Source organism: Actinoplanes sp. NPDC023714, from assembly GCF_040639855.1.
Lineage (GTDB): Bacteria > Actinomycetota > Actinomycetes > Mycobacteriales > Micromonosporaceae > Actinoplanes.
In genome coordinates this window covers 1-57,134 of record NZ_JBFAAR010000005.1, presented here as the reverse complement: position 1 = coordinate 57,134, position 57,134 = coordinate 1, and the positions used below count along the sequence as shown (strand labels likewise).

Genomic DNA, 57,134 nt, shown 5'->3' with positions numbered 1-57,134 from the left:
GACGTCGGCCCCGAGCCGCAGGAGCTCTACCTCGGACAGGGCGCCACCACGATCTGGTCGTCGGACAAGTGCAGCACCGCGACCGGCAGCGACGTCCGGGCGTTCGCCCCGGGCGCCGAGCGTGAATACCAGGTGACCTGGAACGGCAAGCAGTCCACGCAGTGCGCCGGCAACCAGCCGTCCGGCCCGGTGCCGGCCGCCGGCGACTACGAGCTCCGTGGCCGCCTGGGCGAGCTGCTCAGCGCGCCGGTCGCCGTGAAGATCGCCGCCTGACGCTCTTGGTCGCTGCTCTCGAGCTCTACCTGGACGTCGACGCCACCCGGCGGATCCGTACGCTCTGGCGCGCCCTGGAGGACGAGGGCATCCCGAGCCTCGGCTCCCTGCACGCCCGGCACCGGCCGCACGTCTCGCTGGCCGCCGCCCACCGCATCGACCCGGAGGCCGTGGCGTCGGCGCTCGACGGCGTGCCGGTCGGCCGGGGGCTCACGCTGAGCATGGACTTCGCCGGGCAGTTCGTGGGACGGGTGCTCTGGCTCGGCGTGACCGTCACCGGCCCGCTCCTCGACCACCACCGGATGGTGCACGACCGGCTCGGCGAGCGCGGGATCGAGGTGTGGGAGCACTACCGGCCGGGCCGGTGGGTGCCGCACTGCACGGTCTCGCTGCGGGTGCCGAACCCGGTCATGGGGCAGGCGGTGCGGCGATGCCTGGAGATGCTCCCGCTGTCGGCCACCGTCGTCGGCGCGGCCGTGGCGGACCACGCCAACGACGTGTTCCGGCCACTTTGAGTAACCAAGTGATCTAGGTCACGACCTAGACGTAGCGCTCCAGGATCGACGCCTCGGCGAGACGGGACAGGCCCTCCCGGACGCCGCGCGCCCGGGCGTCGCCGACCCCCTCGACCGCCTGGAGATCCTCCACCGTGGCGCCCAGCAGCCGCTGGAGGCTGCCGAAGTGGTCGACCAGCCGGTCGACGATCTGGGCCGGCAGCCGGGGAACCTTGGCGAGCAACCGGAAACCGCGCGGCGAGACGGCGGCGTCGAGCGCGTCCGACGCGCCGGGGTAGCCGATCGCCTTCGCCACGGCCACCAGGTCGATCATCTCGGTGGCGGTCAGCAGGTCGAGCTCGACCAGGGCCTCGTCGAGGGTGCGGGCCTTGCGGCCGGCCGGGAGGTAGTCGCGGATGACCAGGGTGCGGTCGGCGTCCACACCGGCCATCAGCTCGTCGAGCTGGAGGGCGAGCAGGCGGCCGTCGGTGCCGAGCTCGACGACGTAACCCGAGATCTCGTCGGCGATACGGCGGACCATCTCGAGACGCTGCACCACGGCGACGGCGTCCCGGACGGTCACCAGGTCTTCGATCTCCAGGGCGGAGAGGGTGCCGGAGACCTCGTCGAGGCGGAGCTTGTAGCGCTCCAGGGTGGCGAGCGCCTGGTTGGCCCGGGAGAGGATGGCGGCCGAGTCGTCGAGGACGTGGCGCTGACCATTCACGTAGAGGCCGATGATGTGCATCGACTGGCTCACCGAGATCACCGGGAAGCCGGTCTGCTTGGCGACCCGCTCGGCGGTGCGGTGCCGGGTGCCGGACTCCTCGGAGTGGATCGAGGGGTCGGGCATGAGGTGCACGGCGGCCCGGACGATGCGGGTGCCGTCGCTGGACATCACGACCGCGCCGTCCATCTTGCACAGCTCGCGCAGCCGGGTCGCGGAGAACTCCACGTCGAGCGGGAAGCCGCCGGTGCAGATGCTCTCGACGACCGGGTCGTGGCCGAGCACGATGAGCGCGCCGGTGCGGCCGCGGAGGATGCGCTCGAGGCCGTCGCGCAGCGCCGTGCCCGGCGCCATGAGGGCCAGGTTGGCGCGCAGCGGATCGCTGGCGCCGCCGGTCAGGCCGGCACCGGCCGCGGGTGTCAACGCGCGCCCGTTGACGCCGGGTCGCGGCGTTGAACTGGCGGCGGGCTTGGAACCATCGCGGTCGAGCGGCACCTGGACATTCTACGGACTGTCATCCAGGCCAACGAGGCGTGGTTCGATGAATGCTCCGTAGCGTGATGAATCGTCACCATGAGTCACCGGGAGCCGTGGGCGGCGGCGGCCTTGGCGGCGCTCTGCAACGCCGAGCGCAGATCGCCCACCTCGACCACCTCCATGCTCTTGGGCACGCCGCTCGTCGCCTCCGGACCGCAGCCCGGCGGCACCAGCGCGACCCGGAAACCGAGCCGGGCCGCCTCGGCGAGCCGCCGGCCGACCGCGCCGACCCGGCGGATCTCACCGGTCAGGCCGACCTCGCCGATCGCCACGAGGGTCGGCGGCATCGCGAGGTCGAGGCCGCCGGACGCGACGGCCAGCGCCATCGCGAGGTCGGCCGACGGCTCGGTGAGCCGGATGCCGCCGACGGTCGCCGCGAAGACCTCGCGGTTGGAGAGCTTGAGCTGCTTGGTGCGGCGCTCGAGGACGGCCAGGACCATCGCGAGGCGGGCGCCGTCGAGGCCGGAGACGGTCCGCCGGGGCGAACCCTGCACCTCGGCGCCGATCAGCGCCTGCACCTCGGTGACGAGGGCGCGGCGGCCCTCCATCGCGACCGTGACGCAGGTGCCGGGGACGGGCTCGAGGTAGCGCGTGAGGAAGAGGCCGGACGGGTCGGGCAGGCTCGTGATGCCGCCCTCGTGCATCTCGAAGCAGCCCACCTCGTCGGCGGCGCCGAACCGGTTCTTCACGCCGCGGACCAGGCGCAGCGACGAGTGCTTGTCGCCCTCGAAGTGGAGCACCACGTCGACCAGGTGCTCGAGGACGCGGGGGCCGGCGACCTGACCGTCCTTGGTCACGTGGCCGACCAGGACGGTCGCGATGCCGCGCTCCTTGGCGATCGAGACGAGGGCCGCGGTCACGGCGCGGACCTGGGTCACGCCGCCGGGCACGCCCTCGGTGCCGGGGGCGGAGACGGTCTGCACCGAGTCGAGCACGAGCAGGCCGGGCTTCACCGCGTCGAGGTGGCCGATCACGGTGCCCAGATCGTTCTCGGCGGCGAGGTAGAGGTGGTCGTGCAGGGCGCCGAGCCGCTCGGCCCGCAACCGGACCTGGCTCACCGACTCTTCGCCGCTGACCACGAGCGACGGTGTGCCGGCGCCGGCCGCCCACTGCTGGGCGACGTCGAGCAGGAGGGTGGACTTGCCGACGCCGGGCTCGCCGGCCAGCAGCACCACGGCGCCCGGGACCAGGCCGCCGCCGAGGACCCGGTCGAGCTCGCCGACCCCGGTCGCGACGGCACGAGCCGGCGCGGCGCTGATCTGGGCGATCGGCCGGGCCGGCTCGGACGGCATGCGGGAACTGACGACCCGGCCGGAGACCAGGGGCGCGGAGACCGTGGACTCGATGATCGAGCCCCACTCGCCGCACTCCGGACACTTGCCGACCCACTTGGGCGGCTGGTGGCCGCAGGCGTCACAGACGTAGGAGGCGCGAGGAGCCTTGGCGGCCGCGCGGGAGGTCGTCACCCGAGAAAACTAGCTCAGGGGTACGACAACTCCGCTCAGTGCTCGGAGTCCTCGTCCAGGTGGGGCTCCTCGCGCGGGCCCGGAGTGAGCGGGTTCGCCACCGGCGCCGCGACCTCCATGGCCGGGGAGCCGTCGCTGAACTCGAAGAGCAGGTTCACCGAGGTGCCCGGCGGAAGCTCCTCGCTCAGGCCGATGACCTGGAGCTGCGCGGCGTCGGCCGGGCGGAACAGGGCGGAACCCTGCGCACCGAGCTTCACCTCGGCCGGCGCGACCTCGGCGTCCGGCACGGCCGGGGCGGTCGGGCCGTCGGAGGCGACCGGCGCCGAGGGCTTCCCGGAGCCGGAGGGCGCGACCGGGCTCACGGCGCCGCTGGGCGCCGCCTCGTCCGGCTCGCCGGGCGCCGACGCGGAGCCGTGCGCCGACGGCGTCTCGGCCGGGGCGCCGGACGGCGCGGGCGCGCTGCTGCCGGCCACGCCGGTGACGATGCCGACCCGGCTCGCCGAGACGACCTGCGGCTCCTCGGTCGGCTTCGCGCTGATCGTGACGGTGATCGGGTTGTCGGTCTGGTTGTAGAGGCTCAGCTCGAGCGGAGCGTTCGACCCCGCCGCGTAGCCCTCGACACCCGGGTACTCCACCTGCAGGTTGCGGATGTAGACGCTGCCGCTGACGGTCTCCGTGTCGACACCGCCGATGGGCGTGTCCAGGATGGCGGTCTCGGCGACCTGACCGGCCGAGCATCCGGCCAGCGCCAGGACGGCGACCGTGGCGGCACCCGCGGCCCGAACGGCGCGACGGGTTCCCAGGGGACGCATCACGATCCTCCAAATAGAGACACCAAGGTGTTAGATCAGCCTAATGGGCGGCGATCGGCCGCGTGCGCCGACCCATCCATCCGGTGCCGGAGACGATGACAAAAAGATCAACTGAGCACCAACAGCACAACGTCCATCAGAGCCACCACCATCACCGCCCGGAACAGCGCCACCGGCCGGCCGCGGGCGCGCTTCGACCCGTACGCCCCAAGGAGAAGGACCACGACGGAGGCCGCGGCCGCCGCCCAGCCGGACCACGACGGCGGCCCGGGCGGCCCGAAGACCAGCGTGAGCGTCGCGGCCAGCAGGAGCACCGCCGCGGCCACCTGCGAACCCCGCTCGCCGATCCGGTGCGGAAGGCCACGGACCCCGGTCGCGGCGTCGTCGGCGAGATCCGGGAGCACGTTGGCGAAGTGCGCGCCGCCGCCCAGCAGCGCACCCGCCAGCACGAGCCAGGCCGGCGGCGCGGGATTGCCCGGCAGCGACACCACGACGAACGCCGGCAGCAGGCCGAACGCCACGAGATAGGGCACCACCGAGAACGCCGTCGATTTCAGCGGCCAGTCGTAGAGCAGCGCGAACACCCCGACCAGGGAGATCACGACGGTGGGCGCGGCGCCGAGCGCCAGCGCCGGCAGGGGGATGGCGAGCGCCGCGATCAAACCCGAGACCCCCACGGTACGACGGGAGACCGCACCGGAGGCGACCGGTTTGTCCCGGCGACCGGCGCGGAGGTCCCGGTCGGCGTCCAGCCAGTCGTTCACCCAGCCGACCGCCAGCTGGGTCGCGGCCACCGCGAGGATCACCGCGACGAGACGCCACCCGCGATGGCCGACCCCCACGGCGAGCAGCGCCATCGCGAGGGTCACCGCGCCGCCCGGCTCCGGATGCGACGCCCGGAGCAATGCGAGTGCACGGGACATGACTCGCAGTGTGGTGGATCCGGCGTTCCCGTGCCAGGCTCGATCGCATGCTGTCGATGCAGCGCAACGACCCCCGCCAGTACGACGACCTCGCCGCCGAGTGGTGGCGGCCCGCCGGCGACTTCGAGCTCCTGCACTGGCTCGCCGCGGCCCGCGCGGCGCTCATCCCGCCCGCCGCCGAGCCCGGGCGGATCCTGCTGGACGCCGGCTGCGGCGGAGGGCTGCTCGCCCCGCACGTCTCGGCCAAGGGCTACCGGCACGTCGGCGTCGACCTCGGCGCCCTCGGCCTCTCGCTCGCGTCGGAGCAGGGCATGACCGTGCTCAACGGCGACGTGACCAGGCTGCCGCTGCGCTCCGGCAGCGCCGACGTGGTGGTGGCCGGGGAGATCCTCGAGCACGTCACCGACCTGCCCGGGACGGTGGCCGAGCTGTCCCGGGTGCTGCGGCCGGGCGGGCTCATCGTGCTCGACACGGTGAACGACACCGGGCTGAGCCGGCTCATCACGGTGACGCTCGGGGAGCGGCTCGGCATCGCCCCTGTCGGCCTGCACGACCCCGATCTCTTCGTGCCGCCGGCGAAGCTGATCGCCGAGTTCGCGAAGCACGGCGTGACGGTCCGGATCCGCGGTGTCCGGCCGACGATCTCCGGCTTGTTCAAGTGGCTGGTGTTACGCAGGGGATCCGCGGGAAGGATCGTTCCGGCGTTCTCCGACGCCGTTCTCTATCAAGGGGTGGGTACTCGGCATGATCGATGAGGCTCGCCGGCTCGCGCCGCGGTTCGCCGCCCGCGCAGCCGCGACCGACCGGGACGGCACGTTCCCGGCCGACGATTTCGCCGACCTCCGGGACGCCGGGTTCTTCGGCTTGATGGTCCCGTCCCGGCTGGGTGGCGCGGGCGCCGGCTTCGCGGAGTACGCCGAGGTGGCGTACGAGCTGGCCCGGGGCAACGGCGCCACCGCACTGGTCTTCAACATGCACGCCTCGGTGACCGGCGCGCTCGGCGGGATCAGCGACGGCCTGGCCGACGCGCTCGGTCTGCCGGCCGAGGCGCTCGAGGCCCGCGACGAGCACCTCAAGGCGGCGGCCGGCGGCAGCTGGTACGCGGTCGCCATGAGCGAGCGCGGCGCCGGCTCCCGGCTGTCCCGGCTCACCACCTCCTACACGGCGGTGGACGGCGGATACCGGATCACCGGCTCGAAGACGTTCTGCTCGGGGGCCGGGCACGCGGACGCGTACCTGGTGGCCGCCCGCAGCGCCGCCGATCCCACCCAGGTCTCGCAGTTCCTGGTCCCGGCCGGCGACGGCCTGCGCGTCGAGCAGACCTGGGACTCGCTCGGCATGCGCGCCACCGGCTCGCACGACCTGCACATCGACGCGACGGTCCCGGCGTCGGCGCTGCTCGGCGGCATGGAGGGGCTCGCCCTGGTGGCCGTGCAGCTGGCCCCGCACTGGATGGTCGCCAGCTACGCGGCCGTCTACGTGGGCGTGGCCCGGGCCGCCGTGGACGCGGCCGTCGCCACCCTCAACGAGCGCGGCCTCGGCCACCTCCCGGCCGTCCGGGCCCGGATCGGCCGGGCCGACGCCGCCGTGGCCGCCGCCCAGCTGGCGGTCCGGGAAGCGGCCCGCCGGGTCGACGAGGCGCCCGGCGAACCCGAGACGAACCGCTGGGTGTGGCGGGCGAAGCTGCTGGCCGGCACGACCGCGGCCGAGGTCGCCGCGTCGATGCTGGAGGCGGCGGGCACGTCGGCGATGCGGCGCGGGCATCCGCTGGAACGGCTCTATCGAGATGCGCGGGCCGGATCGCTCCAGCCCGCCACGAGCGACGTCTGCGCCGACTGGCTCGGCATCGACGCGCTCGGCGGCGACCCCGACTCCGACGGCGTGGCCCCGCGGTGGTGACCGCGGTGATCAGCGGCCTGGGAGTCGCCCTCCCACCGTCGGCCGCGCAGGACGACCTCTGGGAGGGCTACTTCTCCCAGCACTACACCGGCGCGCGGCGGGCGCTGGCGAAACGGATCTTCGCGAACTCCGGGGTGCGTACCCGGCAGGCCGTGGTCAGCCCGATGATCGAGGACGTCTCCGGGTGGTCCACCGAGCGCCGGATGCGCCGATACCAGGTCGAGGCCATCCCGCTCGGCAAGGCCGCGGTCGGCCGGGCCCTCGCCGACGCCGGTGTCGCCGCCGACGAGCTCGGGCTCTTCGCGGTCTGCTCGTGCACCGGATACGCGACTCCCGGCCTGGACATCCTGCTGGCCCGGGACATGGGCATGGCGCCGACCGTGCAGCGCCTCTTCGTCGGGCACATGGGCTGCTACGCCGCCCTGCCCGGCCTCGGCACGGTCAGCGACTTCGTGGTGGCCCGCGGCCGGCCCGCACTGCTTCTCTGCGCCGAGCTGACCAGCCTCCACCTTCAGCCGACCGGCACCCGCACCGACATCCAGCAGATCGTCTCGCACGCGCTCTTCGCGGACGCGGCGGCCGCGTGCGTGGTCACCCCTTCCGCCTCCGGCGGTCTCGGGTACGAGGTGAGCGAGCTCGCTGCGATCACCGACACGACCACTGCCGACCACATGACGTGGGAGGTGACCGACGCCGGTTTCCGGATGGGCCTCTCCCCGCAGGTGCCCGCCGTGCTCTCGACGCACGTCCGGGGACTCGTCGACGACGTGCTGGCCCGGCGCGGGCTGACCGTCGCCGACGTGGACGGCTGGGCGGTCCACCCGGGCGGCCCGAAGATCCTCGACGTGGTGCAGGAGCGGCTCGAACTCGACGACGCGGCACTGGCGGCGTCCCGCGAGGTGCTGGCCACGTACGGAAACTGCTCCTCGCCGACCGTGCTCCTGGTCCTCGATGCGCTGCGCCGCCGGAAAGATCCACCGCGGCGGATCGTCATGCTTGCGTTTGGTCCTGGGCTCACGCTCTATGTCACTCTTCTGGAGGGCCTTACTCTCGGAGCGTGAGCGCGGAACGGGGCCGCGGGGCCGTATTGCACCTGACGACGGTGTTCATCCTGGTATTGGGCGCCGTCTGGTGGTGGCGTGCCGCCCCGCGCGAGCCCGCCGACGACCGGCTGCTCGGCTGGCAGCGGACCGCCGAGCAGCTGCTGCCCGAGTCCGGTGAGCAGCAGATGTCGAACACCCTCGCGCTCGCCGACGGCGACGGGCACGAGGAGGTCGCCGAGGTCGGCGGGGGCGAGTTCCTGGTGTCGGTGGTCTGCGCCGGGGTGGACGGCAGCCGGGTGCGGGTCAGCCTCGGCGCCGGGGAGACCGGAAGGGGGATGCGGTGCTCGGGCTCGCGGACCCCGGAGGTGTTCAGTGTCGGGCTGGCCAGTGAGCTGCATCTGCGGGTGAGCGTGGAGGCGGCCGGGCCGGTGGTGTTCCGGTATACGCTCCAGCGTCTGAATTGGTAGTTTCGCTTCTTCTTCAGAGGCGGGCTAGATCGGGGCGGATCTCCTCGACCGAGGCGAGCCGGCGCTGGAGGCGCACGATCTTGCCGGCCTTGTCGACGAGCACGACCGCCGCGGTGCCGTCGGGGGCTTCGAGGGCGAGGTGCCGGCGCAGGCCGCCGGTCGGGTCCTGGAGGAAGCTGACCGTCTTGCCGTCGGCCTGCGGAGTCTGCGCCGGGGGCAGCTTGATCGTGCTGCTCGTCGCACCGGGAGTGGTGACCGTCGACGAGACGGCGATGACCGCGATGTCCGGTTCGACCAGGGAGACGGTCTCGGCGATGAGGTTCTCGCAGTCGCAGCCGTCGGTCAGGATGATTACCGCGGGTAGTCGGTTCACCAGGGAGACGGTCTGCCCGTTGGTCCCGACGAGCTCGAGCGCGGGCAGCTTGCCGGCCGGGTCGGCGGTGGTGTTCGCGGTGCGCTGGGTGGCCGGCTGACGCGGCGGGCCGGGCCAGGTCGAGGCGAACAGGCTCGCCACGGTGACCAGGATCGCCATCGTGATGATCAAGGCGGGGGTGCGTACCGCGAGCGTCCCGAGACGCCGCACCCGGCGCATCGCCGGCCTCTCCAGGAACCGCCGCCACCCGGTGGCGGGCACGGCCGTCCTCAGCTCGGCACGGACCGCCGCGACCTCCTCGGAGAGCTCCGAGAGGTCGTCCGGAATGACGATGACCCCCCACTCCTCAGGGAGGTCAGGCAGATCGTCGTTGGCACCGCCGTCCGGCGGCCAGCCGCCGTTGTCGCTCGCGCCAGCCATGACTCAACCTCCCCCCTGGCCGACCAGATCCTGCTTCGGTCGGGGAACTCCTGTCCAGCGTCCCGCACGCGGGGCCGCATCGCCAGTGGTGCGTCATTGCGGACCTTAGCGATAAGCTTGATCTGACAAAGCCATCAGGTCCGGAATTTCCGACTCGCTGGCGTTACTCGTGACGTCCTCGTCACTTTGCGTTACTTAGGCAGCTTCTCGCTTCGCTGTCAAGCGGGAGAAAGCCCCGTCACATGCCCCCTGAGCTGCACTAACAGTGACCGCCAGGGCGAGACACCGCCGCCTGGGCGTGTTACCCTAGACACAGCGAAAGGGGTTTCGAACCTATGGTTTTCAGTGTCGGCGAGACCGTTGTTTACCCCCACCACGGGGCCGCACTCATCGAGGCAATCGAGACTAGGGTCATCAAGGGCGTTGAAAGGCAGTATCTCGTTCTGCGTGTCGCCCAGGGCGATCTGACTGTTCGGGTGCCCGCTGAGAACGCCGAAGAGGTCGGCGTGCGCGAAGTGGTTGGCGAAGAAGGCCTGGGCAAGGTCTTCGACGTCCTGCGTGCTCCGCACACCGAGGAGCCGACCAACTGGTCGCGGCGTTACAAGGCCAACCTGGAGAAGCTTGCTTCCGGCAACCCGCTGAAGGTTGCCGAGGTCGTTCGTGACCTCTGGCGTCGTGAGCGTGAGCGTGGCCTGTCCGCAGGCGAGAAGCGCATGCTCGCCAAGGCCCGCGACATCCTGGTCGGTGAGGTGGCCCTCGCTGAGAAGAGCACCAAGGACGAGGCCGAGGTCCTGCTCGACAAGGTCCTCACCGAGGCCTGATCCACCCGACGCAACCACTCCTCAAAACTGTGTCCGACGACCGCGACGTGACCGCGCAGCCCAGTGCTCGCGGTGACGTCGCGGTCGTCGTTCCGGCCGCGGGCGCCGGCGTCCGGCTCGGTCCGGGCGCGCCGAAGGCGCTCCGTCTCCTCGACGGCGAGCCCCTCCTCGTCCACGCGATCCGCCGGATCGCCGCCGCGCCCTCGGTCGCCATGATCGTGGTCGCCGCGCCGCCGGCCGACGTCGACGCCGTGCGGTCTCTGCTCGCCGATGTCGCTCCGGTGACCGGCGATGCGGGGCGTCCGGTCGCTTCGGTCGCCGGGGGTGCCGGGCCTTCGGTCGCTTCCGTCGCCGGGGGTGCCGGGCTTCCGGTTGCTTCCGTCGCCGGCGGTGCCGGGCGTCGAGTCGCTTCCGTCACCGTCGTGGCTGGTGGTGCCGAGCGGCAGGAGTCGGTCGCCGCGGCTCTCGCCGTCGTTCCGCCGTCGCTGCCGATCGTGCTGGTCCACGACGCGGCGCGCTGCCTCACCCCGGTCTCCGTCTTCGAACGCGTGGCCGCCGCGGTCCGCGACGGCGCCGACGCGGTCATCCCGGTCCTCCCGGTGGTCGACACGATCAAGGAGGTCGACGCGGAGGAGCGGGTTCTCGGCACCGTCGACCGTTCCGTCCTGCGGGCGGTGCAGACCCCGCAGGGCTTCCGGGCCTCGGTGCTGCGCGCGGCCCACGCGGCGGCCGCCGACTCCCACACCGACGACGCCGGGGCGGTCGAGAAGCTGGGCCGGCCGGTGCGCTGCGTACCCGGCTCCGACCTGGCCCTGAAGATCACCCGCCCGATCGACCTGGCGGTGGCCGCTCACTTGCTCACGCTGCCCGAGCAGCCCTGACGCTCGCGGGCAGCCGGCGGGCGTAGGCTCGCCGGGTGATCATTCCGCGGGTCGGTATCGGGACCGATGTGCACGCGTTCGACGCCGGGCGGCCCTGTTGGGTGGCGGGACTGCACTGGCCGGACGAGCCGGGGCTGGCCGGTCATTCGGACGCCGATGTGGCGGCGCACGCGGCCTGTGACGCTCTTCTCTCCGCGGCCGGGCTCGGCGATCTGGGCAGCAACTTCGGCACCAGCAGGCCGGAATGGGCGGGTGCGGCCGGGGTGGCGCTGCTCGAGGAGTCGGCCGGCCGGGTGCGCGCGGCCGGGTTCGAGATCGGCAACGTGTCGATTCAGGTGATCGGGAACCGGCCGAAGATCGGCAAGCGGCGCGCCGAGGCGGAGAAGGTGCTGTCCGAGGCGGTCGGTGCACCGGTCACGGTGGCCGGCACCACGACCGACGGGCTGGGGCTGACCGGCCGCGGCGAAGGGCTGGCCGGCACGGCGGTGGCGCTGATCTACCCGACGGCCTGAAACGCGCGGCTCTGCCGGCGGCCCGAAACACGCGGCTCTGCGCCGGGCCGCCTGAAACACGCGGCTCCGCGCCGGGCGATCTGAGACGCCGGGCGGCCTGAGACGCCCGGCGGTTGCGAGCATCCGGCGGTCCGGAGCATCCGGCGGTCGGGAGCATCCGGCGGTCGGGAGCATCCGGCAGTCCGGCCCCGCGCGGCGGTCTGGTGACCAGCGACACCGGGTCGGAGGGGCGGGTCATCGGGCATGATCACTGCCATGAGCGTTGTGCTGCCGGAAGTCGCCCGGAACCTGATCGACAATCCCACCTACGTGGTGCTCACGACGATCAACCCGGACGGCTCGCCGCAGTCGACGCCGATCTGGGTTCGGCGGGACGGGGACGACGTCGTCTTCTCCACGGTGCGGGGGCGGCAGAAGACCCGGAACATGGAGCGCGACCCCCGGGTGTCGATCTGCGGTTACGACCCGGCGCAGCCGTACTCCTACTTCACGGTCGAGGGGACTGTCACGCTCGTCGATGACGAGGGTGACCTGATCAGCGAGCTGAGCTACAAGTACGCGAACGAGCCGTGGACCGCGGACGGGCCGGACGTCGTGCGGGTGGTGTGCCGGCTGACCCCGACTCACGTGATCTTCAGCTAGACCGCTTACTCTCGGCATCGTGTCCGCCCCCATGGAGCCCGAGACCACGCCTGAGGAGCATCGGCAGCGGGCGCTTCTGCTCGCCGACCTCGGCCGCTACGACGAGGCCGCCGAGGAGATCGCCGCCGGGTTGAGCAGTGCGCCGCAGGAGGCCGCGCTGCTCGCCACGCTCGCCACCATTCACCTGGCCGCCGATCAGCCGGCCGAGGCCCTCGCGGCCGCCGACCGGGCCGCGGCGAGCACGCCGACGGCGCTGGGGGCGCTGGTGGTGCGGGCCATGGCGCTCACCGACAGCCGGCGGTTCGGCGACGCGGCCCGGATCGCCGAGGGGATCCTGGCCGAGTGGCCCGAGGACGCGTACGCGCAACGCACCGGCGCCGCCCTGCTGAGTGAGGCGCGCAACGGCCAGGAGGCGCTGAACGCCGCGTGGAACGGCGTCCGCGTCGCCCCCACCGAGGCCGAGGCGCACCTGGTCCTGGCCGTCGTGGCGGCCCGGCTGAGGCTGTTCGACCTGGCGCAGCGGGCCTACGGCGAGGCGCTGGAGCTGGACGCCACGATCGGGGACGCCGCCGGCGAGGTGGGCATCGTCCGCTTCGAGCGCCGCCGGTGGGCGCGGGCACTGGAAGACCTCGCCGAGATGGCGTCGCTGGGCGTGCCACCAGAGCAAAGCGCGCAAGAAGACCGAAATCCTGAAATGTCCGAGATGTTGGGGACGCCGGAGAAGCCGCGCGGCCTCGTCCTCGACCTCTCCGCCGAGTCGGCCGGCGCGGTCCGCGGCACCGTGCTCTACGCCGCCGGCGGCACCCTCGTGGCGGCCGTCCTGACCGCCGCGATGACGCTGGTCAGCTCCGGGATCTCGCGCGTCTGGTCCGGCATGATCGGCGTGCTGATCGTGGGCGCCGTGGTGTTCTGGTTCAGCAGCCGGCTGCCGGAGCGGGGCGGCGCGGTGCTGGCCCGGCTGCGCTCGGCCGACCGGAAACTCGCGGCCGCCGTCTACCTGACGTTCGCGGCGCCGGTGTTCCTGCTGCTCTACACGGTGGTCGGCGGGCTCGTCCCGCTGGTCACGGCCATGGTCCTGGCCGCCGCGGCGGAACTCCTGGTGACGATCAGCAGACGCTGAGGAACAACCATGGTTGTCCGTTTCCGGCGCCGCCATTAGGTTCGGAAACGTGTCGACTATGGTGCCTCCGCTGTACGCAGGGCTGGTCGATGACGCGTCCCTTCTTCCGCCCAGCCCGATCGGCCTCGCCGACGGGGTGGCGAAGTACGACGAGCACGCCTCCTCGTGGTACGCGGACCTGATCGGCTCGCTGCTGGTCCCGGCCTCGATCGTGGGCGCCGGCCCGCTGCCCCGGGCCAGCGCCGGGCTGATCGGTGACGTGCCGATCGCGAACCTGCCGGTGACCGTGGAGAAGCTGCGCGCCGCCGGCCTGGGTGTCGAGCACGTCGAGGCGCCGGTGGCCCGGCGGGGCGAGGATCCGCAGCCGGGGCTTGCCGCGCTCCGGCAGTTCGCGGCGGTGCAGGGTGACCTGCGCCTGTACGCCGAGATCCCGCTGAGCTGGGGTCTCCTCGCGGCGCTGGACACCGTCGTGGAGGCCCGCGCGCAGGGTCTGCCGATCTCGCCGAAGTTCCGGGTCGGCGGGCTCGCGGCCGAGCTCTTCCCGACCCCGGTCGAGCTGGCCGCGGTGATCTGCGCCTGCCGTGACCGGGATCTGCCGTTCAAGCTGGCCGCCGGTCTGCGGCACGCCACCCGGCACACCGATCCGGAGACCGGGTTCACCCACCACGGCTTCCTGAACGTGCTGATCGCCGCGCTGACGGCGGCGGAGGGCGGCGAGGTGGCCGAGGTGGCCGAGGCGCTGGCCGCCACGCACCCGGTTCCGCTGGTCGAGCCGGCCCGGGCGCACCGCGACGAGCAGCGGCCGCTCTTCACCGGGTTCGGCGCCGCGAACGTGGTGGAGCCGCTCACCGAACTGGTGCGTCTGGGGCTCATCAACGGCGGCTACGAGTAGGCGTGAAAGAATCCGGTATGTGACCCGGGTGCTGCTACGAACTCTGGCGGCCGTGGTTCTGCTGGTCGCCGCCACGCTGATCGGCTGCCGGGTGCTCGCTCCCGCCGAGGTGCTGGCGAGCGCGACCGCGCCGTACCCTCCTCTGACCCTGCGTCCGGCGGGCGTGACCGGCCGGCTCAACGTGGCGCCGCTCGTCGTCGACGGCCGGGTGCGCGTCTATGCCGCGAAGCATCAGATCCGGGCGGACGGGCCGGTCGACGGCCGGACCGTCTATACCGCGCGCTGGTCGCTGCGTCGCTGGCCGGCGCAGCTCAGCGGGGTGGTCGCGAGTGACACCACGGTGGTCTCCCGCTGGTCCGACGGCGACGTCGTGGCGATCGACGCCCGCTCCGGCGAGATCATCTGGCGCGCCGAGGGTCCGGAGGCGCCCGGCTATGCGGGCCATCGCACCGGGGCTTCGGCGGTCTGGACACCGCCGGGTCTGCGGTCCGCCGCCGGCGGCGTCGTGGTCATCGAGGATCAAGAGCTTGTTTCGTACGCCGTGAGCACCGGGGCTGTCCGATGGCGGGTTCCGCGTCCCGCCGGCTGTGAGGAGAGCTTCACGACCTCGTCCGGGGTGGTCGCCTGCACCGAGGGCGGTGCCTGGAACGCGGCGACCGGGGAGCCGGTGACCGGGCTGCCGTCCGCCCCGTGGACGCCGATCGGCTGCGAGCCGGACGGCTCGGCCTGTGCCGGCCTGCGCGACGCGGCCGGCCGGGGCTGGATCGACGGCAAGCGGGCCACCGCGCTCGACGATCCGGCCGCGACCGTGGCCGGCGGCGTCGTGGTGGTCACCGCCGCGGACGCGGTGACCGGGCGCACGGCCACCGGCGAGCCGCTGTGGACGTGGCCGGCCACCGCCCGGGTGCTCGGCGGGAACGGCTCGACGGTCCTGCTCCTGACCCCGGAGAACACGCTCGTCGGCGTGGACGCCGGCACCGGGGTGAAGACGATCGAGTTCCCGCTCGCGATGGGGAACGAGAGCACCGAGTGGAAGCCGGGGCTGTTCCGGATCGCCGGCGGATATCTGGCCATGGAGCGCCTGCGCACCGACGCGCCGGAGGACGACCCGGAGTCGCCGATCTACTACCTGACGCTCGACACGGTGATCGTCGCCGCCCTCTGAGAGGGCCCGTGCCGTCGGCCACCGAGAAGCGGGCCGGGAGGAGTCGTCAGGTCAGCCGCGGGAGCAGGGCCGCCCAGGCCTCCTCGGCCGCCCCGGCGATCGGGCCCTCGTCGTCGCCGAGCGCGGTCGGCAGGACCGGCGGCGGGGCGTCGCGGTGGATCAGCATGAGGCCGTCGAGGTAGGCCGCGTGGATCGCCTCGGGCGCGGCCGCCAGCAGGTCCACGCCGAGGCCGCCCAGCGTCACGAGGTCAGCGTCCAGGCCGTTGACCAGTCCCGCGATGCCCCGGCCGAGGGCGGCGGCGACCGAGGTGACCGCGGCCGCCTCGGCCGAGCCGGGCGAGGCCGCCGCCGTGGCGATCACCCGGCGGGCGTAGGTCACCGGGTCGCGCGGCGGCGGCTCGCCCAGGAAGCGGGCCAGTGCGGTGCCGTCGACGGCCGTGCCCCAGCAGCCCGGGGCGCCGCACGGGCAGCGGATCGCCGGGTCGCCGAACGGCATGTGGCCGAACTCGCCGGCCGCGCCCCGGGCGCCGATCACCGGGCGGCCGTCCTCGACCACGGCGCCGCCGAGCCCGCCCTCGATCCGGAGGTGGACGGCGACCGAGGCGCCCGCGGCGGCCCCGCGCCGGGACTCGGCCGTGGCGGCGAGCGTGGCGTCGTTGCCGGCCACGAAGACGCCGGCGTCCGGCCACAGCGCGGTGAGGTCGACGTCGTGCCACCCGGCCGTGGACGCGTCGAGGCGCAGGGCCCGGGACACGGTCCCCGGCACGGATACGCCGACCGCGCGCGGGCGGTCCCCGTACCGGGAGAAGAGCTCGGCAATCGCGGCCGTGACGGCCGCACGCACCTCGTCCCACCCGGCGGCCGCGTGTCTCCCGGACCGCGTCGCGGCGGTGGCACCGCCCAGCTCGACCACGTCGATCCGCCAGGCCTCGTGGGTGATCGCCACCGCCAGCACGACCGGGCCCTCCGGATGCGGCAGCAGCACTGTGGTCGGCCGGCCGCGGCTGCCGCTCGGCGCGGCCGGAGCCTGGACCAGCAGCGCCGCCCGGCTCAGCTTGGTGACCAGCTCGGTCGCCGCGCCGGTGCCGACACCGAGCAGCCGGGCGGCGTCGGCGCGGGTGACACCCGGCCGGTGGTGCACCACCCGGAGCAGCTCGGTGGAACGCGTCGTCACGGCGACTCCCTGGGACGGGCCGGGAAGCCCTTAGAGGGCGGCCTCCGCGGCGGCCAGGAACCGGTCGTTCTCCTCGGGGGTGCCGACCGTGACCCGGACGCCCTCGGGGTGGAAGCCCCGGACGATCACGCCGCGGCTCTCGCAGGCGGCGGAGAACTCGGCGGTGCGCTCGCCGAGCGGCAGCCAGACGAAGTTGGCCTGGCTGTCCGGGACGTCGACGGAGAGCTTGCGCAGCGCCTCGGTGAGCCGGGTGCGCTCGGCGATGACCAGGGAGCAGCGGCGGCGCATCTCCTCCTCCTGGTCCAGGGCCGCGAGCGCCGCCGCCTGCGCGACGGTGCTCGTCGAGAACGGGGTGACGACCTTGCGGATCGTCGCGGCCACCTCGGGCTGGGCCACCAGGTAGCCCATCCGCAGGCCGGCCAGGCCCCACGCCTTGCTCATGGTGCGCAGCACCACCACGTTGGGCCGGTCGCCGTAGGTCCGCAGCGCGTCCGGGACGTCCGGGTCGGTGACGAACTCGCGGTACGCCTCGTCGAGCACCACCAGCACGTCGGAGGGCACCGCGTCGAGGAACCGGTCGATCTCGGCCTTGCGCAGTGAGGTGCCGGTCGGGTTGTTCGGGTTGCAGACGAAGATCATGCGGGTCCGGTCGGTGATCGCCGCCGCCATCGCGGTGAGGTCGTGCCCGTGCCCGGCGGTGTTCGGCACCCGGATGCTGGTCGCGCCGCCGCCGGCCGCGATGATCGGGTACGCCTCGAACGACCGCCACGAATAGATGATCTCGTCGCCCGGCAGGCAGGTGGTCTTCGCGAGGATCTCGGCGAGGGCGACCGAGCCGCAGCCCGTCACGACCCGGTCCGGGCTGACGCCGAAGCGCTCGCCGATCACCTCACGCAGGCGGACCACGCCCATGTCCGGGTACCGGTGCACCGTCGTGACGGCCTCGGTCACGGCCTCCACGACGCCGGGGAGCGGGCCGTACGGCACCTCGTTGCTCGCCAGCTTGATCGCCTCGTCGAGGCCGAGCTCGCGGACGAGGTCGGCGATGTTGCGGCCGGGCACGTAGTTCGGCAGCGCGTCGAGGTCGGGGCGGGTGAGCCGGGTCATCGAGGTCCTCCGGGAGAGTTTGCCGGGACGGTGGGCTGGGCGCCGGGCGGCACGGCGACGACGACCGTGGCGGCCGCCTTGTCGTGCCAGGCCTGGCGCAGTCGGGGGTCGAAGACGGGGGAGAGCGAGGCGAAGAACTGGATCACCAGGCCCACCCCGCACCACCAGAAGAGGGTCCACATGCCGAGCCGGGCCCAGCGGGTGAAGGCGCGGCCGAAGCCGAGCGGCGCGGTGCTCTCGACCGGCACCACCTTGATCCCCATGGCCCGCTTGCCGAGGGTCTGGCCGCGGTTCGCGGTCGACGGGGCCTCGTAGAGCAGCCAGAGCAGGGTGGCGACGAGCACGATGGCGATCGACAGGGTCTGCATGCGGGAGGTGGGCTCGGCCACCGTGGCGCCGGCGCTGTTCGCCTCGAGCTGGCGCATGTAGTCCTGCAGGATCGGGTTGAAGTCCTGCCAGTACTGGTAGACGAACCAGCCGTTGACCACGATGTTGAGCAGCAGCACCGCGACGATGTCGATGAGCCGGGCGGCGAGGCGCCGGCCCAGGCCGGCCAGCGGGAGACCGTGCGGCATCGCCTGCGGCATGGGATAGAGGTATGCGTGCGGGGGCTGCCCGGCCCAGGTGGGCTGGCCCTGCTGCCAGTTCGGGGGCGGCTGCTGCCAGCCGGGCGGAGGCTGGGTGCCCGGAGGCGGTTGCGTGCCCGGCGGGGGCTGCCAGCCCTGCGGCGGCTGCTGCGGTCCCCAGCCCGGCTGCTGACCCCAGCCGGGCGGCGGGCCGTAGGCGGGCGGCGCCTGGTGCGGCCCTGCCTGGTGCGGCCCTGCCTGGTGCGGTCCTGCGTGGTGGGGTGGCGTCTGGTGGTTGGGGGGCTGCGGCGGCGCGAACGCCTGCGGCGCGGTGGCGGGCTGCGCGGGCGCCGGCTCCGGCTCGCCGGCCGGGGGCTCCGGCTCGTCCGCGGGCGGACCCTCCGGCGGGACCGCGTCGGCCGGGATGGCCCGGCCCAGCCAGCCCTCACCGTCCCAGTAGCGCTGGGTGCTGGTGTCGGCCGGGTCCTTGTACCAACCCGCGGGAAGGGAACTCATGCGCAAACCTTCTACCAGAACGACCTGACCGTTCCCTGCGGGCCGGTCTCGTGATCTCAGTGTCCCAGGTCGCCCCGACGCTGTCCGATAGCCATTGGCACAGCGGAGCAAACTGCGCAGTATGTACGGTACTTTCGCCCGGTGACTGAGCAGAGTGTCCAACTCGACGGCCTCGATGCCCGGCTGCTCGAGCTTCTCGCCGCGGAACCGCGCATCGGTGTGCTGGAGCTCTCCCGCCGGCTCGCGGTGGCCCGCGGCACCGTGCAGGCGCGGCTCGACAAGCTGATCGCCCGCGGCGCGATCAAGGGGTTCGGCCCGGAGGTGGCGCCCGCCGCGATCGGTTTCGGGGTGACCAGCTTCGTGACCCTGGAGATCCGGCAGCGGTACGGGCACGACGCCGTCGCCTCGCACCTCGCCGAGATCCCCGAGGTGCTGGAGGCGCACACGATCACCGGCAGCGGCGACATCCTCTGCCGGATCGTGGCCCGGGCCAACGCCGACCTGCAGCGGGTGATCGACCAGATCGTCGGCTACGAGGGGATCGTCCGCGCCCACACGATCATCGCGCTGGCCGAGCTGATCCCGTACCGGACCGGACCATTGGTGAAATCAGCCCAGATATCGGGTTGACACGGGCATTCCACGCTCAGCGCTGAAGTCGATCGTGGTCATTACCCTGCCGGAATGGCCTCGGGCGGGGGTTCCCTGAAGGGCTACACGGTGCTCATCACCGCTGTGGTCGTCACGGTGCTGGCCACCACCGGCGTGTGGAACCCGTTTCCCCAGGTCTGGGAGTGGGTCAACACGAGCGAGCCGGTCGCGCCGGGCAGCCGCTGGCAGCAGCGCCTCGGCGGCACCCCGCAGAGCGTCGCCATCGTCGGCGACGCCGTGGTCGTCGAATACCGGAACTCGGTCGAGGCGTACGGGCTCACCGCTGCCGTCCCGCTCTGGAAGTCGGACGCCGACTGGGCCACGATCGCCGGGAAGGGCGCGGACGCCGTCGTGGTCACCGGCAAGCTGCTGACCAAGGGCTATCAGGTGCTCGACGCGCGGACCGGCGCGGTCCGGCGATCCGACACCACGGCCGGCGCGGTATGGGCGTACCGGGACGCGATCGTGGACCTGAGCTGCTCCGGGGGCGACGACTGCCGGCTCACCGCGTGGGACCCGAAGAGCGGCAGCGAGATGTGGAACGTCGGCACCGGCGGCATCGGGTTCGTGCTGGACGCCGCGAACCCCGACCTGCCGGACACCAAGCGGCTCGTCTCCGGGTACGTGGACGACGACGTGGCCGGGCCGCCCCCGATGCCCGGCCTGCTGGGCCTGCCGAACGACGGCCGGATCCGGGTGATCGACACGGCGAAGGGCCGGCTCGTGCAGACCATCCGGCCGGGCCGGGAACAGAAGGTGTCGGTCGTCGGCGGCCGGGTCCTCACGATCACCGGCACCCCGGGCGACGGCACCTGCTACTACGAGGTGGTGGCGACCGACCCGCCCGGTGACGCGGTGGTGTGGCGCAGGGACGGGCTCAATCTGCGTACGGCGGAGAACGGGTCGGACTGCGAGCAGGGGCGCGACCCGGCGGGCGGGTACAACGTGGTGCTCGGCGTCGACCCGTACGGCCGCGAGGTGCTGATCAATGCGAACGACGGGCGGAACCTCTGGTACGGCGACAAGGAGTCCGAAGTGCTGGCCGTGAACGACTCCTACGCGGTCATCCGCAAGGGGGATTCACTGCGCGGGTACTCGTTCGGCAAGGACAAGGCGGTGTGGCGTCAGCCCGGCGGGGACAAGGCCGGCGCGGCGCTCACGCCGTACGCCGCGGTCTTGGTCTGGAAGAACCGGGTCATGGCGCTCTCCCCGTCGAACGGGGCGGTCCGTGCCGATGTCCGGACGAATGCGAAAGTCTTCGCCGTCGGGCCGGACGGAATGATCGCAGTCTCCGGACGGGACATGGCTTACCTGGCTTTCTCCTGAATGCCTTAGGCTTGCCGCTCATGAGCAGAGGCGCCGCTTTCACCTACTCGCCGCTCTTGCCGACCGGCGAGGACCTGACCGAGTACCGTCTGGTCACGGACGAGGGTGTGGATGTCGTCGAAGGTCCGGGAGGCCGCCGGTTCCTCACCGTCGAGCCGTTCGCGCTGACCCAGCTCACCGCCGAGGCGATGCACGACATCGCGCACTACCTGCGCCCGGCGCACCTCGCCCAGCTGCGCGCGATCATCGACGACCCGAAGGCGTCGCCGAACGACCGCTTCGTCGCCCTCGACCTGCTGCGCAACGCGAACATCGCGGCCGGCGGCGTGCTCCCGATGTGCCAGGACACCGGCACCGCGATCGTGATGGGCAAGCGCGGCCGGCACGTGCTCACCGACGGCACCGACGAGGCGGCGATCGCGCTCGGCGTCTACCAGGCCTACACCCGGCTCAACCTGCGGTACTCGCAGCTCGCGCCGCTGACCATGTGGGACGAGAAGAACACCGGGACGAACCTGCCGGCGCAGATCGAGCTCTACGCCGAGGACCCGGGCGGCCAGCCGGACGCCTACAAGTTCCTCTTCATGGCGAAGGGCGGCGGCTCGGCCAACAAGTCGTACCTCTACCAGGAGACCAAGGCGCTGCTGAACCCGCAGCGGATGATGCAGTTCCTGGACGAGAAGCTGCGCCTCATCGGTACGTCCGCCTGCCCGCCCTACCACCTCGCCGTGGTGGTCGGCGGCACCAGCGCCGAGCACGCCCTGAAGACCGCGAAGCTCGCCAGCGCGAAATACCTGGACAACCTGCCCACCTCCGGCACGATGCTGGCGCACGGCTTCCGCGACCTGGAACTGGAGGCCGCGGTCCTCGAGCTGACCCGCGACTTCGGCATCGGCGCGCAGTTCGGCGGGCGATACTTCTGCCACGACGTCCGGGTCATCCGGCTGCCCCGGCACGGCGCTTCCTGCCCGGTCGCCATCGCGGTCTCCTGCTCCGCCGACCGCCAGGCGGTCGCCAAGATCACGCCGTCCGGGGTCTGGCTGGAGCGGCTCGAGACCGACCCGGCGCGGTTCCTCCCCGACGTGGATCTCGGCGAGGAGCCGGTGGTTCAGGTCGATCTCAACCGGCCCATGTCCGAAATTCGGGCTGAATTGAGCAAATATCCGGTCAAGACGCGACTTTCCCTGACGGGTCCTCTGGTGGTGGCCCGCGACATCGCACACGCGAAGATCGCCGAGCGGCTGGATGCGGGCGAACCGATGCCGCAGTACCTGCGCGACCACGCGGTCTACTACGCCGGCCCGGCGAAGACCCCGGAAGGGTACGCGTCCGGCTCGTTCGGCCCCACCACGGCGGGGCGGATGGACTCGTACGTCGAGAAGTTCCAGGCCGCCGGCGGCTCGATGGTGATGCTCGCCAAGGGCAACCGCTCCCAGCAGGTCACCGACGCCTGCAAGACCTACGGCGGCTTCTACCTCGGCTCGATCGGCGGCCCGGCCGCGCGGCTCGCCCAGGACTGCATCCGGCACGTCGAGGTGCTCGAGTTCCCCGAACTCGGCATGGAGGCGGTCTGGAAGATCGAGGTAGAGGACTTCCCCGCCTTCATCGTCGTCGACGACAAGGGCAACGACTTCTTCGCCGAGGTGACCAAGCCGGTCCTGAGCATCGGCAGGCGCTGACCGCCGGCCCTCCTCCGCACCCCTCACGCGCTTCCACTCACCCGCGCCCGTTCGGGCTTTCGTGCCCGTTCGGGTTCCCCGCGCCCGCGTGCCCTGCACCCGCTCGCGTGACCCGCGCCCGCTCGCGTGCCCTCACTCGCGATCTTGTGAAGCTCTGCAGGGCCGGTCCTGCCGGAAGTCACAAGATCGCGGGGAGGGGTGGGCGCTCTGCCGCGATCTTGTGAAGTTCTGCTGGGGCGGTCCTGCCGGAAGTCACAAGATCGCGAGGGGGGCGGGAGGGGGAAGGGAGCGGGAGGGGCGGGGCGAGGGGAGAAGGGTGCGGGGGTGCCGGGAAGAGGGTTAGCTGGGGCAGTAGCCGGCCACAGGGCTCAGCCACTCGGTCAGCTGGGTTTTGAGTGTTTTGTCCAGGTCTTTGGTGGTCTTGATCTTCTCGATGTAGTCGCGGTTCTTCGCGCTCTTCTCAATCTTGGTGGCTGAGGTGGCGCCGGCCTCTTTGAGCTCCGGGTTCTCGGCGTCCTCGGTCTGCTTGCGGATCTGGGTGCCGACCGACTTGAGTTCGGCGGCGGCTGCCTTCTCGGCCTTCTCCGCCTCGTCGGTCTGCTTCGCCTCCTTGTGGGCGATCATCTTGCCCAGCTCGGTGCCGAAGTCGCCGAGGTCGGCGGTGAACACCTTGTCCAGCTCGCCGCAGACCTTCTCGGTGTTCTCCGAGTAGTCGGGCGCGGGCTCGGTGGTGGCCGGGGCGGCCGAAGCGGTGACGGCGGCCGGCGCCGCGATCTCGCTGGTGTTCGCATCGCTCTCACAGGCGGCGCCGGTCAGCAGTACGCCACCGGCGAGCGCGGCCAGGATGGCGCGTCGCATCAGGGGGATCCTCTTCGTCGGGGTACCAAACTCAGCCGACGGTACGTTCCGTTCGCTACCGCGTCCAACCGTGAGTGATCATCGAGATACGAACAGCCCGCCCGGGGGTCACCCGGGCGGGCCGTGCGCCCCCGTTGAAGGTTCGCGGACCGCCCCGCCGCAAAAGGGGCGCTCAAGCGGCGGGGCGGCGCTTCGTCAAGCGTGCCGGCAACCGCTCTCGTTCCACTGTCGATCCGCTCCTGACACTCGGTTAGGCTCCCGGTACGGCACACGGGGACGGGTGAACAACCTTGCGCTACCGCATCCTTGGGCCACTCTCCGTAACCGACGACGAGCGGACGGTGCCCATCACGGCGACTCGTGACCGTGCCGTGCTCGCGATGCTGCTTCTGCGCCCCGGCCGGATCGTCGGGCTGGCCGAGCTCACCGAGGCCATCTGGGGCGCCGATCCGCCGGCCACCGCCCGCGGCCAGCTGCAGACCTGCGTCTCCCGTCTGCGCCGGGTGCTGCCGGCCGGGGCCATCCTCAGCGACCCGGCCGGATACCTGATCCGGCCGGCCGACGACGAGCTCGACGCCACGGTCTTCCTGCGTCTCGTGGAGCGGGCGAAATCCGCCGCCGATCCGGGGGCCGCGCGGTCCTCGTACCGGGAAGCCTTTGAACTTTGGAGAGGGCCGGTCTGCCCGGAGATCGACGCGCCGGCGGTGCGGGCCGCGGCCTCGGCCCTGGACGAGCGCCGGGCGGCCGCCGCGGAGGACTGGGCCGACCTCGAACTGGCCGCCGGACAGGCCCGTGAGCTGGTCGGCGAGCTGGCCGGATGGGTGGACCGATTCCCGCTGCGGGAGCGGCTGCGCGGCCAGCTGATGACCGCGCTCTCCCGATCCGGCAGGCAGGCCGACGCGCTCGCCGAGTTCCGCCGGACCCGCGAGGTGCTGCGCGAGGAGCTCGGCATCGAACCCGGCCCGGAGCTGCAGGAACTGCACCGGACCATCCTGTCCGGGGAGCTGCGCCCGGCCGGCGAGAACCGTGCCGCGAACTCGGCGATCCGTTGCCTGCCGCGCACGGTCGGCGACTTCACCGGCCGGGAGGCGCTGGTCGACCGGATGCTCGGGCGGATCGAGGAGGCGGACCCGGCCGTGCTCGTCGTCGACGGGATGGCCGGCAGCGGCAAGACCACCCTCGCGCTGCATCTCGCGGCCCGGGCCGGTGACCGCTTCCCGGACGCCCACCTCTACGTCGACCTGCGCGGATACAGCGAGCAGCCGCCCCTCGAGCCGGCCGCCGCGCTGATCGTGCTGCTGCGCCAGCTGGGCGTCGCGGCCGGTGACATGCCGCTCGAGCCGGTCGACCGGATCGGGTTCTGGCGCACCGAGGTGGCCCGCCGCCGGATGCTCGTGATCCTCGACAACGCCGCCTCCAGCGCCCAGGTGGCCGACCTGCTCCCGTCCGCGCCCGGCAGCCTCACCATCGTCACGACCCGGCGCCGGCTCGGCGGGGTGGACGGGGTACGCGTCGAGTCGCTGCCGCTGCTCGACCCGGGCGAGGCGGTGGAGCTGCTGGAACGGATCGCCGGCGACCGGGTGGCCGCCGAGCCGCAGGCCGCCGCCGAGGTGGTGCGGCGCTGCGGCGGCCTGCCCCTGGCGGTACGCCTGGCCGGCGCCCGGCTCGTGCACCGGCCCCGCTGGCGGGTCGCCGACCTGCTGAACCGGATGGGCGGGACGGCGCTGCCCGAGCTCACCGCCGAGGACCGGACCGTGACCGGCGCGTTCTCGCTGACCTACCGGCAGCTGCCGGAACTGCCCCGGAGGGTGTTCCGCCTGCTCGGGATCCAGCCGGGGGCGACCTTCGACGCGCTCGCGGTCGCCGCCCTGGCCGGGCTCTCCACCGGGGAGGCCGCCGGCGTGCTCGACGACCTGGTCGACGTGCACCTCGTCGACGAGCCGGAGCCGGGGCTGTACCGGATGCACGACCTGCTGCGGCAGTACGCCGGGGCGCTCGCCGCGGAGCTGCCGGCGCGGGAGCGGCTCGAGGCGCTCACCGGGGTGCTGGACCTTCAGCTGCACGCCCTCGTGGCGGTGGCCGCGCCGGCCTTCCGGCCGGCGCTCGACGGCGACCTCGGCGGCCGGGTACCCGGCCGGCCGGACCTGCTGGCGGAACTGGACGACCCGGCCGCCCGGCTGGAGCAGCAGCGACCCGAACTGGCCGCCTTCGTCGACGCGGCCGCCGCGGCGGGTCTCCTCGACTACGCCTGGCAGATCGTCCGGGCCTCCTGGCCGGGCCTGTTCGTCCGCGGCTACATGGACGACGTCCGGGATCTGCACCTGCGGGCGATGGCCTACGTCGAGACGGCCGGCGACCGGTTCGCGATCGCGATCCTCGCGAACTATCTGGCCTCGGCCTACGCCCGCGCTGGCGAGCACGAGAAGGCCGAGCGGTACCTGCTGCTCTCCGCCCGGGTGCTGGAGGAACTGGGCAGGCACGGCAACGTGTACTCGAATCTGGCGATGGTCTACCGCCAGCAGGGCCGGTTCGTCGAGGCGGTCGAAGCCGTCCGGACCTTCTTCCGGAAGGCGGCGCTGGACCGGAGCGCCTCGCGGAACGCGGTGTCCGCACTCGCCAACATCACCGAGGCGCTGCACCGGATGGGCCGGACCGCGGAGGCGCTCCGATGGATGCGTGTCCGGCTGATCCTCGGCATCGAGACCGCCGACCGCGGGGTCATCGCGGGATCCCTGGTGATCATCGGCCGTCTCCGATTCGCGATCCGCGAGATCTCGACGGAGCGTGGGCTGCACTACATGGATGTCGGGATCCGGCTCGCGACGCAGGCCGGGTTCCCGTCGGTGGTCGCCGACGCGAACAACGACCGGGCCATCCTGCTGCGGGCCGAGGGCCGGTACGACGAGGCCGAGGCCGAGCATCGGCGGGCCCTCGAGTTCGCGGTCGCCGCCCGGGACCGGCCGCACGAGGCGGAGTTCCTGGTCGAGTACGCGAAGACGCTGCGGCTGGCCGGCCGGCTCGACGAGGCCCGGGCCACGTACGAGCACCTCCTGCGGATCACCGCGGCCTGGCGTATCCCGTACTCGATGGCGTTCGCGACCGCGGGGCTCGCCGCCTGCCTGGACCACGACGATCCCGAAGCCGTCAGGCTGAGGGCGAAAGCATGTGAGCTTTTCGACCGAATGGGGATCACCACGATCGACGGTCTTCGGAGAGTGGGTCGAGAGAGGATGGAACCGTGACGACTGACGAGAGTGGTTTCCGGATCGAACGCGACACCATGGGCGAGGTACGCGTCCCGGCAGACGCGCTGTGGCGGGCGCAGACGCAGCGGGCCGTGGAGAACTTCCCGATCTCCGGGCGCGGGCTGGAGCCGGCGCACATCCGCGCGCTGGCCCGGATCAAGGGCGCCGCCGCGCAGGCCAACGCGAGCCTCGGCGTGCTGGAGAAGGACCTCGCCGACGCGATCGCGACGGCCGCGGCGCACGTCGCCGACGGCGGCTACGACGACCAGTTCCCGGTCGACGTCTTCCAGACCGGCTCGGGCACCTCGTCGAACATGAACGCCAACGAGGTGATCGCCACGCTGGCCTCGCGCGACCTCGGCCGGCCGGTGCACCCGAACGACCACGTCAACGCGTCGCAGTCCAGCAACGACGTCTTCCCGTCCTCGATCCACCTGGCCGCCACCGAGGCGGTCAGCACCGACCTGATCCCGGCGCTGGAGCATCTCGCGGCCTCGCTGCGGGCGAAGGCGGAGGGGTGGCAGACCGTGGTCAAGAGCGGCCGCACCCACCTCATGGACGCCACCCCGGTCACCCTCGGGCAGGAATTCAACGGGTACGCCCGGCAGGTCGCCAACGGGGTCGAGCGGCTCGCCGCCACCCTGCCGCGGCTCGGTGAGCTTCCGCTCGGCGGCACCGCGGTCGGCACCGGCGTCAACACGCCGCCCGGCTTCGCCCCGGCCGTGATCGAGTTGCTCCGGGAGGCGACCGGGCTGCCGCTGTCCGAGGCGCGCGACCACTTCGAGGCGCAGGGCGCCCGGGACGCGCTGGTCGAGGCGTCCGGCCAGCTCCGGGTCGTCGCCGCCGGGCTCTACAAGATTGCGAACGACATCCGCTGGATGGGCTCGGGTCCCCGCGCCGGCCTGCGCGAGCTGCGCCTGCCCGACCTCCAGCCCGGCTCGTCGATCATGCCGGGCAAGGTGAACCCGGTGGTGCCGGAGGCGGTCCGCCAGGTCGCCGCCCAGGTGATCGGGAACGACGCGACAGTGGCCTTCGCCGGCACGCAGGGCGACTTCGAGCTCAACGTGATGCTCCCGGTGATGGCCCGCAACGTGCTCGAGTCGATCCGGCTGCTCGCCGCCGTGGCGCGGCAGTTCGCCGACCGCTGCATCGACGGCCTCGAGGCGAACGAGGAGGTGGCCCGGGCGTACGCCGAGGGCTCGCCCTCGATCGTCACCCCGCTCAACCGCTACCTGGGGTACGACGAGGCGGCCGCCATCGCGAAGCAGGCGCTCGCGAGCGACCGGACGATCCGCGAGGTCGTGGTCGAACGCGGTCACGTCGCATCGGGGAAGCTCACTGAGCAGCAGCTCGACGAGGCGCTCGACGTGCTCCGTATGACCCGTCCGTAAATTGACTGCCGTTCATCTTGTGTTGAGAGACGTTTCTCGATCTGATTCCTCCTAGCCCAACATTTAGGAGCGAATTCCATGAGAAGACGCGTCATCACGGGGGCGGTCGTCACAGCGACCGGTCTGGCCTTTCTGACCGCCGTACCTGGTTCGGCAGTGGCCGAGCCAGGTAACGCGGTGGACTACACGGTCGTGGCCGCCGACGGCGCCTCCGCCGCCGAGGCCACCGCCGCCATCGAGGCGGCCGGCGGCACGATCGTGACCGGCAACGACGCCGTCGGCGTCTACCGGGTCACCTCGAAGGACACCAGGTTCTCGGCGAAGGCCGTCAAGTCCGGCACGCTGATCGGCGCCTCCGAGCGCCGGGCCATCGGCAAGGCGCCGAACGGCCTGGAGAAGGTCGAGAAGTCCGGGCACAACCGGGGCGCGAGCTCGGCCAAGGGCACGAAGCTCGACCCGCTCGACGACAAGCTCTGGGGCCTCAAGATGGTCCGCGCCGACAAGGCTCGCAAGATCGAGTCCGGCAAGCGGGGCGTGACCGTCGGCATTCTGGACACCGGCCTGGACGCCTCCAACCCCGACCTCGCGCCGCACTTCAGCGCCCGGCTGTCCCGCAACTTCGCGCCGGACATGACCGACATCGACGGCCCCTGTGAGGTCGAGGGCTGTCTCGACCCGGTCGGCACCGACGACGGCGGGCACGGCACCCACGTGGCCGGCACGGTCGGCGCCGCGGCGAACGGCGTCGGCATCTCCGGCGTCGCCCCGGACGTCACGCTTGTCGAGCTCAAGGCCGGCCAGGACTCCGGCTACTTCTTCCTCGACCCGGTCGTCAACGGCCTCACCCACGCCGCGGACGCCGGCCTCGACGTCGTGAACATGTCGTTCTACGTCGACCCCTGGCTCTACAACTGCACGGCCAACCCGGCGGACAGCCCGGAGGACCAGGCCGAGCAGCGGGCCATCATCGCGGCCATGAAGCGCGCGCTCAACTACGCCCACCGCAAGGGCGTCACCCTGGTCGGCGCGCTCGGCAACAACGCCGAGGACCTCGGCAAGCCGCGCACCGACACCTCCAGCCCGGACTACGGCGCCGACCCGTACCCGCGCCCGATCGACAACGACTCCTGCTGGGACCTCCCGGTCGAGGGCCCGCACGTCATCGGCGTCTCCTCGGTCGGCCCGTCCGGCAAGAAGTCCGACTTCAGCAACTACGGCCTCGAGCAGATCTCGGTGGCCGCGCCGGGCGGCTACGCCCGCGACTACTTCGGCACCCCGCAGTACAACCTGCCGGCCAACCGAATCCTCTCCAGCTACCCGAAGAAGGTGCTGATCGAGGAGGGGCTGGTCGACGAGGCCGGCAACATCACCCCGGCCGGTGAGGGCCTCGCCTTCAAGGACTGCACCAAGGCCGGCCAGTGCGGCTACTACACCTACCTGCAGGGCACCTCGATGGCGTCCCCGCACGCCGCCGGCGTGGCCGCGCTGATCGTCAGCCGGTACGGCAAGACCGACTGGCGCCGCGGTGGCCTCACGCTCGACCCGGACGCGGTGGAGCGCCAGCTCTACCGGACCGCCGCCGAGCAGGCCTGCCCGACCCCGCGCCTGGTCAGCTACGCGAACGAGGGCCGCCCGGCCGAGTGGGACGCCTACTGTGAGGGTGGGAAGAACTTCAACGGGTTCTACGGCTACGGCATCGTCGACGCCTACGCGGCGGTCGGCGGACGCTGATCTTGCTGAATTCCCGCCCCGCCCGTGTCGACACGGGCGGGGCGGTTTTCGGTTGGCCGAGGCCGGTACCCTTGTGCGGTGACGCTGCGCTTGTATGACACCGCGACCCGATCGGTACGGGACTTCGTCCCGATGACGCCCGGTCAGGTGTCGATCTACCTGTGCGGTCTCACCGTGCAGTCACCGCCACACATCGGGCACCTGCGGTCCGCGGTCAACTACGACGTGCTGCGTCGCTGGCTGCTGCACACCGGGCTCGAGGTGACCTTCGTCCGCAACGTGACGGACGTCGACGACAAGATCCTGCAGAAGTCGCTGGAGCAGAAGCGGCCGTTCTGGGCGATCGCCTTCGAGAACCGGCTTCTGCTCGACCGCGACTACCGCTCGCTCAACGTGCTGGCGCCCACCTACGAGCCGCTGGCGACCGGGCACATCACCGAGATGCACGAGCTGATCCAGACGCTGATCGAACGCGGACACGCCTACGCGGCATCCGGCGGGGACGTGTACTTCGACGTGCTCTCCTACGCGGCGTACGGCGCGCTGTCCGGGCAGAAGCCCGCCGACATGCGGTCCGCCGGTGACGCCCCCGACCGGGACAAGCGGGACGGGCGCGACTTCGCCCTCTGGAAAGGCGTGAAGGCCGACGAGCCCGACGACGCCACCTGGTCCTCGCCGTGGGGCGAGGGCCGGCCCGGCTGGCACATCGAGTGCTCGGCGATGGCCCGGCGCTACCTCGGCGACGAGTTCGACATCCACGGCGGCGGCCTCGACCTGACGTTCCCGCACCACGAGAACGAGATCGCCCAGTCCAAGGCGGCCGGCCTCGGCTTCGCCCGGCACTGGGTGCACCACGCGCTGCTCAACCTCGGCGAGTCCAAGATGAGCAAGTCGCTGGGCAACGTGATCGACCTGGACTCGCTGGTCGAGCAGGGCATCCGCCCGGTCGAGGTGCGCTACTACCTGGCCTCCCCGCACTACCGCTCGCGCATCGACTACACCGACGAGGCGCTGCGCGAGGCCGCGGTGGCCTACCGGCGCATCGAGGGTTTCGTGCACCGGGCGGCCGAGGTGGTCGGCAACGGCCGGCCCAAGGCGGTCCCGCCGGCGTTCGCCGACGCGATGAACGACGACCTGAACACCTCGGCGGCGCTCGCGGTCGTGCACGACACGATCCGCGAGGGAAACACCGCGCTCGCGGCGGGCGACGAGGCCGGAATCCGGGGCGCGCTCACCGCGGTCCGGGCCATGCTGGGAGTGCTCGGCCTCGACCCGCTCGACCAGGCGTGGGGTGGCAACGAGGGCGGCAACGATCTGAAGCCGGTGGTCGACTCCCTGGTCGCCCTGGCGCTGGAACAGCGGGCGCAGGCCCGTGCAAGGAAGGACTGGGCTGCCGCCGATTCGGTGCGGGACCAGCTCAAGAACGCGGGTATTCAGGTGGAGGACACTCCGACCGGGCCGCGCTGGACGGTAGGAGAACACTGATGCCGGGAAACTCTCAGAACGCGAGCAAGCGCGCCACCTCGAAGAAGGGCGCCTCGATGGGCTCCGGTGGCAAGAACCGGAGCGGCCTCAAGGGGCGCGGCAAGACGCTGCCCGCCGACGAGCGCCCGTGGCACAAGGGCTACTCGGGCACCGAGCGGCTGCCCGACAAGACCGCGCGTAAGCAGGAGAAGGAGCGCCGGGCCGCGGCCGCCGAGGGCCGGGCGCCCAAGGTCGGCATCCCGGGCACCAAGGACACCACCTGGGGTCGCGGCGGTGGCCGTGGCACCAGCATGACCCGTGCGACAGCGGCGGCGCGTGGCGGCCGGGCGGCCGGCCCGCGCGGTCCCCGGGTCGCGCCGGGCCGCAAGTCCAACCCCACCAAGGAAGGCCCCGAGCTGCTGCTCGGCCGCAACCCGGTGGTGGAGGCGCTGCGCACCCTGGTCCCGGCGACCGCGCTCTACGTGGCCCAGGGCATCGACATCGACGACCGGGTCGCCGAGGCGGTCCGCACCTCCGGCGACCGGGGCATCCCGATCCTGGAGATCAGCCGCGCCGAGCTCGACCGGATGACCGGCGGCGTGCTGCACCAGGGCATCGGTCTCCAGGTGCCGCCGTTCGCGTACGAGGACTTCGACGACCTCGTGAACGCCGCCCTGGAGCAGACCGCCCCGCTGCTGGTCGCGCTCGACGGCATCACCGACCCGCGCAACGTCGGCGCGGTGATCCGGTCGGTCGCGGCGTTCGGCGGCCACGGCGTCTTCATGACCGAGCGCCGGGCGGCCGGCATCACGGCGACGGCGTGGCGCACGAGCGCCGGCGCGGCGGCCCGCGTCCCGGTCTCCCAGGTGGTCAACCTGACCCGGGCGATCAAGGCGGCGCAGAAGGCCGGGTTCACCGCGATCGGGCTGGACGCCGACGGCGAGACCGACCTCTACCAGCTCGAGGCCGCCGTCGGCCCGCTGCTCGTGGTGGTCGGCTCGGAGGGCCGCGGCCTGTCCCGCCTCGTCGGCGAGACCTGTGACCTGCGGGTCAGCATCCCGATGGCCTCCGACGTCGAGTCGCTGAACGCGAGCGTGGCCGCCGCTGTGACGCTGGCCGAGGTCAGCCGCCGCCGCAATCAGGGCTAGAGGCAGGGCTAGAAGTAGGCGCGCAGGCGGTCGCCGTCCGTGAGGAAGAGGCGGCCGCCCGCGACGGCCGGCGGATAGTGCTGGTCGCTCGGCATGCCGCCGCCCACGGCCCGGCCGGTCACCGCGTCGGCGATGGAGAGCGGTGACTGGATGCCGGACGGGCTGAAGAGCAGGCCACCGGCCCGGACCGGCTGTCCCGCGCCGTCCGGGAGGTGCACCGACCACAGTTTGCGCCCGGTGTCCGCGTCGAGGCAGAGCACGCTGCGGTTCCGGGGCAGGTAGACGCGCTTCTCGTCGGCCGTGACGCCGGGCGACGGCAGCGCCGACCGCCAGATCACCGAGCCGTTCCCGGCGTTCACCGCGGCCAGCCCGCCGGCCGCGCTGATGTAGAACCTGCTCCCCGCCGGGTCGCTGCCCACGGCGTACCAATTCTCCGGGGTCTGCCACATGGTCGAGCCGGTGACGATGTCGACGGCGCGAGCGCCCGCCGGCGAGGTGCGCAGCAACAACCGCCCGCCGGCCGAGAGCAGCCCGTCACCCCGGGTCCCGGTGAGCCGCCAGGCCCGCCCACCGTCGGCGAGACGATATCCGGTGGTGCTCAGCGTGAAATCCGGCCGCGTATCCACCACGGCGATACCGCGATCCACCACCATGTCCTGCGCGGGCCCGCCGATCGCCACCTCCCAGAGCCGCTCGCCGTCCACGGCCGACCAGGCGTCGAGAAAACTCCCCTGCCCGTCACACGTATAGCTGAGAGCCAGAACCTTGCCCTCGGCGACAGCCATCCGCGAGATCCCCCGCCGAACCAGCCGAGCAGACCACCGCACGGCACCGGTGGCGGGATCGAGAGCCGCGAGACCTCCGGCCACGCTCGTATAGACGCTGCCGCCATAAACAAGCGGCTCCCGCCCAACCTCACAGTCCGGCGCCCCACGAGTAGAAATCTCCCACTTCTTCGCGAACCGCGCCGCCGAGAGCGACCCTTCACCAGCGTTGTAGTAGGTCGCACCCGGCCCATACCCAGGCTGAGCCCAATCAGAAGGAGGGGGCGCCACAAGGGCCGCAACCAGCGCAACCACCAGAACAGAGCTCACGCAAGATCAACGACAAACACCAAAAGGAAGTAACCGCAACCAACCGGTGAGCGCAACAGATACGCACCGTGGGGGGTTCGGGGGGGCTCGGCCCCCCCGGCGAGCAAAGCGAGCCGACCGGTCCGCGCGTTCTGCGGACACACTCCGCCCATCGGCGAGCCCCCGGTCGGGATCGAACCGACGACCTCCCGTTTACAAGACGGGTGCTCTGGCCATCTGAGCTACAGGGGCGTGTTCCGGGCTCAGCATAACGTCCTGTGATGTGGCCGCCATCTTGGCAGGTGGGTGAAAAACAATTACGTTTGCGGGGCTGTTCCTTCTACTCGGATCGTCCGGCACGTTCCTGCCGGTGGAAAGGAAGTCGATTCACCATGGCTACCGTCACTTATGACAAGGCCTCCCGGATCTACCCGGGCTCTGAGCGTCCCGCCGTCAACGAGCTGAACCTCGAGATCGGCGATGGCGAGTTCCTCGTTCTGGTCGGGCCCTCCGGTTGTGGCAAGTCCACCAGCCTGCGCATGCTCGCCGGCCTGGAGGATGTCGACCGCGGCCGCATCCTGATCAACGACAAGGACGTCACGCACCTCCCGCCGAAGTCCCGTGACATCGCGATGGTGTTCCAGAACTACGCTCTCTACCCGCACATGACGGTGTACGAGAACATGGCGTTCGCCCTGAAGCTGCGCAAGACCCCGAAGTCGGAGATCGACCGCGCGGTGAAGGAGGCCGCCGCTCTGCTCCAGCTCGAGGAGTACCTCTCGCGTAAGCCGAAGGCGCTCTCCGGTGGTCAGCGTCAGCGTGTCGCCATGGGCCGCGCGATCGTGCGTCAGCCGCAGGTCTTCCTCATGGACGAGCCGCTGTCGAACCTCGACGCGAAGCTCCGTGTGCAGACCCGTTCGCAGATCGCCACCCTGCAGGCGAAGCTGGGCGTCACCACCGTCTACGTGACCCACGACCAGGTCGAGGCCATGACGATGGGCCACCGGGTCGCCGTCATGCTCGACGGTGTCCTGCAGCAGGTCGACACCCCGCGCGCGCTCTACGACACCCCCGGCAACGTCTTCGTCGCCGGCTTCATGGGCTCGCCCGCCATGAACATCAAGACGGTTCCGCTGAGCGAGGCGGGCGCCACCTTCGGCTCGCTGACCATCCCGCTGACCCGCGAGCAGGTCGCCGCGGCGCAGCAGGGCGGCGAGGGCAAGGTCACCGTCGGTTTCCGCCCGGAGGCCGCCGACGTGGTCACCGAGTCGATCGACGCGCTGCCGATCAAGGTGGACCTGGTCGAGGACCTCGGCTCGGACGCCAACGTCTACGGTCACGCCGACCTGCCCGGCGGTTCGGAGCGCTTCGTGGTCCGCACCGAGCGTCGCAACATGCCGCACATGGGCGAGACGGTCTACATCAAGCCGCAGACCAACTCCCTGCACGTCTTCAACGCGGGCTCGGGCGTCCGCATCTGAGTCTCATAGCTCCCGGCACGGCCTTCTCCTTCGGGAGGAGGCCGTGTTTTTTCATGGGTACGAAGAATGGCGGCCGTCCCCTAGGAAACAGGCCGTGGCGCAGGCAGTGGCGGGCGGGGCGGGCGGTCGGAGGCGGGCCAGACGTAGGGCAGGTCGTCCGGGATCTCCGCGCCGAAGAGCGGGCGGTAGAACGCCGGGTCCTTGCGGAGCAGGGCCGACCGGTGGCTCACGTGCAGGGCCTCGTCGCCGAGCCACGGGGGCAGGTCGCCGGCCGCGGCCAGGTCCTCGGCGGTCCGGACGACCTCCAGGCCGGTCGCCGCCCGCAGGTCCGTCAGCAGCGTCGTGGCGCAGGTGTCGGAGCGTCCCGTGGAGGTCCAGACCGCGCACTGTCGAGGCCGTAGCGGACCAGGGCCTCCTCGTAGCCGTGCCACATCTTCACGGCCGGGTGGTGGCGCCAGCCGTACCCGGGCAGGGTCAGCCCGCGCAGCACCTGGAGGGTCTCGACCCGCTGCTTGCCCAGCCTCTTCACGTCCAGGGCCAGGGCGCTCCCGGAGAAGTCCGGGTAGGGCAGGAAGGTCTGCATGCGGGAGTGATTCCCCCCAGGCCCGGAAGCAAAAGTCAGGTGAGGTCCCAACTCAGCAGCGTGAACGTCATCTCCTCGCACGCGCCGGAGCGGCGGTATGTCGCCAGTGCCGCCTTGTTGTCGGTTTCGGTCGCCACCCACATGCCGTAGCAGCCCTTCTCCCGGGCGATCGCGGCCAGGGCGTTGACCAGGCCGGTGCCGACGCCCTGGAGGCGGGCCACCGGCGCCACCCCGAGCTCGTAGACGAGCATCTCGGTGCCCTTGTCGGGGTGGGTCGTCTCGACGCCGCTGATCATGCCGATCGGCCGGTCGCCGTCGTCGTAGGCGATCAGCAGGTGGTGGTTCGGGTCGTCGAGGAAGCGCTGGGTGGCCGCCTCCTGCGGCGGCGCGTCGAAGAGATCGGCGGCGCGATGGACCTCGGCCGCCGCGGTAATCCGTTCGATGCGCATGGCGCCACGATAGCGATCGGTAGCATGACGGCCGGTATCCGGCGCATCGAAGGGCGACGAGATGGCGGCTCCGGGCGAGAACGACATCACCAAGAGAACCGAGGCCACCGAGGTGAGCACGCCGGACACCGACACCCACGTCGGCGAAGGACCCGAGTATTCCGAACCGGTCGACCCGTGGGCCACGGGAGAGGCCGCGGCGCTGGCCGCGGGCGGGCAGCTGCCCTATCGGGAGCCGCCCGGCGGGGACCCGACCTGGACGATCCCCGGGGCGGCGGGACCGCACCCCACGGCCGAGGAGCCGGTCGGTAGAACGTACAAAAAAGGGCTTTTGATCGGAATCGTGGCCGGAGTCGTCGCGCTCGGGGTGGCCGCCGCCGTCGCCCTCTGGCCGGGCGTGCGGGCACTCGACTTCCATCCGGTGCAGGAGGTGGCGCGCTTCGACCCGGCCGTCCCGGTCGGTTTCAGCTGGTCGGACGCCGAGGTGATCGGGGATCGGGCCTACTTCGCGAGCTCGGATCCGGACGGGCGGCTCGGCGTGGTCGCGGTCGACACCGGCAGCCGCGAGGTGGCCTGGAGCAACGCGGCGGCCGGCACGGCGACACTCTGGGACCGGATGATCGCGCTGCCGGTCGGGCTGGTGATCTTCTCGAGCCTGGAGGCGGGCACCGGCAGGGCGCAGATGCGGATCCTCGGAGCCGGTGACGGCAGGGAGCTGTGGAACCGGCCGATCGGAAGCTCGGACACGGTGCACTTCGGCGCCGACACGATGGTGCTCGTCGACCGGGTGGAACAGCGGCTGCTCGGGCTCGACCTGGCCAGCGGCAAGGTCCGCTGGGAGGAGGAGGACCCGGACTCGACGACGGTCGTCACCGTCACCACCGAGGCGGACCTGGCCGGGCCGGCCGGGACGGCGGGACGGCCGTTCTCGCCGAACGTGTCGGACGACGACCGGTTCGTGCAGATCAACAGCGATCGGTCGGCGAGCGTGCGGGACATCCGTACCGGCGAGGTGTCCCAGACCCGGCCCAGCGTCGCGTCGACGAGCGACGAGACGGTCGCGCACGACGGACGGCTGTTCGTCCAGGAGTCCGGAAACGCCCAGCGGATCTTCGCCTACGACCTGGAGGGGCTCGGCGAGCCGGTCACCCTGCACACCGCCCCGCCGCAGGCCTCGCTGAGCGACCTGACCCCGTGCGGCGAGAAGCGGCTCTGCTTCGTCGAGACGGCCGGGTCCGACCAGGTCATCGCCGTCGACGCGGTGAAGGGCGGCGAGGTGTGGCGGCGGGACGTCCCGGATGTCGAGTCGCTCATCCCGGTCGGTGAGTCACTGCTGGTCGTGACGGATAAGGAGAGCACGCTGATCGACGTGGGCGGCGATCCGCTGTGGACCGTGCCGGGGGTCGCGGTCCGCCTCGACGCCGGGAACGTGCTGCGCTTCTCGGAGAGCCTGACCACCTCGGTCGGGAGCCGGTCGCTGTCCGGCGTGCATCTTGGCGACGAGGCGGCCGAGATGGGGCTGCTCCGGGATGTGCGGCCGGGTGCGTGCGCGTGGAACACGACCGTTCTCGCTTGTGTGCGGGAGACCGATTTCGCGCTGTTCTCGTTCGCCTGATTGCCGACTTCTATTGCGCGAGAGCGCGCCGCTGGACGTTGGCGGCGCGCTCTCGCTTGATTAACGGCTGGGTGTCAGTTGAGGCCCTCGGTCGGCTCCTCGAGCAGGCGCGGGTCGTCGATCCTGTCCCGGGGTGTGACGGCCTTCGACTGCTTCGACGGGGTGGCGCTGTGCTTGCCGGCCTTGTCGCCGTCCTTGCCCGCGGCTGGGGCGTCGTGCTTGCCCCCGCCATCGTCGGACTTGTCTGATTTATCGGATTTGTTGGCGGCCGCGGGGTCGCCGGTCGTGGAGCCGGATGCGGGCGGCGTGGCGCCGGGCTGACCGTCGTTCGGGGCCGCGGTGTCCGGCGTGGCGGGCGTCGTGGTGCCCGGTGTGTTGGGCGTCGTGGTGCCCGGTGTGGCGGGTGTCGTGGTGTCCGGGTCCGGGGTTCCGGGGCGGGCGGCCGAACGCTCCGACTGCAGGTCGATCGGCGAACCGCCGAGCGGCAGGCCGGAGAGGTCGGCGTCGAGGCCGCCGAGCCGCCGCACGCCGGCGACCGGAAGGGCGCCGCCGAGGCCGGCCGTGCCGATGCCGCCGACCAGCGGGACATCGTTGCCGGCCTTCTCGGTACGCGTCACCTTGAGCGGCTCGCCGAGGCCGTCGATCCGGTTGTTCTGCGCGACCGGCACCCCGTCCGGGCCGAGTGCGGTGACCACCGTCGAGCCGCTGTTCATCAGGGAGTCGAAGGGCAGTGCCGAGAACGCGAGCTCGCCGGCGGCCACGGCGGCGGGCGCCGGGTTCGGCAGCCTGCCGACCGTGCCGGGGGTGCGGGAGCGGGCGTTCGAGGACGGCAGGGTCCCGCTCACCACGTCGGCGGCGGGAAGGGTCTTCTCGGTGCGGCCCACGCTGTTGTGACCGGGCTGGAGGCTCAGCAGCTTCCCGCCCCGCGCCTGCTTCTCTCCCAGCGAGAGGTCCACGAGCGGTTCGCCGCTGAGCGGGTCGGACGCGAGCGGGGCGTTCACCCGCCAGTCGCCGGTCTCCCGCAGAGCCGCTCCGATCGGGTCCGCTCCGATCGGGTCGAGCGGATCCGGTGAGGCCGCCAGGGCGGGAGACGCCCCGAAGAGCAGGATCCCGCCGGCGATCGCTCCGGCACACCACAACTTCCGCACTGATCTTCTCCAAGCCACTTCGGACGATGGGTTGGGTTCATTACCCACCAAGTCGGACGAATGGTTCGGATGGGGCAACGAGCGTCCCCGGCCGGGGTTCCGGCTGACTACGATCTGCGAACGTGAGTGTGATCCCGGCCGACGAGCGTCCCGAACCCGCCGAGTCCGATGCGGACACCCGCCCCCACCTGGTGCTCTGTGGTGCCGACGCGCTGGTCTACACGCTCGCCGAGGAGCTGGCGAACTCGCGGCACCGGATCCGGATCACCGTGATCACTCCGCACCGCGTCCGATCGGATGTCCCCGACCTGGCCGGGCTCGCCGACCGCGGCGTCACGTGGCACAAGGCCGACCGGCTCGACGAGCGGACGTTCCAGGACGCCGGGCTCGACGGCGCCGCCGCGCTCGCCCTCGTCATGCCGGACGACATGATCAACCTGCACGCCGCGCTCTGCGCCCGCGAGGTCGAGGAGCGGCTGCGGGTGGTGGTCCGGATGTCGAGCCGCGGCCTTGCCCGCAGCGTGGACCGGCTCTTCCCGGACTGCGCCGTGCTCTCCGACGCCGAGATGGCGGCGCCCGCCTTCGTCGCGGCGGCGCTCGGCGAGGTGGCGCCCACCCACTTCCGCCGCGCCGACCGCACGCTCTACGTCGCGCACCGATCCGACGTACCGGCCCGCCGGGTCGTCCTGACCCTGACCGTCACCGACGCCGAGGGCGAGGTCAGCGTCCTCCCCGCCGAGCCGGAGCCGGAGTGGATGCTCCCGACCGACCTGGTGCTGGCCGAGGCGGTGGGCCGGCCACCGGGCGAGGACGTGACCCGCCGGCTGCTCACCCGGGCCGGTCGGCGGCGGCGGCCGTTCGGCGCGTTCGGCCGGGCCGTGCGCGCCGCGCTCAGCCGCAAACTGGGCCTGGCCGTACTGATCACGCTCGCCACGACGGTGGTGGCCGGCGCCGTGCTGAACGGCTTCGACGACAACTCGCACAGCTTCTGGGAGCAGATCTACATCACCCTGATGACCGCGGTGGGCTCCTCCGACGTACAGGAGAAGCAGAACGCGATAGCCCAGGGCGCGCAGCTCGTGCTGACGATCGCCGGCCTCGCGCTGATCCCGCTGATCACCGCGGCCGTGGTGGACGGCATGGTCAACGCGCGGCTCGCGCTGACCCAGGGTCGGCTCGCGAGCGAACTGCGGGACCACGTCGTGCTGGTCGGCCTCGGCACCGTCGGCACCCAGGTGATGCGCCAGCTGCACGACCTCGGCATCCGGGTGGTGGCGATCGACCGGAACAGCAACGCCGTCGGCGTGAAGGCCGCCGCCAACCGGCAGATCCCGGTGATCGTCGGCGACGCGTCGGACGAGGCGACGCTGCGGGCCGCCGCGATCGACACCTGCCGGGCGCTCGTCGTGCTCTCCACCAACGACCCGAGCAATCTCGAAGCGGCCCTGCGCGCCCGCAGCTCCCACGAGGATCTGCGGGTAGTTCTGCGGCTCTTCGACGACGACTTCGCCCAGCGGGTCGAGAGCGCGTTCCAGATCAACACGTCGCGCAGCGTGTCCCGGCTCTGCGCCCCGGTCTTCGCGGCCGCCCTGATGGAACGCGACGTGCACGCCACCATTCCGGTCGACCGGCACGCCGTCATGGTCGCCACGGTCACCGTCTCGGCCGGGTCCAACCTGGACGGAGCGCCGCTGGAGCACGCCGACCACCCGGGCGAGGCGCGGGTGCTCGGCATGTCGGCGGCCGGCCAGGAGTGGATCGACTGGCGGCCGGACCGGCGCCGGGTACTGGCCGCCGGCGACCGCATCCTGGTGGTCGCCCGGCGGGGTGGCCTGCGCGCACTCTCCGAGCTGGCAACCCCGCTCTGACGCTAGAGGACCTCGGAGAGTTCGTCCGGCTCGACGCCGAGGACTGCCTGCTCGTCGGGCTTGTTGACGAGTACCTCGGTCAGGTAGGACTGGACCGCCGGGCCCATGCCCACGTCGCGGCCGGCCTTCTCGGAGAGCAGCCACTTGTGCTGGATGATCTGCGAGAAGATCTCCTGCGGCTCCAGCTTGTGCCGCAGGTTGGCCGGGACGGCGCGGACCACCGGCTCGAAGACCTCGGTGAGCCAGCGGTGCGCGGCCTGCTGCTCGTCGGTGAGGTGGCTCTCCGCGCGATAGGTGTCGAGGTCGTTGAGGAGCTGGCGGGCCTGGTTCTCCTCGGCGTCGAGGCCGGTCAGGCGCATGAGCCGGCGGGTGTGGTAACCGGCGTCGACGACCTTGGGGCGTACGCGGTAGCCGCCGTCCATCATGGACATGTCGACCTCGGCGACGTCGAAGCCCATGTCGTTGAGGCGTCGGATCCGGCGCTCGATGTGGTGCCGGGCGTCCTTCGCCACCTCCTGCTCGTAGGTGACCTCGTGCCACAGGCGCTCGTAGCGCGCCACGATGTCGTCGACCACGATCTCCGGGTCGATCGACGGGTGCAGCAGTTCGGCGGCCTGCAGGTCGAGGCATTCGCCGAAGATGTTCAGCCGCAGGATCTCGATGTCCTCGCTGCGCTGACCCTCGGAGAGCTTCGGGTAGAGGTTGCCGGTCTCGGCGTCCACGAGGTAGGCCGCGAAGGCGCCCGCGTCCCGCCGGAACAGCGTGTTCGACAGCGAGCAGTCACCCCAGGAGAACCCGGTCAGGTGCATCCGCACGATCAGCGCGGCGAGCGCGTCGAGCAGGCGGTTCATCGTCTCCGGGCGCAGGACCCGGGAGAAGAGCGCACGGTACGGCAGGGAGAACTGGAGATGCCGGGTCACCAGCACGGTCTCCAGCGGCTCGCCGTCCTTGGTCTGCCGGTCGGTGGCGATCGCGATGGCCTGCACGGCCGGGAAGTCGATCCGCTCCAGGGCGCGGAGCAGGTCGTACTCCTTCTCGGCGATCCGCTCGCGGGTCTCCTTCATCGCGTAGACCGTGTCGTTCAGTTTCACGAACCGGACGACGTGTCGCGAAATGCCCTGAGGGAGGGCGACCAGGTGGTCCGCGGGCCATTCCTCCAGGGGAATGTGCCACGGCAGGTCCAGGAGCGCCGGGTCGATGAGGGCGGAGGTGATGCGCACTGCCCCAGTGTGCCCGCTTGCCCGGCGCGTCGCGTACGTAGGTGGCTCGTTACACAGGTGCGAAACGGCCGACTACGTACGGGAGTGGCATGCGACGCAAGACAGGCCTCGTCATCGGCGCGTGTGTCGCCCTCGCGCTGGCCGGTACGGCCTCGGCGGTGGCGCTGACCGGCAACGGCGACAGCCCGGTCGGCATCTGGCACGAAGCGCCGGCGGTCCCTCGTACCCCGGTGGCGGCGCAAGGGAAGGCACCCGCCGCAACCACCTCCCCGACGACGGGCGCCCCGCGCCCGGAGGCATCGGACCGCGTCGAGAAGGCCCGGGTCTCACCAAGCGCTCCGGCGCCGTCCAGACAGGCGTCAGCGGCTGCGGAACCCGGCAGGATCAAAAACCGGCCTCTGGAATCGGCCACCGCGACCGGCAGGCAGCGGGTCGGCGAGTTGCTTCCGGTGCGCAAGGTGCTGGAGTACCTGACCGGGCCGAAGCAGGAGAAGTTCCACTACCCGGGCGCGTCGTATGTGAAGCTGCACTTCGACCGCCTCGACATGCTCCCGGGCGACTATCTGACCGTCTCCAACCCCGCAAAGACCGAGAGCTATCGGTACGAGGCGACGGAGGACCCGCGGTGGGCCATGTCGATCACGGGGGACACCGCCGTGGTCACGATGCACCGGGCCGCGAACCCGCTCGGGCTCGGTGACCTGCTCGGGAACCTCGGCGTGGGCGTCGACCGGGTGGCGAAGGGTTATAAGAGGTCTCCCGCCGCTCCCGGCCGTGAGGAGTCGGTGTGCGGTGCGGACACCTCCAGCGACGCGGTCTGCTACCAGTCGGCCGACCCGGTCGCCTACACCAAGTCGAAGGCGATCGCCCGGCTGCTGATCAACGGGACCGAGCTGTGCACCGGCTGGCGGGTCGGGCCGAACAACCGCATGATCACCAACAACCACTGCCTGACCTCGACCGGCGAGGCCTACGACACCGAGGTGTGGTTCAACTACCAGTGCGCCAAGTGCGGCGGGATGGACGTCTTCAAGCCCACCAAGGTCTGGGGCGACAAGGTGATCGCCACCGACAAGACCCTGGACTTCACGCTCTTCACCGTCGACGGGTTCGCGGCCATCGAGAAGTTCGGCTACCTCACCCTGGACACCGCGCGGCCGGCCCGCGGCCAGGAGCTCTACGTGCCGCAGCACCCGGCCGGCGAACCCACCCGGATCGCCGGGGCCAAGGGGGAGAAGGCCGGCAACTGCGCGGTCGAGAACCCGGACTACACGGGCTATGCGCCGCACTCGGACGTCTCGTACTACTGCGACACCGCCGGCGGGTCGTCCGGCTCGCCGGTGCTGTCCCGGCGCACCAACAAGGTGGTGGCGCTGCACCACTTCGGCGGGTGCCCCAACTCGGGGGTACGAGGAGACCTGCTGGCCGCGAAGTTGCGCACGTACCTTTAGGTTGACGGGGTGATCGCTCCTCGCCGGTGGTGGCCGGACCTGCTGGCACTCGTCGCCTTCGTGGCCCTGACCGTGGCGCTCGCGGCCGGTCACCTGCTGGCATTCGATCAGAGGGTCGCCGACTGGGCGTTCGCGCACCAGCCCGACGCCGTCTACTGGCCGGCGCGGGTGCTGAACTATCTCGGTCAGGGTGGGCAGGTGTTGACGCCGATCTCGCTGATCCTGACCGGGTTGCTGTTCTGGCGGACGAGATCGGTGCGAGCCCTCCTACCGTTCATTGCCGCATTTTTCCTGACTTATGTGACTATCGGCCCTGCGAAGATCTTCTTTGATCGGGCGGCGCCGCGGTTCACCGGCCCGGAGAAGACGGTGCTGTTCAACCCGCACGCCGACGGCATCTACGCGATGAGCTACCCGTCCGGGCACATGGGCAACGTGCTGGTCTGGTACACCGTGATCGCCCTGCTGCTCACGGCCCTCCTGCGACGCCCGCTGTCCCGCGCCGAATGGCTCGCGCTCCGCGTCGCCCCCGTGGTGATCGTCTTCTGTACGACGGTCTACCTCGGCTTCCACTGGGTGACCGACTCGGTCGCCGGCGTACTGCTCGGCCTGGTGCTGGCACGGATCATCGCCCGCATCCACTTCGACGCGATCCCGCTGCCTTCGGGGCTCGGCCGCTGGAGCGCGCCCGCGTTCGCCCCGCCTCCCAGCGCGTCCCCAGCCCGCCCCTAGCGCCCCGGCTCGCCCGCTCGTCCCGGCTCGCCCGCTCGTCCCGGCTCGCCCGCTCGCCCGCTCGTCCCGGCTCGCCCTCTCGTCCCGATCTTGTGGATTGGGGCGGGCCCGTTCCTGTGCGGATCAACAAGATCGCGGGAAGGGGGGCCGGGCGCGTCGCCCAGCCCGCCCGCCCCGAGCGACCCCGACACCCCCTTAGGCGAGTGCGCCGACTTCGACGCCCCCGCGGATCACCCGCTTGAGGTTGAGCTCGCCGTCGAGGATGACCAGGTCGGCTCGGAGGCCGGGCGCGATCGCACCCCGGTCGGTGAGGCCCAGCAGACGGGCCGGGGTCGTCGAGGCCATCTTCACGGCGTCGACCAGTGGCAGGCCGGCCGCGACCGCGTTGCGCAGCGCCACGTCCATGGTCAGCGTGCTGCCGGCGATGGAGCCATCGCGGACGAGGCGGGCCACCCGGTCGGCGACGACGACTTCCTGGCCGCCGAGTTCGTACTGTCCGTCCGGCATGCCGGTGGCGTCCATCGCGTCGGTGATCAGGATCGACCGGTCCGGGCCGGCGCTCGCCGCCGCGAAGGCCAGCATGCCGGGGTGCAGGTGGATGTTGTCGGCGATCAGCTCGACGGCCGCGGTCGAGGAGAGGAGGCCGACGACCGGTCCCGGTTCGCGGTGGTGCGGCGGCCGCATGCCATTGAAGAGGTGGGTGCCGAGGGTTGCGCCCGCTGCCACTCCGGCATGGGTTTGATCGTACGTGGAATCGGTGTGCCCGATCGCCGCGAGCACGTCGTGCTCGCGCAGGAACGCGATGGCCTCCAGCGCGCCGGGCAGTTCGGGCGCGATGGTCATCATCCGGATCGCGCCTTCGCCGGCCTTGACGAGCTCGGTGAGTTCGGCGGGCACCGGGTCGCGGAGGTAGGCGGGGTTCTGGGCGCCGCAGCGGGCGTGCGACAGGTACGGGCCCTCGAAGTGGATGCCGGCGATCACGCCCTCGTCGACCAGCGGCCGGTACGCCTCGGTGGCGTCGCGCATCAGCTCGAACGGGGAGCTGACCAGGCTCGCCAGCATCGTGGTGGTGCCGTGCCGCAGGTGGAAGGCGGCGGCCGCGCGCGCCGCCCCGGCGTCCCCGGTGGTGAAGGTGTGGCCGCCGCCGCCGTGGCAGTGCAGGTCGACGAAGCCCGGGACGATGATGTCGTCGCCGGCGCCACCCGCTTCGACAGCCTGAATCAACTCACCGTCAAAAACGATATGTCCTGAAATAATACCTGCTGGGGTAACAATCCGGCCGTCCATCAACTCTCCTTGAGGGAATCGAGGGCGAGGAGAGCCGCGCCCTTGCAGCCAGCCGTGTCGCCCAGCTCGGCACGGACGATCTCGGGCGCGCGGTGGAACGTGATCCGCTGCGCGACCGCGGCGCGCACCGGCACGAGCAGATCGTCGCCCGCCTCGGCCAGGCCACCGCCGAGCACGACCACGCCCACGTCGTAGAGGGCCTGCGCGGTCAGCAGCCCGTCGGCCAGCGCCTCGACGGCGTCGTCCCACACCCGGCGGGCCAGTTCCTCGCCCCGGGCGGCGCGGGTCGCCACGTCGAACGCGGTGGCCTCCGGCTCGCCGGCGAGTCCGGCGTACCGGCGGCCGATCGCCTTCGCCGAGGTCTCCGCCTCGAGGCAGCCGCGCAGGCCGCAGCCGCACGGTGTGCCGCCGGGCCGGACCACGACGTGCCCGAGTTCGCCGGCGGCGCCGTGGGCGCCCGGATATCCCGAGCCGTCGACCACGAGACCGGCCGCGATGCCGGTGCCGATCGCCACGAACAGCACATGCCGGCGTCCCCGTCCGGCGCCGAGACGGGCCTCGGCGAGGGCGCCCACGCGCACGTCGTGGCCGAGCGCCGCGGGCATGCCGAGGCGCTGCCGGGCGAGGTCTCTCAGGGGTACGTCGCGGAAGCCGACGTTCGACGACCAGACGGCGACGCCGGCGACCTCGTCGACCACGCCGGGGACGGCGATGCCGGCGGCCACCGGTTCGAGGCCGTCGGCGCGGGCCTTGCCGGCCAGCGACTCAGCGATCTCCAGGATGTTCTCGGTGACCGCGGCCGGGCCCCGGTCGGCCCGGGTGGGGTGGCGTTCCTCGTGGTGGACCGTGCCGTCCGGGCGGACCAGGGCGCACTTCATCCCGGTGCCGCCCACGTCGAGGGCGACGACGGCTCGGCTCATCTCAGAACTACTGAGCGGGTGAGGTTGCGGGGGTTGTCGGGGTCGAGGCCCTGGGTCGTGGCGAGCGCGACGGCGACCCGCTGCGCCAGGATCAGGTCGGCCATCGGGTCGAGCGGGTCACGGCCGCCGACCCAGCGGCCCAGCGAGGCGTATCCGCCGTGGTGCCGGCTGTGCACGAACGCCGCGCCGGTGCTCTCCACCTCGTCGGCGAGCCCGGCCGGCACGTCGCCGAAGGCCCAGACGACCCGCCGCGGCCCGGCGATCGAGATGGGCCCGTGCCGGTAGTCCATGGCCGGGTACGACTCGGTCCAGAACCCGGCGGTCTCCCGGCACTTGAGGGCGGCCTCCTCGGCGATGCCGACGGTCCAGCCCTGGCCCAGGAAGGTGATCTGGTCGAAGAGCGACGGGTGCACCGGCAGCGGCATCCGGATCGCCACCTCGGCGTCCATGGCCGCCGCGTCGATGTCCTCGCCGAGATGCGTACGCAGCATCGCGAGCACACTGGTGGCGAAGCGGGTCTGCACGACCGACTGCTCGTCCGCGAAGTCGAGGACCACGGCGTGGTGGGCGATCTCGGCGGCCGGCTGGGACCGGTCCGCGGTCAGCACGGTGACCGGCGCGTTCCGGCCGAAGCCGCGCATCACGTCGAGCACCTCGGTCGTGGTGCCGGAGCGGGTGATCGCGACGAGCCGGTCGTACCGGCGGCCGGCCGGGAAGTCGGAGGCCTGGAAGGCGTCCGTCTCGCCCTGGCCGGACTGCTCGCGCAGCGCCGCGTACGCCTTCGCCATGAACCAGGAGGTGCCGCAGCCGATGACGGCGACCCTCTCCCCGGCGGTGGGAAGTCCGGTGGATCCGGCAAGTTTCGCGGCCTGCCTCCAGCACTCGGGCTGGGTGGCGATCTCCGCTTTCACATGGCTCATGGCTGTTCCTCACCGGCAGTTGCTGCGCATTCGCGCTCGGTTCCCGGGTCTTTCGCGCGTTATTGTGCTCACGGCGTTGCCGTGGGGGCAAGCTTCAAAGACTCTTCGAGCATCGAGTCGCTTTGCTTCCGGGCCTTTCGCGCACTAATGTGCACACACTTATCATGGAACGAGCAGCTGGGAGTGTCGGGTGGACCGGTACGCGCGGTGGAATGCCCTGCTCGAGCTACTCACGGAGAGCGGCCGGGTGACCGTCGAGGAGGCGTCCGAGCGCCTCGACGTCTCCCAGGCGACCATCCGGCGTGACTTCGACCAGCTCGCCCAGCAGCAGATGATCACGCGGACCCGGGGCGGGGCGGTCGCCAACGGGGTCTCGTACGACCTGCCGCTCCGCTACAAGAGCGCCAAGCACTCCGCCGAGAAGCAGCGGATCGGCGAGGCCGCCGCCATGCTCGTCACCCCCGGAACCGTGGTCGGCCTCAACGGCGGCACCACGGTGACCGAGGTGGCCCGCGCCCTGGCCGTCCGCCCCGACCTCAACGCCGGCGGCGAGGGCTCCCAGCTCACCGTCGTGACGAACGCCCTCAACATCGCCAACGAGCTGCTGGTCCGCTCGCGCATGAAGATCGTCGTGGCCGGCGGCGTGGTGCGCCCCCAGTCCTTCGAGGTGGTCGGCCCGCTCGGCGGCGCCCTCCTCAAGGAGGTCACCATCGACATCGTCCTGCTCGGCGTCGACGCCCTCGACGTCGAACTCGGCGCCGCCTCCCACCACGAGGGCGAGGCCGCGATGAACAGCCTTATGGTGGCCCGGGCCAAGAAGGTCGTGGTCATCGCCGACTCCTCCAAGCTGGGCGGCCACGCCTTCGCCCGGATCTGCCCCATCTCCAAGGTCGAGACCCTGGTGACCGACTCCGGAGCCCCGGCCTCGGTGGTGGCCGCCTTCCGGGAAGCGGGCGTCGAGGTCATCACCGCCTGACCGGAGTGCCCGCGGCGGATGGGGACCTCCAAAGTGGCGATCTTCACCTATCGTGCGGCGAATGACCGCCGTACTCGAGATATCAGGGCTGCGTAAGACCTATCGCGGCCGCAAAGGTGTCCGGAATGCGCTGGACGGCTTCGACATGGTCGTGGAGGCCGGGCAGGTGCACGGATTCCTCGGGCCCAACGGTTCGGGCAAGACCACGACCTTGCGTACGCTGCTCGGCCTGATCAAGCCCAACGACGGCCGCATGGCGATCCTGGGGCGGGAGGTGCCGCGGCATCTGCCGGAGGTGGCCCGCCAGGTCGGCGCCATCGTGGAGAGTCCGCAGTTCTTCGGGAACTTCACGGCCGAGACCACGCTGTCGCTGCTCGCGGACGTCGGCGGGGTGAACCGCAACCGGGTCTACTCGGTTCTCGATCTCGTGGGCCTGCGGGACCGGGCCAAGGAGCGGGTGAAGACGTACTCGCTCGGCATGAAGCAGCGTCTCGCGGTCGCGTCGGCGCTGCTGAAGGAGCCGAAGCTGCTGATTCTCGACGAGCCGGCGAACGGCCTCGACCCGGGCGGCATCCGGGAGATGCGCACCCTCATGCGGGACCTGTCGGACTCCGGGATGACGGTGCTGCTCTCCAGCCACATCCTCGGCGAGATCCAGCTGATCTGCGACTCGGTCACGATCATCTCGGCGGGGCGGCGGGTCACCGCCGGGTCGGTCTCCGAGGTTCTGGCCCAGCACACCAGCGGCGCGGTCAAGGTGCGCCTCGAGCCCGGCGTGGACCTGCTCGGCGCGGCGGAGCTGCTGCGGTCGGCGGGCGCCCAGGTCAGCCTCGAGAAGGACTACTTCACGGTCGGCAACGCGAGCAACCCGGCGCAGATCACCAAGCTGCTGGCTGAGCGGCAGATCTACGTGTCCGAGCTGACCCCGGTCGCGGCCGACCTCGAGGACGTCTTCCTGGAGCTGACCGGCACGGCGCCGGTGGAGGGGCACACCCGGCAGGTCGACGAGACCGCGGTGAGCGCGGGTAGGGGTGGGTGGGGACAGTGAGCCTGGCTCGTGCGGAATCCCGGCGTCTGATCAAGCGCCGGTTCACCAAGGTGCTCCTGATCGGCGTGCTGCTGGTGCTGGCCGCGGTCGGCGCCGGCACCTGGTTCAGCAACCAGAAGGTGGGGCCGGAGCAGATCGCGGCGGCGAGGGCCGAGGCGGACCGGTACTACCAGGACGCCCTGCGCCAGGCGGCCACCGACAAGCAGCAGTGTCTCGCCGCGCCCGGGACACCGGCGGCGTCGCAGTGGCCGGCGAACTGCGACGACCTCTACACGCCGACGCTCGAGGACTACGACTACACCTGGTACATGCCGCCCACCTTCAACCTCCGCGAGGACTTCACCGACATGATCTCGGTGTTCGCGGTGGTGCTGGCCGCGGCGGCGTTCCTGATCGGAGCGTCCTTCGTGGGCGCCGAGTGGAACAGCGGCGGCATGATGAACCTGCTGCTGTGGCGGCCGCAGCGGCTGCGCGTGCTGGGCACCAAGCTGACCGTCTTCCTGTCCTGGCTGACCGGGTTGACGGTGCTGCTCGGCGCAGTGTGGGCGGGGATGTTCCGGCTGATCGCGGAGACCCGCGGGACGACCGAGAAGATGACGCCCGGGGTCTGGGAGTCGTTCGGGCTGACCGGGCTGCGCGGCCTCGGCCTGATCGTGGCGGCGGGCGCGCTCGGGTTCGCGCTGGCCTCGCTCGGCCGGCACACCGGGATGGCGCTCGGCGCGCTGGTCGGCGTCGGCGCCCTGCAGATCGGCGTCTACGTGATGGCCGGGCTGGCCGGGTTCAAGTACCCGGACACGCTGTTCGCGCCGTTCTGGCTGATCGCGCTCCTCTACAAGGAGTGGATCGCCACCGACTACACGTCCTGCGACTACTCGTCCACGTCCGGATGTGAGCCGGACACCTTCACGATGACCTGGCAGGCCGGGAGCGTCGGCCTCGCCGCGATCACCGTCGTCGTCGTGCTTATTTCTATGTGGACGATGCGTAGGCGCGATATCACATGAGGTAACGTGCGCGGGGATCGCCGTTCACATTTATCCTGGTGATCCCCGCCGATGGGAGTGCCATGGAAGAGGCCAAACCGGCCCTCACCGAGCGCGAACAGCAGATCATCGCGTTCGAGTCGAAGTGGTGGAAGCACGCCGGCGCCAAGGAGCAGGCCATCCGGGACACCTTCGACCTCTCCTCGACGCGGTACTACCAGCTGCTCAACGGCCTGCTCGACAACCCGGCCGCGCTGGAGCACGACCCGGTGCTGATCGGCCGCCTGCGACGACTGCGATCGGCCCGGGCCCGCACCCGCAGGCGATAACGGCGGAGCGTCACGGCTGGTGCGTCTCCGCGTACGCCGCCAGCCACGCCACCTGAGCCGGATCGAGCGACGCCCGGACCCGCTTCCGGGCGGTGGCCACGTTCGCCGCCGTCACCGTGGAGGCCTCCAGCGAGTCCCGCATGGCCGCCAGCGCCGACTCCCGGATCAGCGCCGCGCAGTCGGCCGCCGAGAACCCCTCCAGCTCCACGCCGAGCGCGTCGAGGTCGACCGACGGGTCGAGCGGCACCGACCGCGCCGAGGCCCGCAGGATCGCCGCCCGCGCCTCGCCGTCCGGCGGCGGCACATAGACGAGACGTTCCAGCCGGCCGGGCCGCAGCAGCGCCGGGTCGATCAGGTCGGGCCGGTTCGTGGCGCCGATGACCACGACGTTGCGCAGATCCTCCACCCCGTCCAGCTCGGTGAGCAGCGCCGCGACCACCCGGTCGGCGGTGCCGCCGTCGGTGCCCTGGCCGCGGGTCGGCGCGAGCGCGTCCACCTCGTCGAGGAAGACCAGGGTGGGCGCGGCCTCCCGGGCCCGGCGGAAGAGCTCGCGGACGGCCCGCTCGCTGTCGCCGACCCACTTGCTGAGCAGCTCGGCGCCCTTGACCGAGAGCACGTTGGCCTTGCCGGTCCCGGCGATGGCCTTGACGAGGTAGGTCTTGCCGCACCCGGGCGGCCCGTAGAGCAGCACGCCGCGCGGCGGCGAGACGCCGAGCCGGGCGAACGTGTCCGGGTAGGTGAGCGGCCACAGCACCGACTCGGTGAGCACCTCCTTCACCTCGGCCATGTCGCCGACGTCGTCGAGGGTTACCTCGGCCACCTCGAGCGTGGACTCGGCCATCGAGGTGGGCCGGACCACGTCGAGCGCCGCCTCGAAGTCGGCCATCGTCACGGTCGGCGACTCCGGCACGGTCCCGTTGCCGACGTGCCGCAGCGCCGCGCGCACCCCGGCCTCCCGGGTCAGCGCGCCGAGGTCGGCCGCGACGAAACCGGGGGTGCGGCCCGCCACGTCGTCGAGGCGCACGTCCTCGGCGAGCGGCATCCCGCGGGTGAGCGCGCCGAGCTGCTCACGGCGCATCGCGGCGTCCGGCAGCGGCACGGTCAGCTGGACCGCGAGCAGGTCGGGGGCGCGCAGGGCCGGGTCGACCGACTCGGGCTTGCTGGTCGTGCAGACCACGGCGGCGCCGGCCGCGACCGTCTCGGCGACCACCTGGCGGAAGACCGTCGAGATCGGGCCGGGCTCCTCGCGGGGCGCCAGCGCCTCCACGTCCGAGATGAGCAGCACGGCCGGCTTCCCGCCGATCGCGTCCCGGCTCAGCTCGCGCAGCCGGGCGGCGGCCGCGTTGTTGGTGAGGGCGGCCAGCTCGGGGCCCCAGATCCTTCGTACGGATGCCCCCACAGCGGCGCCCACGGCCTGGACCAACTCGGACTTGCCGGACCCGGAGGGTCCGGAGATCAGCACGCCCAGGGTGACCTTCGTGCCCAGCCGGGCCAGCACCTCGCCGTGGTTGAAGCCCAGGTCGAGCAGCTCCTCCAGCTCCTTGGCCTGCGGGCGGAGGCCGGGGAGATCGTCGAGGCTGGGCGCCTCGGCCGGGGCCGCCGGATCCGCGACCGCCGACGACGAGGACGTCACGGGCCCGTCCTGCCAGGCCACCACGGTGTCCATGGTTACCAGGGCGGCGTCCGGACCGTCCAGCGAGGTCACGGTCAGCAGGGTGCTCGTCCAGGCGTACCCCACGCGGTTGGCGAGACTGCGCCGGGCCGCCTCGACCAGACCGCGATCGCCGGCCCCAGGCAGGACGTCCTGCGGCAGCAGCGACACGTCGTCGCCGGTGCTGACGACCTTGCCGAGCAGGGCGAGCCGCAGCATCTCCGGGGAGACCACCGCGACGATCTCGGCGGGCCCGGTGAGGGTGACCCGCCGCGCCGCGACCACCGGGACCGGGGTGACCGTGACCTGCCCGCCGTCGCGCACGCCCAGGTTGCCGAGGATCAGGTCGTCGGCGTAGAGCAGCGCCCGGCTCGCCGTCGCCTCGGCGCGGGCCACCAGGCCGGCCGTGGTGCGGGCACCGGTCAGCCGGACCGGGTCACCGGGCCGCAACGCCAGCGCGGCCATCACCTCCGGGTGAAGACGGACGATGCCCCGGCGCGCGTCCAGGGCGGCCGGCCGCAGGGTCACGGTCAGCGTGAGATCATCAGCCACCGCGGATGCCTCCGATTGATCGGTTGGGGGCTCTTGGAGGTCCACGCTATCCGCCGGGGGCTCGGGAGGTTGTCGTTGAGGTTCGTACTCGTCGCCGCGATCGTCACGGCGACCCTGGCCGGCTGCGGCGGAGGGGATGGGAAACCGGAGGCCCCGGCGTCCAGTGCCCCGGCTCCGAGCGTTCCGGAGCGGCTGGACATGAGCGCGTACGGGCCGTACCGGATCGGTCAGACCCAGGCGGAGCTCGAGGCGTCGCAGATGGTCCGCGGCCTGCAGCCGGACGAGACGGGCTGCGTCTCCGGCACCGGCTCGCGGGAGATGCTGAACCCGAGGCTGCGCTTCGCCGGCGGCCGCCTCGTCCAGATCGAGCTGACGAGTTCGGGCGCGAGCACCGACACCGGTCTCGTGGTCGGCGCCGAGGTGGACCAGGCCAGGACCAGCTACCCCAACGGCAAGATCATTTTCGGTACGGCCGGAGCGGCGTGGGTGACGGCCGACGCCGGGAACGCGCTGCTGGTGAGGGTCACGGGCGACAACGTGAGCGGCCTCGTGGCGGGCGTCGCCACCAGCGTGGAGCAGCGGCATCGCACCGGGATGGGATGCTGAGCGGTTCACAGGCGTCGCTCAGCCGCCGGCGACTAGCGTGTGCGCCATGTCTGCCCTGTCCGCCGGGTTGCGCAAACTGCCCCGGCTCACCCGGCGCCGGGCGATCATCGCCGCTGTCGTGGTCGCGCTGCTCGCCGCCGCGGCCGTCTGGGTGGTGCGCTCCGATGCCGTCGACTGGACCTCCGAGGATCTGCGCCTGACCGTCCGCTCCGGACCGGCCGGCGACGAGCCGGTCGACCTGGACGCCCGGTTCTATCTGCCGGCGGACCGGTCCGGGAAGGTGCCGGCCGTGCTGCTGGCACACGGCTTCGGCGGCTCGAAGAGCTCGGTGTCGTCGGATGCCGAGAGCCTGGCGTCCCGGGGCTACGCGGTGCTGACCTGGACCGCCCGCGGTTTCGGCCGCAGCGGCGGCGAGATCCACCTGGACAGCCCGGACTACGAGGTCAAGGACGCGCAGGGCCTGCTCGACTGGCTCGCGGCCCGCCCCGAGGTGCGCACCGACGCGGCCGGCGACCCGCGGGTCGGGGTGGTCGGCGGCTCGTACGGCGGCGCGCTCGCCCTCCTGCTGGCCGGCGTGGATCGGCGGGTCGACGCGATCGTCCCGTCGATCACCTGGAACGACCTGGGCACGGCCTTCCTGCCGCAGTCCGCCGGCACCGACGCGACCGGCGTCTTCAAGAAGTCCTGGGCCGGCCTCTTCTTCGGCAACGGCTCCTCCTCGGCCGACAGCCTCCTCGCCACCCAGGCCGGTGCCGGCGCCACGGACGGCGCCGAGGCCGATGGCGGCACCGGGGCCACCGGCGGCTCGGCGACCGGCGGCTCGGCGACCGGCGGCCCGGCCACCGGCGGCCCGGCGACCGGCGCGGGTGCGCTGGACCCGGCCTGCGGGCGGTTCGCCGCCGACGTGTGCGCCGCCTACCTCCAGATGGCGACGACCGGCATCCCCGACGCCGAGACCCTCGACCTGCTGCGCAAATCCAGCCCGGCCACCGTCCTGGACCGGATCAAGGCGCCGACGCTGCTGGTGCAGGGCGCCGTCGACACCCTCTTCCCGCTCTCCGAGGCCGACGCGAACGCCCGCGGGATCGCCGCGACCGGCACCCCCGTCCGGGTCGCCTGGTTCACCGGCGGCCACGACGGCGGCGCCGGCCCCACCTCCGACTCCGACCGGGTCAAGTACCTCACCGTCCAGTGGCTCGACCACTACGTGAAGGGCGAGGGCGACGCGCCCGGCGACGACTTCACCTGGTCCCGGGTGGCCGGCTTCAGCGCCATGGACCGCGGGCTGGTCACGAACGGCTACTCCGCGGACGCGTACCCCGGAATGGGCGGAACCGGACGCACCCAGGTCTCGCTCGCGGGATCGGCGCAGCCGATCGCCAACCCGCCGAACGGCAACCCGGGCGCGCTCAGCTCACTCCCCGGAGTCAGCGGGCGGCTCAGTTCGGTGCTCAGCGGCGGCGTCGCGATGGACGTTCCCGGACAGTTCGCGGCCTTCACCTCCGAACCCCTGGCGGCCTCGGTCGAGGTCGGCGGCGCGCCCTCGGTGCGGCTGCGCGCGGCGTCCCCGACCGGCGAGGCGACGCTCTTCGTGAAGCTCTACGACGTCGACCAGAACGGCGCCTCCACGCTCAGCGCCGGCATGGTCGCGCCGGTGCGGCTCACCGGGCTGCCGGCGAGCGTCGACCAGGTGCAGCCGGTGGCCGTGACACTGCCGGCGATCGTCCGCCGGATCGAGGCCGGGCACTCGCTCCGGGTCGTCGTCGCCACCTCCGACCAGGCATTCCTCACCCCGGCGCAGCCGGCCACCTACACCGTCGCGGTCGACTCGGCGCTCACCCTGCCGACGCTCGCGGGCACGCCGATCGCGAATCCGGCGACCTACTGGTGGTACGCCCTGGCCGGCGTGGTCGCCGCGATCCTGCTCGGCCTGCTCGCGGTCCTGCTGGTGATCCGCCGCCGGCACCGGCGCCGGGAGACCTCGGTGACCGGGGAGTACGCCGGCACCCCGCTCGTGGTGAACGGCCTGCGCAAGGCCTACGGGGACGGCTTCGTCGCCGTACAGGAAATCGGTTTTAAGGTCGAACGCGGTCAGGTCGTGGGCCTTCTCGGACCGAATGGCGCCGGCAAGACGACCACGCTGCGTGTACTCATGGGACTCACCACCCCGACCGCCGGCGAAGTGTTCGTTTTCGGTCACAAGCTCGTGCCGGGTGCGCCGATCCTGTCCCGGGTGGGCGCGCTCGTCGAAGGGCCCGGATTCCTGCCGCACCTGACCGGCGAGCAGAACCTGCGCGCCTACTGGCAGGCGACCGGCCGGCCGTGGGAGGACGCCCGCTTCGACGAGGCCCTGGAGATCGCCGGGCTGGGCGCGTCGGTGCGCCGCCGCACCAAGAACTACAGCCACGGCATGCGGCAGCGCCTCGCCATCGCGCAGGCCATGCTGGGACTGCCCGAGCTGCTGGTGCTCGACGAGCCGACGGACGGCCTCGACCCGCCGCAGATCGCCGAGATGCGCCGCGTCCTGCAGCGGTACGCCACCGACGGCCGGGCCGTGCTCGTCTCCAGCCACCTGCTCGCCGAGGTGGAGCAGACCTGCACGCACGCCGTCGTGGTGAACAAGGGCCGGATCGTCGCGTCCGGCCCGGTCGAGGACATCGTCGGCGAGTCGCCGTCGGTGCAGCTCGACGTGAGCGACGTGCCGGCCGCCACCCGGGTCCTGGAGGGGCTGGGTGTGCGCTCGGTGAAGCCGGACGGCGCCAACGGCCTGATCGTCGACATGAACGGGACGGCCCGTTCGGAGCTGGTCGCCTCGCTGGTCGAGGCCGGCGTCGGCGTCGACCGCCTGGTGCCGCGGCGCCGGCTCGAGGACGCGTTCCTGGCCCTGGTGGGCGACAACTCGCGGGGAAGTGGGGACCGATGAGCATTTCCGCTGCATCCGGTTATCGGGCGTCCCGGACGCTGCCGATCTGGGCCGAGGTCCGCCGCCAGGCCTCCCGCCGCCGGACGCAACTGGCCCTCGGCTTCATGGTCCTGCTACCCCTGATCATCCTGGTCGCCTTCGAGTTCGACACCGGCGGACCGGGCGACGAGGACGGCGGCGGCGGCGGTGGCGCGTTCAGCAGCATCGCCGACCTCGGCACCTCCGGCGGCCTCAACTTCGCGCTGTTCTGCCTCGCCGTCTCGGCCGGTTTCCTGCTGGTCGTGGTCGTCGCGCTGTTCTTCGGCGACACGGTGGCGTCCGAGGCGAGCTGGGGCAGCCTGCGCTACCTGCTGGCGATCCCGGTGCCGCGGGCCAGGCTCCTCGGCGTCAAACTGATCGTGGCGGCCGCCTATTCGGTGCTGGCCTTCCTGACACTCCTCGGCACGGCACTCCTGATCGGCACGCTCCGCTACGGCTGGGGCCCGCTCGGCAGCACCATCGCCGCCGAGATCCCCCCGGCCGAGGGCCTGCTGCGCCTGCTCGGCATCCTCGCCTACCTCCTGGTGACCATGCTGGTCGTGGCCGGCCTGGCCTTCCTCATGTCCGTCCTGACCGACGCGGCCCTGGGCGCCGTCGGCGGCGCCGTCATGCTCTGGATCCTCTCCAGCATCCTCGACCAGATCACCGCCCTCGGCGCCATCCGCGACTTCCTGCCGACCCACTACACCGACGCCTGGCGAGGCCTCCTCTCCACCCCGATCCAGGCCGAGGATCTCGCGAAGGGCGCCATCTCCGCGGTCTGCTACGCCACGATCTTCTGGGGGCTCGCCTTCTATCGCTTCACCAGAAAAGACGTCACTTCCTGAAAACCGATGTCGCAGCGGGGCGGGTGGCACAGACCGCAGCTCATTGGTGGACCCTTGTTGTTGCCCGGCCCGTCGGGGGCCGGGTGGCATCTGGGCCGTCGGGTCACCGCCCACCGTTGCTGCCCCCTGGTGT

The 57,134-nt window shown here is 71.9% G+C and carries 50 protein-coding genes, 1 tRNA gene and 1 pseudogene (1 of these 52 running past the window's edge); 33 read left to right on the top strand and 19 right to left on the bottom strand.

Annotation, left to right across the window (positions count from 1 at the left end; genetic code table 11):
* Positions 1 to 273, top strand: partial view of an adhesin gene (locus AB0G10_RS23035; protein ID WP_360925185.1) — the final stretch only. The gene continues 492 nt to the left of window position 1, outside the view; the window shows 273 of its 765 coding nt (coding positions 493-765); its start codon lies beyond the left edge, outside the window; its stop codon occupies positions 271 to 273.
* A gap of 5 nt (positions 274 to 278) precedes the next feature.
* Positions 279 to 788 (top strand): 2'-5' RNA ligase family protein, encoded by a 510-nt coding sequence (locus AB0G10_RS23030; RefSeq protein WP_360925182.1) that lies wholly within the window; start codon positions 279 to 281, stop codon positions 786 to 788.
* Between the two features lie 25 nt (positions 789 to 813).
* On the opposite strand, the gene disA is transcribed toward AB0G10_RS23030, so the two are convergent.
* The 4 genes from disA to AB0G10_RS23010 form a co-directional block, all read right to left on the bottom strand.
* Entirely contained in the window at positions 814 to 1,986 is a 1,173-nt protein-coding gene (disA, locus tag AB0G10_RS23025) for a DNA integrity scanning diadenylate cyclase DisA (RefSeq protein ID WP_360925179.1), read from the bottom strand.
* Positions 1,987 to 2,069: 83 nt separating this feature from the next.
* Positions 2,070 to 3,494: a DNA repair protein RadA gene (gene radA, locus AB0G10_RS23020; RefSeq protein WP_360925176.1), complete on the bottom strand. Its 1,425-nt coding sequence runs from the start codon at positions 3,492 to 3,494 to the stop codon at positions 2,070 to 2,072.
* Between the two features lie 35 nt (positions 3,495 to 3,529).
* Entirely contained in the window at positions 3,530 to 4,306 is a 777-nt protein-coding gene (locus AB0G10_RS23015; protein ID WP_360925173.1) for a hypothetical protein, read from the bottom strand.
* Positions 4,307 to 4,413: 107 nt separating this feature from the next.
* A complete protein-coding gene (locus AB0G10_RS23010; protein WP_360925170.1) occupies positions 4,414 to 5,229 on the bottom strand; it encodes a UbiA family prenyltransferase in 816 nt (271 codons plus the stop codon).
* Between the two features lie 47 nt (positions 5,230 to 5,276).
* Here AB0G10_RS23010 and AB0G10_RS23005 point away from each other — a divergent pair, with 47 nt between their 5' ends.
* From AB0G10_RS23005 to AB0G10_RS22990, 4 genes are read left to right on the top strand one after another with little or no spacing between them, the layout of a single operon-like run.
* Positions 5,277 to 5,984, top strand: a complete 708-nt coding sequence (locus AB0G10_RS23005; RefSeq protein ID WP_360925167.1) for a methyltransferase domain-containing protein — start codon at positions 5,277 to 5,279, stop codon at positions 5,982 to 5,984.
* A complete protein-coding gene (locus AB0G10_RS23000) occupies positions 5,974 to 7,128 on the top strand; it encodes an acyl-CoA dehydrogenase family protein (RefSeq protein ID WP_360925164.1) in 1,155 nt (384 codons plus the stop codon). The genes AB0G10_RS23005 and AB0G10_RS23000 overlap by 11 nt, the downstream gene beginning before the upstream one ends.
* A complete protein-coding gene (locus AB0G10_RS22995) occupies positions 7,122 to 8,189 on the top strand; it encodes a type III polyketide synthase (RefSeq protein ID WP_360925161.1) in 1,068 nt (355 codons plus the stop codon). The genes AB0G10_RS23000 and AB0G10_RS22995 overlap by 7 nt, the downstream gene beginning before the upstream one ends.
* Positions 8,186 to 8,638 (top strand): DUF6023 family protein, encoded by a 453-nt coding sequence (locus AB0G10_RS22990; protein WP_360925158.1) that lies wholly within the window; start codon positions 8,186 to 8,188, stop codon positions 8,636 to 8,638. The genes AB0G10_RS22995 and AB0G10_RS22990 overlap by 4 nt, the downstream gene beginning before the upstream one ends.
* Positions 8,639 to 8,651: 13 nt before the next feature.
* Here the strand turns inward: AB0G10_RS22990 and AB0G10_RS22985 are convergent, their stop codons facing one another.
* Positions 8,652 to 9,431 (bottom strand): hypothetical protein, encoded by a 780-nt coding sequence (locus tag AB0G10_RS22985; RefSeq protein WP_360925155.1) that lies wholly within the window; start codon positions 9,429 to 9,431, stop codon positions 8,652 to 8,654.
* A 335-nt stretch (positions 9,432 to 9,766) separates the two neighbouring features.
* Between AB0G10_RS22985 and AB0G10_RS22980 the strand changes: the two genes are divergently transcribed.
* From AB0G10_RS22980 to AB0G10_RS22950, 7 genes are all read left to right on the top strand, one after another.
* Positions 9,767 to 10,252, top strand: a complete 486-nt coding sequence (locus AB0G10_RS22980) for a CarD family transcriptional regulator (RefSeq protein ID WP_014447856.1) — start codon at positions 9,767 to 9,769, stop codon at positions 10,250 to 10,252.
* A gap of 47 nt (positions 10,253 to 10,299) precedes the next feature.
* Positions 10,300 to 11,133: a 2-C-methyl-D-erythritol 4-phosphate cytidylyltransferase gene (locus tag AB0G10_RS22975; protein WP_360926420.1), complete on the top strand. Its 834-nt coding sequence runs from the start codon at positions 10,300 to 10,302 to the stop codon at positions 11,131 to 11,133.
* Positions 11,134 to 11,168: 35 nt separating this feature from the next.
* On the top strand, positions 11,169 to 11,645 hold the full coding sequence (gene ispF, locus AB0G10_RS22970; protein ID WP_360925152.1) for a 2-C-methyl-D-erythritol 2,4-cyclodiphosphate synthase: 477 nt from the start codon (positions 11,169 to 11,171) through the stop codon (positions 11,643 to 11,645).
* Between the two features lie 255 nt (positions 11,646 to 11,900).
* Positions 11,901 to 12,287: a PPOX class F420-dependent oxidoreductase gene (locus AB0G10_RS22965; protein WP_360925148.1), complete on the top strand. Its 387-nt coding sequence runs from the start codon at positions 11,901 to 11,903 to the stop codon at positions 12,285 to 12,287.
* A 19-nt stretch (positions 12,288 to 12,306) separates the two neighbouring features.
* Positions 12,307 to 13,407, top strand: coding sequence for a hypothetical protein (locus AB0G10_RS22960; RefSeq protein ID WP_360925145.1), 1,101 nt, complete (start codon positions 12,307 to 12,309; stop codon positions 13,405 to 13,407).
* Between the two features lie 49 nt (positions 13,408 to 13,456).
* Positions 13,457 to 14,299, top strand: coding sequence for a hypothetical protein (locus AB0G10_RS22955; protein WP_360925142.1), 843 nt, complete (start codon positions 13,457 to 13,459; stop codon positions 14,297 to 14,299).
* A 28-nt stretch (positions 14,300 to 14,327) separates the two neighbouring features.
* A complete protein-coding gene (locus AB0G10_RS22950; RefSeq protein ID WP_360925139.1) occupies positions 14,328 to 15,464 on the top strand; it encodes a PQQ-binding-like beta-propeller repeat protein in 1,137 nt (378 codons plus the stop codon).
* A gap of 46 nt (positions 15,465 to 15,510) precedes the next feature.
* Here AB0G10_RS22950 and AB0G10_RS22945 read toward each other — a convergent pair whose 3' ends face one another.
* The 3 genes from AB0G10_RS22945 to AB0G10_RS22935 are packed head-to-tail and all read right to left on the bottom strand — an operon-like array spanning position 15,511 to position 18,827.
* The gene (locus AB0G10_RS22945; protein WP_360925137.1) at positions 15,511 to 16,638 is read right to left on the bottom strand and encodes an ROK family protein; all 1,128 of its coding nucleotides are present in this window, start codon (positions 16,636 to 16,638) and stop codon (positions 15,511 to 15,513) included.
* 30 nt (positions 16,639 to 16,668) lie between these two features.
* Positions 16,669 to 17,745 (bottom strand): histidinol-phosphate transaminase, encoded by a 1,077-nt coding sequence (hisC, locus tag AB0G10_RS22940; protein WP_360925135.1) that lies wholly within the window; start codon positions 17,743 to 17,745, stop codon positions 16,669 to 16,671.
* Positions 17,742 to 18,827 (bottom strand): RDD family protein, encoded by a 1,086-nt coding sequence (locus AB0G10_RS22935; RefSeq protein WP_360925132.1) that lies wholly within the window; start codon positions 18,825 to 18,827, stop codon positions 17,742 to 17,744. The genes hisC and AB0G10_RS22935 overlap by 4 nt, the downstream gene beginning before the upstream one ends.
* Positions 18,828 to 18,968: 141 nt before the next feature.
* Here AB0G10_RS22935 and AB0G10_RS22930 point away from each other — a divergent pair, with 141 nt between their 5' ends.
* From AB0G10_RS22930 to AB0G10_RS22920, 3 genes are read left to right on the top strand one after another with little or no spacing between them, the layout of a single operon-like run.
* Positions 18,969 to 19,457 (top strand): Lrp/AsnC family transcriptional regulator, encoded by a 489-nt coding sequence (locus AB0G10_RS22930; RefSeq protein ID WP_360925129.1) that lies wholly within the window; start codon positions 18,969 to 18,971, stop codon positions 19,455 to 19,457.
* 54 nt (positions 19,458 to 19,511) lie between these two features.
* Complete coding sequence (locus AB0G10_RS22925) at positions 19,512 to 20,804, top strand: hypothetical protein (protein WP_360925126.1); 1,293 nt, start codon at positions 19,512 to 19,514, stop codon at positions 20,802 to 20,804.
* Between the two features lie 20 nt (positions 20,805 to 20,824).
* Complete coding sequence (locus AB0G10_RS22920) at positions 20,825 to 22,483, top strand: fumarate hydratase (RefSeq protein WP_360925123.1); 1,659 nt, start codon at positions 20,825 to 20,827, stop codon at positions 22,481 to 22,483.
* A 339-nt stretch (positions 22,484 to 22,822) separates the two neighbouring features.
* Here AB0G10_RS22920 and AB0G10_RS22915 read toward each other — a convergent pair whose 3' ends face one another.
* Positions 22,823 to 23,341: a hypothetical protein gene (locus AB0G10_RS22915; RefSeq protein ID WP_360925120.1), complete on the bottom strand. Its 519-nt coding sequence runs from the start codon at positions 23,339 to 23,341 to the stop codon at positions 22,823 to 22,825.
* Between the two features lie 341 nt (positions 23,342 to 23,682).
* Here AB0G10_RS22915 and AB0G10_RS22910 point away from each other — a divergent pair, with 341 nt between their 5' ends.
* From AB0G10_RS22910 to rlmB, 5 genes are all read left to right on the top strand, one after another.
* Complete coding sequence (locus AB0G10_RS22910; protein ID WP_360925117.1) at positions 23,683 to 26,583, top strand: BTAD domain-containing putative transcriptional regulator; 2,901 nt, start codon at positions 23,683 to 23,685, stop codon at positions 26,581 to 26,583.
* Complete coding sequence (locus tag AB0G10_RS22905) at positions 26,580 to 27,977, top strand: class II fumarate hydratase (protein WP_360925114.1); 1,398 nt, start codon at positions 26,580 to 26,582, stop codon at positions 27,975 to 27,977. The genes AB0G10_RS22910 and AB0G10_RS22905 overlap by 4 nt, the downstream gene beginning before the upstream one ends.
* Positions 27,978 to 28,055: 78 nt before the next feature.
* Complete coding sequence (locus AB0G10_RS22900; protein WP_360925111.1) at positions 28,056 to 29,708, top strand: S8 family serine peptidase; 1,653 nt, start codon at positions 28,056 to 28,058, stop codon at positions 29,706 to 29,708.
* Between the two features lie 78 nt (positions 29,709 to 29,786).
* Positions 29,787 to 31,193 (top strand): cysteine--tRNA ligase, encoded by a 1,407-nt coding sequence (cysS, locus tag AB0G10_RS22895; RefSeq protein ID WP_360925108.1) that lies wholly within the window; start codon positions 29,787 to 29,789, stop codon positions 31,191 to 31,193.
* The gene (gene rlmB, locus AB0G10_RS22890) at positions 31,193 to 32,320 is read left to right on the top strand and encodes a 23S rRNA (guanosine(2251)-2'-O)-methyltransferase RlmB (protein ID WP_360925105.1); all 1,128 of its coding nucleotides are present in this window, start codon (positions 31,193 to 31,195) and stop codon (positions 32,318 to 32,320) included. Before cysS ends, rlmB begins: the two co-directional genes overlap by 1 nt.
* 8 nt (positions 32,321 to 32,328) lie before the next feature.
* Here the strand turns inward: rlmB and AB0G10_RS22885 are convergent, their stop codons facing one another.
* Positions 32,329 to 33,189: a PQQ-binding-like beta-propeller repeat protein gene (locus tag AB0G10_RS22885; RefSeq protein WP_360925102.1), complete on the bottom strand. Its 861-nt coding sequence runs from the start codon at positions 33,187 to 33,189 to the stop codon at positions 32,329 to 32,331.
* A 382-nt stretch (positions 33,190 to 33,571) separates the two neighbouring features.
* Positions 33,572 to 33,645, bottom strand: a tRNA-Thr gene (locus AB0G10_RS22880).
* Between the two features lie 140 nt (positions 33,646 to 33,785).
* Here AB0G10_RS22880 and ugpC point away from each other — a divergent pair.
* Positions 33,786 to 34,874, top strand: coding sequence for a sn-glycerol-3-phosphate ABC transporter ATP-binding protein UgpC (gene ugpC / locus AB0G10_RS22875; RefSeq protein WP_360925099.1), 1,089 nt, complete (start codon positions 33,786 to 33,788; stop codon positions 34,872 to 34,874).
* A gap of 80 nt (positions 34,875 to 34,954) precedes the next feature.
* Here ugpC and AB0G10_RS22870 read toward each other — a convergent pair.
* Both AB0G10_RS22870 and AB0G10_RS22865 read right to left on the bottom strand, forming a co-directional pair.
* A pseudogene (locus AB0G10_RS22870) lies at positions 34,955 to 35,457 on the bottom strand (MSMEG_6728 family protein).
* A 35-nt stretch (positions 35,458 to 35,492) separates the two neighbouring features.
* On the bottom strand, positions 35,493 to 35,906 hold the full coding sequence (locus tag AB0G10_RS22865; RefSeq protein WP_360925096.1) for a GNAT family N-acetyltransferase: 414 nt from the start codon (positions 35,904 to 35,906) through the stop codon (positions 35,493 to 35,495).
* 61 nt (positions 35,907 to 35,967) lie between these two features.
* Between AB0G10_RS22865 and AB0G10_RS22860 the strand changes: the two genes are divergently transcribed.
* Complete coding sequence (locus AB0G10_RS22860; RefSeq protein WP_360925093.1) at positions 35,968 to 37,521, top strand: PQQ-binding-like beta-propeller repeat protein; 1,554 nt, start codon at positions 35,968 to 35,970, stop codon at positions 37,519 to 37,521.
* Positions 37,522 to 37,595: 74 nt separating this feature from the next.
* On the opposite strand, the gene AB0G10_RS22855 is transcribed toward AB0G10_RS22860, so the two are convergent.
* Positions 37,596 to 38,669, bottom strand: coding sequence for a hypothetical protein (locus AB0G10_RS22855; RefSeq protein WP_360925090.1), 1,074 nt, complete (start codon positions 38,667 to 38,669; stop codon positions 37,596 to 37,598).
* A gap of 122 nt (positions 38,670 to 38,791) precedes the next feature.
* Between AB0G10_RS22855 and AB0G10_RS22850 the strand changes: the two genes are divergently transcribed.
* The gene (locus AB0G10_RS22850; protein ID WP_360925088.1) at positions 38,792 to 40,537 is read left to right on the top strand and encodes an NAD-binding protein; all 1,746 of its coding nucleotides are present in this window, start codon (positions 38,792 to 38,794) and stop codon (positions 40,535 to 40,537) included.
* Between the two features lie 2 nt (positions 40,538 to 40,539).
* Here the strand turns inward: AB0G10_RS22850 and AB0G10_RS22845 are convergent, their stop codons facing one another.
* A complete protein-coding gene (locus AB0G10_RS22845; RefSeq protein WP_360925085.1) occupies positions 40,540 to 41,757 on the bottom strand; it encodes a DUF4032 domain-containing protein in 1,218 nt (405 codons plus the stop codon).
* 89 nt (positions 41,758 to 41,846) lie between these two features.
* Between AB0G10_RS22845 and AB0G10_RS22840 the strand changes: the two genes are divergently transcribed.
* Together AB0G10_RS22840 and AB0G10_RS22835 are read left to right on the top strand one after the other, a co-directional pair.
* Complete coding sequence (locus tag AB0G10_RS22840) at positions 41,847 to 43,208, top strand: trypsin-like peptidase domain-containing protein (protein ID WP_360925082.1); 1,362 nt, start codon at positions 41,847 to 41,849, stop codon at positions 43,206 to 43,208.
* Positions 43,209 to 43,217: 9 nt separating this feature from the next.
* On the top strand, positions 43,218 to 43,940 hold the full coding sequence (locus AB0G10_RS22835) for a phosphatase PAP2 family protein (RefSeq protein WP_360925079.1): 723 nt from the start codon (positions 43,218 to 43,220) through the stop codon (positions 43,938 to 43,940).
* A 195-nt stretch (positions 43,941 to 44,135) separates the two neighbouring features.
* Here AB0G10_RS22835 and nagA read toward each other — a convergent pair whose 3' ends face one another.
* The 3 genes from nagA to AB0G10_RS22820 are packed head-to-tail and all read right to left on the bottom strand — an operon-like array spanning position 44,136 to position 47,067.
* Positions 44,136 to 45,227 carry an N-acetylglucosamine-6-phosphate deacetylase gene (nagA, locus tag AB0G10_RS22830; protein ID WP_360925076.1) on the bottom strand — a complete coding sequence of 364 codons (1,092 nt, stop codon included), beginning with the start codon at positions 45,225 to 45,227 and terminating at the stop codon, positions 44,136 to 44,138.
* Complete coding sequence (locus AB0G10_RS22825) at positions 45,227 to 46,147, bottom strand: ROK family protein (RefSeq protein ID WP_360925074.1); 921 nt, start codon at positions 46,145 to 46,147, stop codon at positions 45,227 to 45,229. The genes nagA and AB0G10_RS22825 overlap by 1 nt, the downstream gene beginning before the upstream one ends.
* Positions 46,144 to 47,067, bottom strand: a complete 924-nt coding sequence (locus tag AB0G10_RS22820) for a sugar isomerase (protein ID WP_360925071.1) — start codon at positions 47,065 to 47,067, stop codon at positions 46,144 to 46,146. The genes AB0G10_RS22825 and AB0G10_RS22820 overlap by 4 nt, the downstream gene beginning before the upstream one ends.
* 190 nt (positions 47,068 to 47,257) lie before the next feature.
* Between AB0G10_RS22820 and AB0G10_RS22815 the strand changes: the two genes are divergently transcribed.
* The 4 genes from AB0G10_RS22815 to AB0G10_RS22800 all read left to right on the top strand — a co-directional run bounded on the left by AB0G10_RS22815 (position 47,258) and on the right by AB0G10_RS22800 (position 50,403).
* Complete coding sequence (locus tag AB0G10_RS22815) at positions 47,258 to 48,043, top strand: DeoR/GlpR family DNA-binding transcription regulator (protein WP_360925068.1); 786 nt, start codon at positions 47,258 to 47,260, stop codon at positions 48,041 to 48,043.
* A 61-nt stretch (positions 48,044 to 48,104) separates the two neighbouring features.
* Positions 48,105 to 49,091, top strand: a complete 987-nt coding sequence (locus AB0G10_RS22810; RefSeq protein ID WP_360925065.1) for an ATP-binding cassette domain-containing protein — start codon at positions 48,105 to 48,107, stop codon at positions 49,089 to 49,091.
* Complete coding sequence (locus AB0G10_RS22805) at positions 49,088 to 50,095, top strand: ABC transporter permease (RefSeq protein ID WP_360925063.1); 1,008 nt, start codon at positions 49,088 to 49,090, stop codon at positions 50,093 to 50,095. The genes AB0G10_RS22810 and AB0G10_RS22805 overlap by 4 nt, the downstream gene beginning before the upstream one ends.
* Positions 50,096 to 50,157: 62 nt before the next feature.
* A complete protein-coding gene (locus AB0G10_RS22800) occupies positions 50,158 to 50,403 on the top strand; it encodes a DUF3263 domain-containing protein (protein WP_360925060.1) in 246 nt (81 codons plus the stop codon).
* Between the two features lie 10 nt (positions 50,404 to 50,413).
* Here AB0G10_RS22800 and AB0G10_RS22795 read toward each other — a convergent pair whose 3' ends face one another.
* Positions 50,414 to 52,606 (bottom strand): AAA family ATPase, encoded by a 2,193-nt coding sequence (locus tag AB0G10_RS22795; RefSeq protein ID WP_360925057.1) that lies wholly within the window; start codon positions 52,604 to 52,606, stop codon positions 50,414 to 50,416.
* 75 nt (positions 52,607 to 52,681) lie between these two features.
* On the opposite strand from AB0G10_RS22795, the gene AB0G10_RS22790 reads away from it, so the two are divergent.
* Genes AB0G10_RS22790 through AB0G10_RS22780 form a run of 3 tightly spaced genes read left to right on the top strand, consistent with a single transcriptional unit; the run spans position 52,682 to position 57,001 of the window.
* Positions 52,682 to 53,212 (top strand): hypothetical protein, encoded by a 531-nt coding sequence (locus AB0G10_RS22790; protein WP_360925055.1) that lies wholly within the window; start codon positions 52,682 to 52,684, stop codon positions 53,210 to 53,212.
* A 46-nt stretch (positions 53,213 to 53,258) separates the two neighbouring features.
* A complete protein-coding gene (locus AB0G10_RS22785) occupies positions 53,259 to 56,135 on the top strand; it encodes an alpha/beta fold hydrolase (protein WP_360925052.1) in 2,877 nt (958 codons plus the stop codon).
* A complete protein-coding gene (locus tag AB0G10_RS22780) occupies positions 56,132 to 57,001 on the top strand; it encodes an ABC transporter permease subunit (protein ID WP_360925049.1) in 870 nt (289 codons plus the stop codon). Before AB0G10_RS22785 ends, AB0G10_RS22780 begins: the two co-directional genes overlap by 4 nt.
* Positions 57,002 to 57,134 lie beyond the last annotated feature (133 nt).

What these genes read in the sequence shown, in the direction of transcription:
- AB0G10_RS22915 (WP_360925120.1), bottom strand. Translation starts at nt 23,341, where the DNA reads ATGCGACGCGCCATCCTGGCCGCGCTCGCCGGTGGCGTACTGCTGACC.
- AB0G10_RS22800 (WP_360925060.1), top strand. Translation starts at nt 50,158, where the DNA reads ATGGAAGAGGCCAAACCGGCCCTCACCGAGCGCGAACAGCAGATCATC.
- AB0G10_RS23015 (WP_360925173.1), bottom strand. Translation starts at nt 4,306, where the DNA reads ATGCGTCCCCTGGGAACCCGTCGCGCCGTTCGGGCCGCGGGTGCCGCC.
- AB0G10_RS22920 (WP_360925123.1), top strand. Translation starts at nt 20,825, where the DNA reads ATGAGCAGAGGCGCCGCTTTCACCTACTCGCCGCTCTTGCCGACCGGC.
- AB0G10_RS22780 (WP_360925049.1), top strand. Translation starts at nt 56,132, where the DNA reads ATGAGCATTTCCGCTGCATCCGGTTATCGGGCGTCCCGGACGCTGCCG.
- AB0G10_RS22900 (WP_360925111.1), top strand. Translation starts at nt 28,056, where the DNA reads ATGAGAAGACGCGTCATCACGGGGGCGGTCGTCACAGCGACCGGTCTG.
- AB0G10_RS22785 (WP_360925052.1), top strand. Translation starts at nt 53,259, where the DNA reads ATGTCTGCCCTGTCCGCCGGGTTGCGCAAACTGCCCCGGCTCACCCGG.
- AB0G10_RS22965 (WP_360925148.1), top strand. Translation starts at nt 11,901, where the DNA reads ATGAGCGTTGTGCTGCCGGAAGTCGCCCGGAACCTGATCGACAATCCC.
- AB0G10_RS23005 (WP_360925167.1), top strand. Translation starts at nt 5,277, where the DNA reads ATGCTGTCGATGCAGCGCAACGACCCCCGCCAGTACGACGACCTCGCC.
- AB0G10_RS22985 (WP_360925155.1), bottom strand. Translation starts at nt 9,431, where the DNA reads ATGGCTGGCGCGAGCGACAACGGCGGCTGGCCGCCGGACGGCGGTGCC.
- AB0G10_RS23010 (WP_360925170.1), bottom strand. Translation starts at nt 5,229, where the DNA reads ATGTCCCGTGCACTCGCATTGCTCCGGGCGTCGCATCCGGAGCCGGGC.
- AB0G10_RS22825 (WP_360925074.1), bottom strand. Translation starts at nt 46,147, where the DNA reads ATGAGCCGAGCCGTCGTCGCCCTCGACGTGGGCGGCACCGGGATGAAG.
- AB0G10_RS23000 (WP_360925164.1), top strand. Translation starts at nt 5,974, where the DNA reads ATGATCGATGAGGCTCGCCGGCTCGCGCCGCGGTTCGCCGCCCGCGCA.
- AB0G10_RS22925 (WP_360925126.1), top strand. Translation starts at nt 19,512, where the DNA reads ATGGCCTCGGGCGGGGGTTCCCTGAAGGGCTACACGGTGCTCATCACC.
- AB0G10_RS22865 (WP_360925096.1), bottom strand. Translation starts at nt 35,906, where the DNA reads ATGCGCATCGAACGGATTACCGCGGCGGCCGAGGTCCATCGCGCCGCC.
- hisC (WP_360925135.1), bottom strand. Translation starts at nt 17,745, where the DNA reads ATGACCCGGCTCACCCGCCCCGACCTCGACGCGCTGCCGAACTACGTG.
- rlmB (WP_360925105.1), top strand. Translation starts at nt 31,193, where the DNA reads ATGCCGGGAAACTCTCAGAACGCGAGCAAGCGCGCCACCTCGAAGAAG.
- AB0G10_RS22820 (WP_360925071.1), bottom strand. Translation starts at nt 47,067, where the DNA reads ATGAGCCATGTGAAAGCGGAGATCGCCACCCAGCCCGAGTGCTGGAGG.
- AB0G10_RS22935 (WP_360925132.1), bottom strand. Translation starts at nt 18,827, where the DNA reads ATGAGTTCCCTTCCCGCGGGTTGGTACAAGGACCCGGCCGACACCAGC.
- AB0G10_RS22980 (WP_014447856.1), top strand. Translation starts at nt 9,767, where the DNA reads ATGGTTTTCAGTGTCGGCGAGACCGTTGTTTACCCCCACCACGGGGCC.
- AB0G10_RS22810 (WP_360925065.1), top strand. Translation starts at nt 48,105, where the DNA reads ATGACCGCCGTACTCGAGATATCAGGGCTGCGTAAGACCTATCGCGGC.
- AB0G10_RS22840 (WP_360925082.1), top strand. Translation starts at nt 41,847, where the DNA reads ATGCGACGCAAGACAGGCCTCGTCATCGGCGCGTGTGTCGCCCTCGCG.
- nagA (WP_360925076.1), bottom strand. Translation starts at nt 45,227, where the DNA reads ATGGACGGCCGGATTGTTACCCCAGCAGGTATTATTTCAGGACATATC.
- ugpC (WP_360925099.1), top strand. Translation starts at nt 33,786, where the DNA reads ATGGCTACCGTCACTTATGACAAGGCCTCCCGGATCTACCCGGGCTCT.
- AB0G10_RS22860 (WP_360925093.1), top strand. Translation starts at nt 35,968, where the DNA reads ATGGCGGCTCCGGGCGAGAACGACATCACCAAGAGAACCGAGGCCACC.